54 protein-coding genes, 2 tRNA genes and 1 other annotated feature (2 of these 57 only partly in view) are annotated in these 57,671 nt (G+C 44.3%); of the genes, 48 read left to right on the top strand and 8 right to left on the bottom strand.

Translation table 11 applies throughout. The annotated features are described in order from the left end of the window. From sbcD to GKZ87_12890, 8 genes are all read left to right on the top strand, one after another. A protein-coding gene (gene sbcD, locus GKZ87_12925; GenBank protein ID QSI26326.1) for an exonuclease subunit SbcD crosses the window boundary here: on the top strand, window positions 1-171 show its 3' end. Its footprint begins 960 nt before the window's first position; only the last 171 of its 1,131 coding nucleotides appear in the window; its start codon lies off the left edge, out of view; its stop codon occupies window positions 169-171. Then, on the top strand, window positions 161-3,187 hold the full coding sequence (locus GKZ87_12920) for an SMC family ATPase (protein ID QSI26325.1): 3,027 nt from the start codon (window positions 161-163) through the stop codon (window positions 3,185-3,187). The genes sbcD and GKZ87_12920 overlap by 11 nt, the downstream gene beginning before the upstream one ends. A gap of 54 nt (window positions 3,188-3,241) precedes the next feature. Next, a complete protein-coding gene (locus tag GKZ87_12915) occupies window positions 3,242-3,967 on the top strand; it encodes an NAD-dependent protein deacylase (protein ID QSI27963.1) in 726 nt (241 codons plus the stop codon). 674 nt (window positions 3,968-4,641) lie between these two features. Then, the gene (locus GKZ87_12910; GenBank protein QSI27962.1) at window positions 4,642-6,618 is read left to right on the top strand and encodes a response regulator; all 1,977 of its coding nucleotides are present in this window, start codon (window positions 4,642-4,644) and stop codon (window positions 6,616-6,618) included. After that, window positions 6,615-7,184 carry an extracellular solute-binding protein gene (locus tag GKZ87_12905; protein QSI26324.1) on the top strand — a complete coding sequence of 190 codons (570 nt, stop codon included), beginning with the start codon at window positions 6,615-6,617 and terminating at the stop codon, window positions 7,182-7,184. The genes GKZ87_12910 and GKZ87_12905 overlap by 4 nt, the downstream gene beginning before the upstream one ends. Window positions 7,185-7,212: 28 nt before the next feature. Next, entirely contained in the window at window positions 7,213-7,935 is a 723-nt protein-coding gene (locus GKZ87_12900) for an extracellular solute-binding protein (protein ID QSI26323.1), read from the top strand. Window positions 7,936-8,089: 154 nt separating this feature from the next. Beyond that, window positions 8,090-8,485: an Hpt domain-containing protein gene (locus tag GKZ87_12895; GenBank protein ID QSI26322.1), complete on the top strand. Its 396-nt coding sequence runs from the start codon at window positions 8,090-8,092 to the stop codon at window positions 8,483-8,485. Continuing rightward, window positions 8,469-10,535: a diguanylate cyclase gene (locus tag GKZ87_12890; protein ID QSI26321.1), complete on the top strand. Its 2,067-nt coding sequence runs from the start codon at window positions 8,469-8,471 to the stop codon at window positions 10,533-10,535. The genes GKZ87_12895 and GKZ87_12890 overlap by 17 nt, the downstream gene beginning before the upstream one ends. 82 nt (window positions 10,536-10,617) lie before the next feature. Here the strand turns inward: GKZ87_12890 and GKZ87_12885 are convergent, their stop codons facing one another. From GKZ87_12885 to GKZ87_12875, 3 genes are all read right to left on the bottom strand, one after another. After that, window positions 10,618-12,216: an AarF/ABC1/UbiB kinase family protein gene (locus GKZ87_12885; protein QSI27961.1), complete on the bottom strand. Its 1,599-nt coding sequence runs from the start codon at window positions 12,214-12,216 to the stop codon at window positions 10,618-10,620. Further along, entirely contained in the window at window positions 12,200-12,502 is a 303-nt protein-coding gene (locus GKZ87_12880) for an aspartyl beta-hydroxylase (GenBank protein QSI26320.1), read from the bottom strand. The genes GKZ87_12885 and GKZ87_12880 overlap by 17 nt, the downstream gene beginning before the upstream one ends. A gap of 367 nt (window positions 12,503-12,869) precedes the next feature. Beyond that, window positions 12,870-12,945, bottom strand: a tRNA-His gene (locus tag GKZ87_12875). A 119-nt stretch (window positions 12,946-13,064) separates the two neighbouring features. Between GKZ87_12875 and GKZ87_12870 the strand changes: the two genes are divergently transcribed. Both GKZ87_12870 and GKZ87_12865 read left to right on the top strand, forming a co-directional pair. After that, on the top strand, window positions 13,065-13,910 hold the full coding sequence (locus tag GKZ87_12870; GenBank protein ID QSI26319.1) for a DegV family EDD domain-containing protein: 846 nt from the start codon (window positions 13,065-13,067) through the stop codon (window positions 13,908-13,910). Between the two features lie 42 nt (window positions 13,911-13,952). Beyond that, window positions 13,953-14,696, top strand: a complete 744-nt coding sequence (locus GKZ87_12865) for a hypothetical protein (protein QSI26318.1) — start codon at window positions 13,953-13,955, stop codon at window positions 14,694-14,696. 382 nt (window positions 14,697-15,078) lie between these two features. On the opposite strand, the gene GKZ87_12860 is transcribed toward GKZ87_12865, so the two are convergent. Continuing rightward, window positions 15,079-16,011 carry a WYL domain-containing protein gene (locus GKZ87_12860; GenBank protein ID QSI26317.1) on the bottom strand — a complete coding sequence of 311 codons (933 nt, stop codon included), beginning with the start codon at window positions 16,009-16,011 and terminating at the stop codon, window positions 15,079-15,081. Between the two features lie 105 nt (window positions 16,012-16,116). Between GKZ87_12860 and GKZ87_12855 the strand changes: the two genes are divergently transcribed. Next, entirely contained in the window at window positions 16,117-16,611 is a 495-nt protein-coding gene (locus GKZ87_12855; protein ID QSI27960.1) for an isochorismatase family protein, read from the top strand. 217 nt (window positions 16,612-16,828) lie between these two features. On the opposite strand, the gene GKZ87_12850 is transcribed toward GKZ87_12855, so the two are convergent. Then, a tRNA-Ser gene (locus GKZ87_12850) sits at window positions 16,829-16,916 on the bottom strand. Window positions 16,917-17,255: 339 nt separating this feature from the next. After that, window positions 17,256-17,849: a hypothetical protein gene (locus tag GKZ87_12845; protein QSI26316.1), complete on the bottom strand. Its 594-nt coding sequence runs from the start codon at window positions 17,847-17,849 to the stop codon at window positions 17,256-17,258. Between the two features lie 208 nt (window positions 17,850-18,057). Between GKZ87_12845 and GKZ87_12840 the strand changes: the two genes are divergently transcribed. The 29 genes from GKZ87_12840 (at window position 18,058) to GKZ87_12700 (ending at window position 46,626) form a co-directional block, all read left to right on the top strand. Then, complete coding sequence (locus GKZ87_12840) at window positions 18,058-18,468, top strand: SPOR domain-containing protein (protein ID QSI26315.1); 411 nt, start codon at window positions 18,058-18,060, stop codon at window positions 18,466-18,468. After that, the gene (gene radC / locus GKZ87_12835; GenBank protein QSI26314.1) at window positions 18,465-19,154 is read left to right on the top strand and encodes a DNA repair protein RadC; all 690 of its coding nucleotides are present in this window, start codon (window positions 18,465-18,467) and stop codon (window positions 19,152-19,154) included. Before GKZ87_12840 ends, radC begins: the two co-directional genes overlap by 4 nt. 97 nt (window positions 19,155-19,251) lie before the next feature. Beyond that, on the top strand, window positions 19,252-20,088 hold the full coding sequence (mreC, locus tag GKZ87_12830) for a rod shape-determining protein MreC (protein ID QSI26313.1): 837 nt from the start codon (window positions 19,252-19,254) through the stop codon (window positions 20,086-20,088). Between the two features lie 2 nt (window positions 20,089-20,090). Further along, a complete protein-coding gene (locus GKZ87_12825) occupies window positions 20,091-20,645 on the top strand; it encodes a rod shape-determining protein MreD (protein ID QSI26312.1) in 555 nt (184 codons plus the stop codon). Then, window positions 20,618-21,184, top strand: coding sequence for a hypothetical protein (locus GKZ87_12820; protein QSI26311.1), 567 nt, complete (start codon window positions 20,618-20,620; stop codon window positions 21,182-21,184). Before GKZ87_12825 ends, GKZ87_12820 begins: the two co-directional genes overlap by 28 nt. After that, window positions 21,169-21,945: a septum site-determining protein MinD gene (minD, locus tag GKZ87_12815; protein QSI26310.1), complete on the top strand. Its 777-nt coding sequence runs from the start codon at window positions 21,169-21,171 to the stop codon at window positions 21,943-21,945. Before GKZ87_12820 ends, minD begins: the two co-directional genes overlap by 16 nt. A 68-nt stretch (window positions 21,946-22,013) precedes the next feature. Beyond that, the gene (locus GKZ87_12810; GenBank protein QSI26309.1) at window positions 22,014-23,135 is read left to right on the top strand and encodes an AI-2E family transporter; all 1,122 of its coding nucleotides are present in this window, start codon (window positions 22,014-22,016) and stop codon (window positions 23,133-23,135) included. Between the two features lie 296 nt (window positions 23,136-23,431). Further along, window positions 23,432-24,007, top strand: a complete 576-nt coding sequence (locus tag GKZ87_12805) for a peptidoglycan DD-metalloendopeptidase family protein (protein ID QSI26308.1) — start codon at window positions 23,432-23,434, stop codon at window positions 24,005-24,007. Continuing rightward, complete coding sequence (locus GKZ87_12800; protein ID QSI26307.1) at window positions 23,994-24,770, top strand: stage IV sporulation protein FB; 777 nt, start codon at window positions 23,994-23,996, stop codon at window positions 24,768-24,770. Before GKZ87_12805 ends, GKZ87_12800 begins: the two co-directional genes overlap by 14 nt. A 256-nt stretch (window positions 24,771-25,026) precedes the next feature. Continuing rightward, entirely contained in the window at window positions 25,027-25,983 is a 957-nt protein-coding gene (locus GKZ87_12795; protein ID QSI26306.1) for a zinc ABC transporter substrate-binding protein, read from the top strand. A 104-nt stretch (window positions 25,984-26,087) separates the two neighbouring features. Then, complete coding sequence (gene polA / locus GKZ87_12790; protein QSI26305.1) at window positions 26,088-28,673, top strand: DNA polymerase I; 2,586 nt, start codon at window positions 26,088-26,090, stop codon at window positions 28,671-28,673. A gap of 8 nt (window positions 28,674-28,681) precedes the next feature. Beyond that, window positions 28,682-29,512, top strand: a complete 831-nt coding sequence (gene mutM, locus GKZ87_12785) for a DNA-formamidopyrimidine glycosylase (GenBank protein ID QSI26304.1) — start codon at window positions 28,682-28,684, stop codon at window positions 29,510-29,512. Beyond that, the gene (locus tag GKZ87_12780) at window positions 29,509-30,102 is read left to right on the top strand and encodes a dephospho-CoA kinase (protein QSI27959.1); all 594 of its coding nucleotides are present in this window, start codon (window positions 29,509-29,511) and stop codon (window positions 30,100-30,102) included. Before mutM ends, GKZ87_12780 begins: the two co-directional genes overlap by 4 nt. A 46-nt stretch (window positions 30,103-30,148) precedes the next feature. Further along, window positions 30,149-31,291, top strand: coding sequence for a DNA replication protein DnaD (locus GKZ87_12775; protein ID QSI27958.1), 1,143 nt, complete (start codon window positions 30,149-30,151; stop codon window positions 31,289-31,291). Window positions 31,292-31,300: 9 nt separating this feature from the next. Continuing rightward, window positions 31,301-32,215, top strand: a complete 915-nt coding sequence (zapE, locus tag GKZ87_12770; GenBank protein ID QSI26303.1) for a cell division protein ZapE — start codon at window positions 31,301-31,303, stop codon at window positions 32,213-32,215. Window positions 32,216-32,272: 57 nt separating this feature from the next. Beyond that, window positions 32,273-33,235, top strand: a complete 963-nt coding sequence (gene pfkA / locus GKZ87_12765; GenBank protein ID QSI26302.1) for a 6-phosphofructokinase — start codon at window positions 32,273-32,275, stop codon at window positions 33,233-33,235. A 48-nt stretch (window positions 33,236-33,283) separates the two neighbouring features. Next, window positions 33,284-34,705, top strand: a complete 1,422-nt coding sequence (pyk, locus tag GKZ87_12760) for a pyruvate kinase (protein ID QSI26301.1) — start codon at window positions 33,284-33,286, stop codon at window positions 34,703-34,705. A gap of 245 nt (window positions 34,706-34,950) precedes the next feature. After that, window positions 34,951-36,036 carry a hypothetical protein gene (locus GKZ87_12755; protein ID QSI26300.1) on the top strand — a complete coding sequence of 362 codons (1,086 nt, stop codon included), beginning with the start codon at window positions 34,951-34,953 and terminating at the stop codon, window positions 36,034-36,036. A 51-nt stretch (window positions 36,037-36,087) separates the two neighbouring features. After that, window positions 36,088-37,671: a DUF5011 domain-containing protein gene (locus GKZ87_12750; protein ID QSI26299.1), complete on the top strand. Its 1,584-nt coding sequence runs from the start codon at window positions 36,088-36,090 to the stop codon at window positions 37,669-37,671. A gap of 2 nt (window positions 37,672-37,673) precedes the next feature. Next, complete coding sequence (locus tag GKZ87_12745; GenBank protein QSI26298.1) at window positions 37,674-38,051, top strand: hypothetical protein; 378 nt, start codon at window positions 37,674-37,676, stop codon at window positions 38,049-38,051. A gap of 241 nt (window positions 38,052-38,292) precedes the next feature. Further along, the gene (locus GKZ87_12740) at window positions 38,293-39,318 is read left to right on the top strand and encodes a hypothetical protein (protein ID QSI26297.1); all 1,026 of its coding nucleotides are present in this window, start codon (window positions 38,293-38,295) and stop codon (window positions 39,316-39,318) included. Continuing rightward, window positions 39,305-40,087: a hypothetical protein gene (locus GKZ87_12735; GenBank protein QSI26296.1), complete on the top strand. Its 783-nt coding sequence runs from the start codon at window positions 39,305-39,307 to the stop codon at window positions 40,085-40,087. Before GKZ87_12740 ends, GKZ87_12735 begins: the two co-directional genes overlap by 14 nt. Then, the gene (locus tag GKZ87_12730) at window positions 40,087-40,779 is read left to right on the top strand and encodes a hypothetical protein (GenBank protein ID QSI26295.1); all 693 of its coding nucleotides are present in this window, start codon (window positions 40,087-40,089) and stop codon (window positions 40,777-40,779) included. Before GKZ87_12735 ends, GKZ87_12730 begins: the two co-directional genes overlap by 1 nt. 242 nt (window positions 40,780-41,021) lie before the next feature. After that, window positions 41,022-41,420 (top strand): pesticidal protein, encoded by a 399-nt coding sequence (locus GKZ87_12725; GenBank protein ID QSI26294.1) that lies wholly within the window; start codon window positions 41,022-41,024, stop codon window positions 41,418-41,420. 9 nt (window positions 41,421-41,429) lie between these two features. Beyond that, window positions 41,430-41,750: a hypothetical protein gene (locus tag GKZ87_12720; GenBank protein QSI26293.1), complete on the top strand. Its 321-nt coding sequence runs from the start codon at window positions 41,430-41,432 to the stop codon at window positions 41,748-41,750. Between the two features lie 77 nt (window positions 41,751-41,827). After that, window positions 41,828-42,733, top strand: a complete 906-nt coding sequence (locus tag GKZ87_12715) for an ROK family protein (protein QSI26292.1) — start codon at window positions 41,828-41,830, stop codon at window positions 42,731-42,733. 4 nt (window positions 42,734-42,737) lie between these two features. After that, window positions 42,738-43,970, top strand: coding sequence for an aminopeptidase (locus GKZ87_12710; protein ID QSI26291.1), 1,233 nt, complete (start codon window positions 42,738-42,740; stop codon window positions 43,968-43,970). 157 nt (window positions 43,971-44,127) lie between these two features. Next, on the top strand, window positions 44,128-44,679 hold the full coding sequence (locus GKZ87_12705) for a LemA family protein (GenBank protein ID QSI27957.1): 552 nt from the start codon (window positions 44,128-44,130) through the stop codon (window positions 44,677-44,679). 39 nt (window positions 44,680-44,718) lie between these two features. Beyond that, the gene (locus GKZ87_12700) at window positions 44,719-46,626 is read left to right on the top strand and encodes a DUF2207 domain-containing protein (GenBank protein QSI26290.1); all 1,908 of its coding nucleotides are present in this window, start codon (window positions 44,719-44,721) and stop codon (window positions 46,624-46,626) included. Window positions 46,627-46,696: 70 nt separating this feature from the next. Here GKZ87_12700 and GKZ87_12695 read toward each other — a convergent pair whose 3' ends face one another. Next, window positions 46,697-47,320 carry a recombinase family protein gene (locus GKZ87_12695; GenBank protein ID QSI26289.1) on the bottom strand — a complete coding sequence of 208 codons (624 nt, stop codon included), beginning with the start codon at window positions 47,318-47,320 and terminating at the stop codon, window positions 46,697-46,699. 342 nt (window positions 47,321-47,662) lie between these two features. Further along, window positions 47,663-47,866: a binding site (T-box leader), on the top strand. Between the two features lie 30 nt (window positions 47,867-47,896). Here GKZ87_12695 and GKZ87_12690 point away from each other — a divergent pair. From GKZ87_12690 to GKZ87_12660, 7 genes are all read left to right on the top strand, one after another. Further along, the gene (locus GKZ87_12690; GenBank protein ID QSI26288.1) at window positions 47,897-48,421 is read left to right on the top strand and encodes a GNAT family N-acetyltransferase; all 525 of its coding nucleotides are present in this window, start codon (window positions 47,897-47,899) and stop codon (window positions 48,419-48,421) included. After that, window positions 48,414-50,150 (top strand): threonine--tRNA ligase, encoded by a 1,737-nt coding sequence (thrS, locus tag GKZ87_12685; protein QSI26287.1) that lies wholly within the window; start codon window positions 48,414-48,416, stop codon window positions 50,148-50,150. The genes GKZ87_12690 and thrS overlap by 8 nt, the downstream gene beginning before the upstream one ends. Beyond that, window positions 50,147-51,082: a hypothetical protein gene (locus GKZ87_12680; GenBank protein ID QSI26286.1), complete on the top strand. Its 936-nt coding sequence runs from the start codon at window positions 50,147-50,149 to the stop codon at window positions 51,080-51,082. Before thrS ends, GKZ87_12680 begins: the two co-directional genes overlap by 4 nt. 396 nt (window positions 51,083-51,478) lie before the next feature. Next, window positions 51,479-51,745, top strand: coding sequence for a co-chaperone GroES (locus tag GKZ87_12675; GenBank protein ID QSI26285.1), 267 nt, complete (start codon window positions 51,479-51,481; stop codon window positions 51,743-51,745). A 23-nt stretch (window positions 51,746-51,768) separates the two neighbouring features. Then, complete coding sequence (groL, locus tag GKZ87_12670; GenBank protein ID QSI26284.1) at window positions 51,769-53,388, top strand: chaperonin GroEL; 1,620 nt, start codon at window positions 51,769-51,771, stop codon at window positions 53,386-53,388. Between the two features lie 280 nt (window positions 53,389-53,668). After that, window positions 53,669-55,738: a hypothetical protein gene (locus GKZ87_12665; GenBank protein ID QSI26283.1), complete on the top strand. Its 2,070-nt coding sequence runs from the start codon at window positions 53,669-53,671 to the stop codon at window positions 55,736-55,738. Then, window positions 55,726-56,259, top strand: a complete 534-nt coding sequence (locus GKZ87_12660) for a hypothetical protein (GenBank protein QSI26282.1) — start codon at window positions 55,726-55,728, stop codon at window positions 56,257-56,259. Before GKZ87_12665 ends, GKZ87_12660 begins: the two co-directional genes overlap by 13 nt. Window positions 56,260-56,335: 76 nt before the next feature. Here GKZ87_12660 and GKZ87_12655 read toward each other — a convergent pair whose 3' ends face one another. After that, window positions 56,336-56,800: a thioredoxin-dependent thiol peroxidase gene (locus tag GKZ87_12655; GenBank protein QSI26281.1), complete on the bottom strand. Its 465-nt coding sequence runs from the start codon at window positions 56,798-56,800 to the stop codon at window positions 56,336-56,338. Window positions 56,801-56,902: 102 nt separating this feature from the next. On the opposite strand from GKZ87_12655, the gene GKZ87_12650 reads away from it, so the two are divergent. Then, window positions 56,903-57,671, top strand: partial view of a Cof-type HAD-IIB family hydrolase gene (locus GKZ87_12650; GenBank protein ID QSI26280.1) — the 5' portion only. 110 nt of this gene lie beyond the right edge of the window; the window shows 769 of its 879 coding nt (coding positions 1-769); it begins with the start codon at window positions 56,903-56,905; its stop codon lies off the right edge, out of view.

Raw genomic sequence — 57,671 nt, 5'->3', positions numbered from 1 at the left:
GAGCAGACAAGCATAACCATACGCCTGCAGGATCTGGAAACAGTTTCCGATCTGGATATCGTGACACAGTTTTTTCAGGATTATTACGGAGAGGAACTGAGTGAGACTGCCAAAAAGCTGTTTCAGCAGGCACAGCGAGAACTGGAAGGGGAGAATGTGTATGCGACCTGAGATATTGAAGCTGCAGGCATTTGGTCCCTATGTTAAAGAGCAGTGCATCAATTTTCATGTGTTTGATAAACGGCACCTGTTTTTGATTCAGGGAGAAACAGGAAGCGGAAAGACGATGCTGCTGGATGCCATGACCTATGCTTTATATGGGAAAAGCAGCGGCTCCCAGCGCGAGGATTTTTTAAGCATGCGTTCCCGTTTTGCACAGCCGCAGGATGCCACGATCGTTGATTTCCAATTTCAGCTTCATCAGAAAACATACCGCTTCGTCCGTAAGATCACGATGCGAAAAAAACGCAATCAGGAGCTGGCAGCGGTGATGCAAATTGACGCAGGGGAGGTAATCGATGGCTCCTTTGTGCCGTTTTTTGAAAATCCCAAGCTGAAAAATGTAGAGGAAAAGGCTGAGGAGCTGCTTGGCTTGAGCTATGCACAGTTTATTCAGGTAATGATCCTGCCACAGGGAAAATTTGAACAGCTGCTGACAAGTAAGAGTGAGGAAAAGCAGGAGATACTGAAAACCCTGTTTCAAATGGAGCGATGGACAAGCATCAACCAGGTGCTGAGCGATACCATGAAGCAAAGAAAAGAACAGCTGGATGCGAAAAAGCAGCGAAAAGAGGCATTACTGAGCGGTATTGATATGCAGAGTCTAAAGGAAATAACCGAATGGCTTCAGGAAGCGAATAAGCAGAAGCAGGCGCTTATGGAAGAAGGAAAGCGGCAGCATGCGCTGCTGGAGCAGGTTAATCTCTCTGTGACACAGCAAAAAAACAGGGAGGAGCTATCCGCACAGCTGCGAAGCGCACAGCAGCATATGGCAGAGCTGTTACAGCAGGAAGACAGTATGAAAGAGCTCGCTGTATATCTTGAACGACAAAAGGAGCTGGCAAACGTGCTTCCGCAGTGGAACACCCTGTTGCAATGCCGCAAGGCTATGAAGCAGCGAAGCGCAAAGCACCTTACAGAACAGCAGAAGCTTACCCGTTTACAGGAGCAAAGAAGCCAGGTGCCTGCCTGGCAAAAGCAGCTAGCGGAATGTAAGGCAAGGGAGCAGACTTACACACAGAGGCTTCATGCAGGTGAGGAGCTGCTTCCTTCTGTGAAGCGTCTGCAGCAGCTGCGTACTGAGGAGCAGGAGCTAAGGAAAAAGAAGGCTGCGCAGCAGAAGCTGGCAGAAGCACAGCTTACCTGTCGTGAGCAGCTAAGCAAGGAGCAGGAGCAGCTTATACGGCAGCTAAAAACGGCAAAGGCAGAATTGGAGCTGCTGCAAACGGTGGAGCAGGATTACGCCGTTTGGAAGCAGGCGTTTTATCATCATCAGCAAACCGTTTTCCTGCATGACAAACGACAGCAGGAAGAAAAAAAGCTACAGCAGCTGCAGAACGACACAGAGCAGGAAGAACAGCAGCTTGTACCGCTTCAGCAGGCCTATGATGAGGCTATGCGCAGCTATTTGAACAGCAGTGCGGCGCAGCTTGCAGCACTGCTGAAGGAAAATGAACCATGCCCGGTATGCGGCAGTGTTACACATCCTTATCTTGCCAGGGCACAGGCAGCCTATCTGGATGTAAAACGGCTGAAGGAAATGCAGGAGCAGCTAGATCAGAAAAAGGAAGCTCTGCAAAAGCTTCATCAGCAGCAGGATCACATACAGCTGTCCATCCAGGTATTGCAGTCCTCTGTACAGGAGCATGAGGATGCGATACAGGATCTGCTACACAAGCCGTTCTCCCAGGAGGAATATGCAGGGATACAAAGCAGGCAGCAGCGTGCGCTCACACTGAATCAGGAAATTGCACATATGACAGAGCGCCAGGAGCTTTTGATTCAGCAGCAGGCAGAGCAGGAAGCACTGCTGCAAAAGCTCACAGAAAAGCAGCAGGAACTGCATACCGATGAGCTTTTAATAAACCAGCAGCTTACAGCACTGCAGGACAGTATCCCATCTGAGCTGCGTACACAGAGCCAGCTGACCCAGCATATCGAGGAACTAAATCAGCAGCTTGAAAAAGCAAAGCAGCAGACCGGTATGCTTGAGGAACGCTTGCGGCAGCTGGAGCTTCAGCTGGTGCAGCAGCAGCGTGACCTGGAACATGCGGAAAAGGAAGTACAGCAGGCGGCCCAGGAGCAGGCACAGGCAGAGGCTGTATGGGTAACGCTTGCACAGCGTGGCATTCAGGAAGCGGAAATGCAGCAGCTTCAGCAAATCGATCTTGCGGCAAAAGAAGAACAGCTCCATGCTTACGAGCTGAAAAAAAATCAGGAGCAGACGCGGATTGAGGATTTGCAAAGCCGCTGTAATGCTCTTGCACAGCAAAATCTGGAGGAGCTGCTTCAGCAGCAGAAGCAGCTCATGCAGCAGGAGGACCAGCTGCGTGCAGCCCTTGCGGATATCACGAGTCATGAAGCAATGTATTCCCAGATACAGACAGCTCTTATACATATCCAAAAGGAGCTGGATCAGGAGGAGCCTGCATTTGTGGAGCTAGCACATTTCGTCAGAGCAATGCGCGGTGATAACGGTATGGGAATTGAACGCTATGTACTCGGCATTATGCTCAGCAGCATCACACAGCAGGCAAATCAGCTGCTGCAGCTTGTTCATAACGGCCGCTATCAGATTTTCCGCAGTGATGAGGCAAGTGGAAGAACGCGCAAATTCGGTCTTGAGCTTTCTATTTATGATAGCTATACGTGCAGCAGCCGCAGTGTTGTTTCCCTGAGCGGCGGTGAAAAATTCCTCGTTTCCCTGGCCTTGTCTCTGGCGCTATCCAGTGTGGTACAGGCAAGAAACGGCGGTATTCAGCTGGATACTATGTTTATTGATGAGGGCTTTGGAACACTGGATGAGCACAGTATCGCGGATGCACTTGCCGTATTGCAGATTATGAGCAACAGCCGCGGTTATGTCGGCATTATTTCACATGTGGAGCTGTTAAAGGACAATATACCGGCAGGAATTCTCGTAGAAAAAAGCAGGGAAGGCAGCCGTATTCAAATCAGAAAGGAATAGGTATAGGAAGATGACGGTTTCATGCGCCATACGAATATACCGGGTGTAAAGCATATGTATGATGAATTTAAGGAAATACTAAAGCAGAGCGATCGAATTGTGTTTTTCGGGGGTGCCGGAGTGAGTACGGAAAGCAATATTCCGGATTTCCGCTCACAGAGTGGTATTTACAGCAAAAAGACCTATCCCTATCGCGCGGAAACTATGATCAGCAGTGATTTCTTTCACGAGCATCCCGAACAGTTTTATGACTTTTATTTTCATGAAATGGTGTATGAGCATGCACAGCCCAATGATGCCCATCGCGCCCTTGCTAAACTGGAGGCGATGGGAAAGCTGCAGGCGGTAATCACACAGAATATTGACGGTCTTCACCAGATGGCTGGCAGTAAGAAGGTGCTGGAGCTGCATGGCAGTATCCATCGCAACCGCTGTCAGCGCTGTCATGCCTTTTATGATCTCGATGAGATGCTGAAGCAGCGCAATCAGATTCCAAGATGCCCTGTCTGTAACGGCATTATAAAGCCGGAGGTTGTCCTGTATGGGGAAAGTCTGGATATGCAGGTTATGGAGGAGGCAGTTTCTTATATCGCACAGGCAGATGTTTTAATCGTTGGTGGAACCTCTCTGGTTGTGTATCCAGCAGCCGGACTGATCCGCTACTTTCGCGGCAGAAAGCTGATTTTAATCAATAAGGAAGAAACAGCGATGGATCAGCGTGCGGATCTGGTAATCCATGATGCAATCGGCAAAGTGATGAAGCATGTTGTTTTACAATAACGGCCTGTGCTGCAGTTCATCATGAGGCTTCACAGCTATTGTATTCTAAAACGCAGGATAATAGTTTAGGTATTGTAGCATTAGCGTAGTACGCTATTCAAAGGAGCCTATGATCATGGCAGACATGTTGATGAATAATCAGATGTCTGCTTTTTTTAGCTTTAAAGCCGTCGTTGAAGATGCGGAATAATAAAAAAGCTATAATTTTTATAAATCTGCTTTTTCTCATAATTTTTCATATGATATTATCTGCAGAATCTTAATTTATCTGAAAAACAGGGCCGTATGTTATGTATGCTCACTCAGAAACAAAAAAACAGCCGTCCAGCATACAGGACAGGTCTTTTTATGTTTCAGGTTATGCTCTATAAAGCCTTTATTTATAAGGTTTTTTTGAGATTTGTCAAGTTGCAATGACCGAATCAGATTGCTATAATGAAGCCATAAAGATTCCTGATACTATACAGGAAATGCTTGTTGACAGGGCTGTTATGCAGTGCAATGCATACAGATAACGGAGAGAACTCATGAAAAAGCATATCACATCAAAAATTCAATATTCCTGGAAGGTGTTATTCGCTTTATGTTTTTTTTCTGTAATAGGGATCAGTGGAGGTTATTGGCTATATCAGAAAAGCGTAAAGGATGCGGTATACAAAAACACCATATCGTTTATGGATCAGTTGGCTGATCATGACATAAAAAATATAGATAATACAATTCAGGATAAGCAGGAATATCTGCACAATCTCGTACAGCGTCTGCGTCTGCAGCGTGAAAATAAGCGGCAGGAGCTTTCCTATCAGCTGAGTGTGGAGGCACGGATATCCTCCTTTGATAAAATATATCTGATAACAGATACGGGAATGGTGTACGATAATGCTCTGTGGATCACCACCTTGGATACTGTGCCGTGGAAGGATATATATAATGCAAATCCGGGAAGCTTTGTGACGCGCTATATGGTGGATGAGCGAGAGGTTTGGAGTGAATATATCGTATACGGCTATCACCTGGAGAAAAGCGTGAAGGTTCAGGGAGTGAATATCACTGGTGTCGTCGGCTTTTTGCCAATCGATCATATGGATGATATCATTCATGGAGAGAGCTTTAACGGTCTTGGAGAAACTATTGTCATTCAGGATAGCGGGGATATTATCACAGCGAGCAAATACTATGATACCAGCACGCAGCAGAATTTCTTTTCCGAGCTGAAGGCTTCCAGAATACACAACAGCTCTGTAAAGGAGCTGCAGGCAGGAATGAAGAAAAGTGATACTGTGTTTTTATCGTATGAAAATCAGGGGAAAAACTATTATGCTATTCTGAAGCCGATTCCTGAAAATGACTGGTATCTGGTTGTGAAGGTACCCCATGAAGTCAACAGCGAACAGATTCATGCCCTGCTAAACCGTTCTCTGATCTTCTTTGGCCTTTTGGGCCTGGTCATCGCTGCGGTCGCCGTTTATATGTATCAGGTGATCAATAAAGCGAAAATCGCCTCTGCTTCGGAAAAGGCGAAATCCGCATTTCTTGCGAATATGAGCCATGAAATCAGAACTCCGCTCAATGGAATCATCGGGTTACAGTATCTGATGCAACAAAATATTGAACATCCCGACAAGCTGAAGGAGTATCTGGAAAAAGCAAATGTTTCCTCGCAATATCTGAAAAGTGTTATCACGGATGTTCTTGAGATGTCCAAAATCGAAAGCGGACAGCTGGAGCTGTATCAAAAGCCGTTTAATCTGCTGGATATGATTCAGGAAATCCATATGATTATCGGTGTTCAGGCGGAGGAGCATAAACAGCAATTTACTTTGGATACCACGCAGATACACAGCACAGCTCTGCTGGCAGATGAGGTGCGAATTAAGCAGGTTTTAATCAATCTGTTAGGAAATGCGCTGAAATTCACACCGGAAAAGGGACAGATTTCCCTGCAGGTGGAGCAGCAGCCGGAAAAAGATGGAATCGTACCTACAAAATTTGTTATTACGGATACAGGCTGCGGTATGTCGGATGAATTTCTGCAGCGTATCTGGAATCCGTTTGAACAGGAGCACAGAATGGCATCGCAAAATGGAACCGGTCTGGGAACAACCCTCAGCAAAATCCTGGTTGAAAAGATGGATGGCTCCATTCAGGTGGAAAGCGAGCTTGGAAAGGGAACTTGCTTTACCATTCAGCTGCCATTCCATGTCGATGATACGCACACAGTGAAAGCCCAAAGGGAGGAGGCTGGCTTAGCTTCCCTGCAGGGACTTCATATTCTGCTGGTGGAGGATAATGAATTAAACCGGGAAATTCTGACGGAAATTCTCGTACAGGAGGGCTGTGAGGTCATATCTGCGGTAAACGGCAAAGAGGCCGTGGAGTGTTACCTATACCATGCTGTTCATTATTTTGACGTTATTTTAATGGATGTACAAATGCCTGTTATGAACGGGTATGAGGCGGCAGCTGCAATTCGTCACAGCGAACGCGAGGATGCAGCATCCATCTGTATATTCGCCTTGACAGCCAATGCATTCCATGATGATATTGAGCACGCACTGCACAGTGGAATGGATGCTGTGTTAACCAAACCGCTGGAGCTGCAGGTGCTGTTGGAGAAGCTCGCAAAGCTGGAAAAAAGGGAGACATTATGAAGAAAATACTGGTGCTGATGTGCGCCTTCTGTATTGTTTTTGTACAGGGGTGTACGAATACGGATAGAAATAAAAAGGAGCATGTGATTCTGCGAATAAAATGTCCGCCGATGACCATGGCTTATGATTCGGATCATATGGATGCGGAAATCTATGATCTGTTTACAGAGGCGGCAGAAAGCTTCAAAAAGCAGTACACGGCATATGATGTGGAATTTCAAATTGAAAAATATCAGTACGTGGATGAAAAAAAGAAGGTAATTGACAAAATCGGTACGGATGAGGCAGCTGATATCCTCTTTGGCGGCTCCTTTAATATTCCAGGCTATATTGCGGAACAGCAGCTGCTGCCGCTGGATGATATTATTGATCAGGACCTACGTACAGATATTGATGATACGATTTGGAAACAAGCGCAGTTTGGAAACAGTACGTATATGCTGCCATATTACACCCTGCAAAATACCCTGCTTGTGAATGCGGACTGGATGCGAAAAGCAGGACTTGACGAATATATCCCCAAAGCCGGAACCATAGCACAGTGGTCAACTGAGGAAGGAATATGAAAAAATCCTGTATGCCTTAAAAAAGGTCATGAAGGGGAATAATGAATTTCCTATGTTTCTGTATGGCGCTAACAATCAGGGGGATATGCATATCATGACGCTGCTGCGTGCCTTTGGATCTTCTTTATATGATGAGAAGGGAAGCTTTCATATCAATACAAAGGAGGGCCGAAAAGCACTTCGCTGGCTTCAGCAGCTCAGTGAGGATGAAATCACTCCGGTCGGTGCGGAGAATATGGATTATATTTCCAATCTGAATCTGTTTTACAGCGGACAGCTTGCAATTTGTGTAGGAAATCTTGTCAATATACGTGATGCACAGGATGTACATGGCATGGATCTGTTTCTGGCGAACAGTCCCTCTCTGGATAAAAAGGGCTATGCGACCACGTATCTCAACGGCTTCATCGTCTTTGATAATAAGGATGCGGCAAGAGCTAAGGCCGCAAAAGATTTTATCCGCTATATTTACGATGAGGAGGAGCTTTTGAAATATGCACGCAGCGGGATTCCAGTGAATAAAAGCTATGTCCAAAAGCATGGAAAGCAGCTGGATTATATAACGATGTATCAAAAAAACGAGCACAATGTCGTGAATAATCTGAATGAAAAGCCGAACTGGGAGGGTGTGCGAGCGGTCTTTCATACCTATATTCAGGAGCTGCTGTTAAAGAATCGTTCCATCGAGGAAATTGCGGAGGCGATGGATGACAGTGTGAATGAAGCAATCCAAACGGGTATATTGGAATAGAAGTACAAACAGGCAGTTATAGGATGATGATATGTGCTTTTATGGGGTAAGACTTATAAAAGGTTGTCATATGGCTTCAAAAAGCATAGGGTAACCTGCATCGAAAGGAAGGCCGCAAGTACAATGCGGATAGGATAAACAGTAACAGGAAAGGATGGGGATTATGACAGTTCAAGAATGCTATTTGCGTATGGGGGCGGATTATGCGGCAGCACTTCGCCTGATGAAGTCTGATGAGCGAATTTTGAAGTTTTTAACGATGCTGCTGCGGGATGAGAATTATACAGCCTTATGTGCTGCTATGGATAAGCGGGATTGTGAGCAGGCATTTCGGGCTGCGCATACGATAAAGGGAATCTCACTGAATCTGTGTCTGAAGGAACTGGCAGAAGCGGCCTCCCTGCTTACGGATGCTCTGCGCCCAGGTGTTTGGACGCAGGATGTGCCGGAGCTGTTTGAACAGGTAAAGAAGCAGTATGATGTCATGCTGGCAGCTGTTCATGAGGCAGTGCAGGCAAACGGAGGAACAGCCGATGAAACGGCGAAATAAAATACTGATAGCGGATGATTCCGAAATCAATCGTTCTCTGCTGGCAGATATGCTCTCCAAGGAGTATGACCTGCTGGAGGCTGGCAACGGTCTGGAGGCTATGGCACATCTGAATCGCTACCATCATGATATTTCTCTAGTTCTGCTGGATATCGTCATGCCCAAAATGGATGGCTTTGAGGTACTGAGCGCGATGAATAAAAATAAATGGATCGATGATGTTCCGGTCATTATCATATCTGCGGAAACATCTTCCACCTATATCGACCATGCCTACGATCTGGGGGCAGTGGAATATATCAATCGTCCCTTTGATGAAAAGACCGTACAGCGGCGTGTCCAAAATACTATTATGCTGTATGCAAAGCAGAAGCTGCTGCAGAATATGGTGATGGAGCAAATGCTGGAAAAAGAGAAAAACAGCCGTGTCATGGTGGATATTCTCAGCCATATTGTGGAATTTCGTAATGGGGAAAGCGGCCTACATGTCATGCATATTCGCGTCATGACGGAGGTTTTGTTGAAGCAGCTGGCAAAAATGACGAAGAAATATGATTTATCCCCGGAGAACATCACATTGATTACCAATGCGTCTGCCCTGCATGATATTGGTAAAATTTCAATTCCGGAACAAATTCTGAATAAACCGGGAAGGCTGACGGCAGAGGAATTCGAGGTGATGAAAACCCATAGTGTCATCGGCGCACAGATTTTGGAGAATACGCCCTATCACCAGAAGGAAGCATTATTGAAAACTGCACGCGATATTTGCTTATGGCATCATGAACGGTATGACGGCCGTGGATATCCTGACGGTTTAAAGGGAGAGGAGATTCCAATCGCAGCACAGGTGGTGTCACTTGCGGATGTATATGACGCTTTGACAAGTAAACGCGTATATAAGGATGCTTATACGCATGAAACAGCAATGCAAATGATTTTTGCAGGGGAATGCGGAGTGTTTAATCCGCTGCTGCTGGATTGCCTGAAAGCTGCAGAGCAGCATTTGAAAAAGGAATTAAAAACCCGTTCGGTGGAAGATATTTCTATGGAAGAAGTCAAAAGCTTATCCAAAGCTTTAATACAGCGTGGAAATGTATCCGGACGAACGCTTGCACTGCTGGAGCAGGAGCGTACAAAATATCATTTTTTTGCGTCTATGTCGAAGGAAATCCAGTTTGAATATGTTTATCAATCCGATATATTAACCATATCCGAATGGGGAGCGGCAGAGCTGGGATTAACAGAAACCATTGCGCATCCCCAGCGTGATCCGGAGCTCTTTGCGGTATTCGATAAACAGGATTTTCTTGATTTGAAAAATAAGCTGCTGCAGGCAACCGTTGAGCGGCCGGTGATTACCAGTGTATACAGTCTGCATGTAAAGGGAAGGAAGCACTGGTACAAGGCAGTTGCACGTCCGCTGTGGGTTAGAGAGGATACGGATGAGTTGACCGGTGTTATCGGTAAATTCATTGATATCCATGAGGAACAGACAGAGCTGGATAAATATCGGATCATGGCACAGTATGATAGTCTGAGTGGTCTATATAATCGTTCCTATGCATTTGATCTTATACAGAAGATGCTGGAGGAGGGGGTGCAAACGGGCCGGATGTTTGCATTTCTGCTCTTTGATCTGGATTTCTTTAAGCAGGCAAATGATCTGTATGGACATATGTTTGGAGACCGCGTCTTACAGGATGTCGCAAAACAGCTGAAAAAAGGGATTCGCAAATCAGATATCGTCGCCCGCATTGGCGGAGATGAATTTCTGGTGTTTATGGAATACACTAAGGAAATCAGGCCTCTGGTAGAACGGGTATACCATGCCGCCTGCGTTCAATATTCAGGTATAGAAACCTCTATCAGCATGGGCGTTTCCCTGGCACCGGAAAATGGCAGTAAGCTGGAGGAGCTGTTCTATCATGCAGATCAGGCACTGTACTCTGTTAAGCAGAACGGCAAAGGACACTACCGCTTTTATGATTCTTCCATGAAGCATCTGCTTTCGGATATCCCTTTGATACATACAGGGGACGGTGAGTAATCTGTATATGTATCAAAAGCGTATAAGAAAAGACTGCTTTTATCACGTAGATATCTGCGCGTAAAAGCAGTTTGTTTTTTCATTATCGGCGTTTATCCTTCAATACCGTATACAACAGCCACATTCCAAGAAAAACAGCTGTCATATAACCGATAAACCCAATCGCGGGAATCCCCAGTACCTTCGGTGTCATGTCGGTTGTACAAATTAAGGAGCTTGCCATCAGCAGTCCGCACGATACAATACCAACCACCAGCTTATTGACCATGTGATTGATGGTTTTCAAGGGCACACTGGAATCCATGATTTCAAGATTCAGCTTAATGCGTCCCTTGGTCATCATCCGCATGAGCTCACTGAGCTGTATCGGTATATCGAGTGTTCGCTTGCCGGCTTCATAAAGCTTTCTGCCTGCCTGCAAGGCTTCCTTTTTCGGATCCAGCTTATGAAACAGATGCTCACTGACATGACCTGCCGCAATCTGGATGATATTTGTTTTCGGATCGAGCAGAGTCATCGTGCTTTCCATCGTCACCAATCCTCGTGCAAGCATACTAATGCCCTTTGGCATGGAGATCCGGTGCTTATGTGCAATCGTGAATACCTCCTGTATGGCATCCCCCAGATTGATTTCACTGAGATCCATGTGGATGTACTTCTTCATAAAGACTTCCATATCATCATAAAACTGAGTGTAATCGATGCGTCCATCATGCACACCAAGGGTTAACACGACATCAACCATCAGCTCCGTATCGTTGCTGCCGATTGCCTGTACAGCCTTTTTCATGAGATCCTTATCACTTCGCTGCAGGGTTCCCATCATACCGAAATCAATCCAGATGATCTTTCCATCGCGGATTCTTAGATTTCCGGGGTGTGGATCAGCATGAAAGAATCCGTCATCAACAATCTGCTTAATGTAATTCTCCGCCAGCTTGGAGGCGATTTCATGCGTGTCATAGCCTCCCTTTATCAGCGTAGGCGCATCGTCAATGATGATACCGTCTATGTATTCCATCACCAATACGCGGCTTGTTGTATATTCCTGTTCAATAAGCGGAGCACCGATATAGGTGATATCTGCATTGTTCCGTGCAAAATCCATAGCAAACCGGGCTTCGTTGAGGAAATCCATTTCCTGCTTTGCAGTGAACCAGAACTCATCCATCACAATATTGATATCAATCACGCTGCCCAGTACCTCACTCAGCCGTAGCAGCTTTCCTGCTCTGCGAATCAGCGAGATGTCCCGCTCCATCATTTCATAGATATACGGACGCTGTACCTTGACAACGATTTCTCTGCCGTCAAGCAATGCGGCTTTATGTACCTGTGCAATGGAAGCGGAGCCCAGCGGCTTCTGTTCAAAGCTGGAAAAAATCTCCTGCATTGGACAGCCGTATTCCTCCTCAATCACACGCTGTATTTCTGTAAAGGGCAGCGGAGCTACATTATCACGAAGCTTGACAAGCTCTTTACAATAGCGTTCACTGAACATATCCTGACGGCTTGCCATGATTTGTCCGATTTTAACAAAGGTAGGGCCCAGATCCTCCAGGATTTCACGGAATTTCACAGGGTCAATCCCCTTTGTGATATGATGTTTTTTCAGAATCCCGAGAATCTGAGCAAGCCGGCGTTTACTGCTCAGCGTTTTTGTTTCACTCGGATTGCTCATTCTCCATGCCTTTTTCGAGTTCTTCAATACGTGCCTTCAGCATTGCCAAATCTTCCTTGCTGACCTTTTCCAGATCCTTACAGATGGTTTCCGTATCAGCCGGAGTGCGCAGCTTTTCCTTGATGTCATGCTTGAGCTCCTCATTCAGTATCTTTCCCTGTTCTACTGTTAATTCACCTTTTTTCACAAGGGCATCTATGACATCCTTGGATTTCTCCGCTGTAGTGGCAACAGCACCGATGCCTGCCAGCATGATTTTTTTAATATCTTCACTGATCGTATTCATAAAAATGCCTCCTTTTTCTTACATTTATTGTAACACGTTTTATGTAAAAGTATGAGTGTTTTCTGTGAAAAGAATTTCTGTGTATGCTTTTGCATGTTCTAGATGTGAGGAGTATGAAAACGGCAAAATAAGGAAAAGGAGCTGTAATAATACAACAGCTTTCGTTATCAGAGATTATACATATTTTTATAAAGAGAGCTTGCATTCCAGTATCCTATAAGCGCATTCGGTATGTAAATATTAACAGAACAAAGTGGTCTTTCTATTATGTGATACGACACATTTTTGATGTACAACAAATGTACAAGTACTTATATAATATAAAAAAAGAACCTTGTATACAGGCTCTTTCTGCTTATTAACTTAATGGGGCGGCTGATGGGAATCGAACCCACGAATGACGGAGCCACAATCCGTTGTGTTAACCACTTCACCACAACCGCCACAGTGTCCCTGACTTTTTATCAGGCGAGTTATATTATAGCCTATTCATTATGTTTTGTAAATACTTTTGTTGAATTTTTTTGTAGAAATGTTATAATTCCTTTTAAGGAGTGATTCCATGAAAAAAATAGCGTTGATGTGTGATTCCAGCGCAGATATTACAAAAGAGGAAGCTGCAGAATTGGGGATTCATGTATTGCGAATGCCCATTACGATAAATGGAAAAGAATTTATAGAGGAAGAAACCATCTCAGATCAGGAGATTATTGAAGCCCTTGGTCAAAACAAAAGTGTTAAAACAGCACAGCCGATTATTGGAAATATGACCCGTATGTGGGATGAGCTGCTGAAAACACACGATGAAATATTTTACATACCGCTGACAAAGGCGCTATCCGGAACCTGTGGTGTTGCCATGGGGATTGCAGATCAGGAGCCATATCGCAACCGCGTTTATGTTTTAAATTCAGATTTCGTATGTTATCCGGTTATTCATATGCTGCTTACGGCAAGGGATATGTTTGAAAAGGGCTATACCTGTGCGCAGGCGAAGGAAAAAATAGAACAGGAGGGGGAGCTGTTCGCTATATTGATTCCGGAAACACTGACAGCCTTGAAAAACGGCGGTCGTATTTCACCGGCTGCGGCAGCCTTAGCGGGTCTTTTGAAAATTCAGCCCTTGTTAAAGGTGGAGCATGGTGCGATTGATTTGGTAGATAAGGTGCGTACGTTAAAGAAGGCATATAAAGAAGGGATCGAAGTCGTGTTGAAGGATATCGATCCTGAGGAATATGATTGGATGATTATTGATGCGTATAACCGGGAGGTAAGTGATGAGCTGAAGGTCATGCTGGAGGCGGCATGTGGCAGACCGGTGGAACAGCGAATCTTCAAGGCAGTTATTATGTCACATACCGGCCCTGGAACGATTGGCTTTGGAAGAATTCGCAAAATTCGTTATTAGAGCTTAAAGAGTCTGCGTTTTTTCATGAAAGGTAGGATGGAAATGGATGGACATATTGTATTAGGGGGACAGTATCATAAGGAAGTGTTGTATGCGTTTGTAGAACGGGCTGTCCAACATCATCAGAAGGAACTCATCGTACTGGAGCCTTCCAGTATGTTTCTGGAATGTGCTTCCTTATATGAGGAAGTGAAGGCTACATATCCCTGCCAGAAGGATTGGTATCACGCACAGAATATCTGTTCCATAACTGCCTATCATGCATTTATTGACGCTATGCGTAAAGAGTCCTTTCCCATCCGTGTAAAGTTTGGCATCTGTGCTGATTATTTTACACAGCATGAAGCACTTTTACGGCAAATGAAGAAAGCATATACCTATGATTGCTTTGTCGGCTGTATCCGGTTTGTCGATAATATCGCCTATGACTGGGAACAGTCTAAGGAAATGCTATGGGATAAATATAATGCGGGTTTTCTATACCGGCGTTATTATGAAATGATGTATGCGCTTATTACCTCAAAGCTGTTTGACGGAGTAAGCGGATTTGATAATATCCATCATATGCAGGTAAAGCCGGGATATTCCCTGCAGCATACCTATCAGAAGCTGGCAATGCTTCTGGCTCTGCATCATATGTATGTGGAGGATGCTGCCTGTGAGACTGTCAGTGTGTCGGGAGCTGGGGGATGTTTAAGCGAAGCGTTTCGGGAAATATGCTTAACAAAGCATATCACTATAACGCCGTGCAGCTATGCGAAAACACCGGAAGATATGTGCTTTTAATAGGTATAATGACGATTCATACTGTGAGGAATACGTTTAAGGCGTGTTCTTTTTTTATTCAACAGCTGAAAAATCTTTTCATGATGTATTCTACCGACATATGAGATACTGCTGTTACTGCTGAGATCATGGCAGATATGATAAATCGGATGAGAAATTCGCTTTAAAACCACCATGAGCAGGGTCTGTTTTGAAAACCATTCCGGCTAAACTATATTTGCTATGTATATCCGATCAATCCCTCCCCATAAAGGATCGTTGGATATGAAAATATATAATACATATGAATAGGATGCTTGTTGGAAATGTTAAGAAAATATCGTACAGGAATATGAGAATATCGAAACACAGTAAAGCCTGACTTTTCTTATATAGTTACATTTCAGCTGTCATACATCACAGCAATCTTATAAAGCCGGTTCTTCAGCTCCTGCCGGATATGCAAAGGCTTTAGGCATTCGCATTTATCACCAAAGCCAAGCAGAATATCATAATAGTATTCATTTTCAATAAAAGGGAAATGAACGATGTAGTGCTGGGGGCCATCCATGGTACACGCCTCATAGGTACAATAATCAAGTATTCTGTCAAGAATAGATGCATGTATACGAAGCTCGACTTCTATCTGCATGGCTGTCAGCATATCTGTGATATCCAGCTGCGGCTTTTGGTTTCTTCTGGGTGCATATACTTCCTCCAGAATGTGCAAATCTAATGTTCTGGATAATCTGAATAAACGGAAATCATTTCGTTCCAGACAATAGCCCTGCCAATACCAGCGGCTATTTTTTAAAACAAGCTGATATGGTTCAGCTTTGCGTACGGTTATCTTACCATGATGACCGATATAGGTAAACGCCAGCAGCTTTCGTTCCTGCAATGCCGTTTTGATAATCTCTAAATGCGGCTGTATACTGCTGTTCCCCATCCACGGACTCTGATCAATTCGTATCTGATTCGTTTTAATTTCAATATCCTTTGCTTTTTCAGCTGGTATAAAGCTCTTGACTTTTGTAAGGGTATGGATAAGCTCATCCGTTTGAATCATACCGGACAGGCTGGAAAGACCCATTAGAATTGTGGAAAGGTCAGTCGTGGAAAAGACTTTATTGTCAACCTTATATTTTGGCATAATTTCAAAGCCGCCTCCCACACCGGATATGGAGCGAATGGGAATGCCTGCCAGATCTATAGCATCAATGTCGCGGTAGATGGTTCGCAGGGATACTTCAAACATATCTGCCAGGCTTTGTGCGCTAATCCGCTTTTTGTCAAGCAGTACCATTATTATACTAATCAGTCTGTCAATCTTCATAAAACATCCACCCTTCAAAATTTCTTCCTTTTATTATAGATTGCTGCCATATAGCTGTCAACAATCACATGGTATACTGGTATCATAGAAAGGAGTAGAGCTATGATGAAGAATAAAGCCCTGGTAATCATTGATATCCAAAAGGATATAACAAAGAATTATAAGGATGTCATTGACAATATTAACAAAGCTATTGATTGGGCAGACCGTACAGCTATACCTGTGGTTTACATACGACATGAAAACCTGTCTGCCGGATCCAGAACGTTTTTACCCGATAGCAAAGGTGCTGAGCTTGCCTCTGATTTGCACGTGGTTTCAAATTATATTTTTACAAAGCATAAGGGAAATGCTTTAAGCAGTGAGGCGTTTACAAGATTTATCAAGGAAAATGAAATCAGTGATTTTTATTTGGCAGGAGCAGACGCGGCAGCCTGTGTGAAATCCACCTGTTATAATTTGCGAAAAGCTAATTATGACGTTCATGTTCTGGCGGATTGTATTACCAGCTATAATAAAAGAAAAATTGATGAAATGCTGCAGTATTATGAAAGCAAGGGGAGTGAAATTATCAGTTTGGATGCCCTGCCTGTAATGTGACGATTTATTTATCTTGAGTATATAGCTCTCCCTGATACAATGATTTACGGTATACAGGGAGAATTTTTTATCAGAAAGGCTTTTATATAAAGACTGTCGACAGCAGGCCCCTAATTAAGCAGTTGTCCATAGTCTGATAGTATCGGGGTATGTGCTGAAGAAGCTCATGCTCTTTTTATATAGAAAAAACGTCCCGTACGGGACGTATCATTTTTTATGGCGGAGAGCATGAGATTCGAACTCACGGTAGCTTTCACTACGCCACCTTTCCAAGATGGTGCCTTAAACCGCTCGGCCAACTCTCCAAGGTTACCTCTATTATTTTACTTATTTTCAAGGAAATGTCAACAACAAATTGTATATTTTTCGCTATTTTTTTAGCTGACGATACACAGTTAAGGGTAGGAAATATCCAGCGCATAGAAAGCAGTGCTTGGAAAACGCGATAAGAATACTATCATCACTGCATATGACTGTTCTTCGTTGAACCAGAGAAGGTCTATGACGATATATTTTTGCGCAAAGGAATCGGCGGCTGATAGCAGCAATAACAAGCAGATGTACTTTTTCCTATCGCTTATAAAAAAACGGAGTCATGCTGCCATAAAAAAACCAAACGCCGTTAGCTGGCCTTTGGTCAAGTGTTATTGATCCTGCAGAATATTGAGATTGGCGCTTAGTTGCTTCTGCAGCTGATCATTCTTACTGCTAACCAACCACGCATCCTTTTCTTTTTTTAACTGTACCGTAACGGTCGTTGTTTTCATCGTATCTGTTTTTTGCAGGCTTTCAAACAGAATAGTCGCTATAGCAGCCTCTGTATCGGCATCACTGACATCCTTTTTGCTTAATTCCTGCACCTTCTTCTCAGCTTTCTCCATTCCGGTCTTCAGACTGTTTGAAAAATCATACTGCTTGATTTCCACCTGGACGCTTGCCTGATCGTCCTGTATAGATTCATTGCCCTCCTTATGTTCAAAATACATCATTTTCTCAAATGCCTGCTTCTGCAGCTTTTTATCTACGTTATCCATATAATCGCTGTCTTCAATGGAAAATGCTTTTCTGTCAAACTCTTTCCAGTCAGAGGAAGCAACGAGAGCTTCACTGTCCTGATTCTGGATTCCATTGAGAAAGGCAGTAACGGTTTCCGCAGGGGAACGCGGTGTTTCTTTATCTGTACAGCCTGACAATACACAGATACAGGCCAGCGTAAGCAGTGCTATCCATTTTTTCATATCAGTACCTCCACACGCTTTTATTGTATCACAGCTTGCGTATTTTGAATACGAACGGAAGAAAATATAAAAAAATCGAAAAAATTGTAAAATTTTTAGGATTTGTGCATTTACACATCGTATAGATATAGTGTAAGGAGGTGTTTTATCCTTTCCTGTCGAATGAGGTATGTGTCATATGCAGGCAGCATATGGTTAGGGTGAGGTGATGCAGGTGGAAAACAAACGGCTTATTGTGCTGTTCGGCATTCTGTTTTCAGTAGTGTTCTGTCTGATTTATTATGTATTATTTTCATTTACACTCGGAAAAGCAGGGGATGGTAAGCGTACCCTGTATATGAACCAGGTCGGTCTGTATGAAAAGGCGGCAAGTGTGAAGGATATGCAGGAAAAGCTGGAAAAGGAAGGACTGAAAAGCTATACGCTGAAGCAGGAAAAGCTGACAGCGGTTGTCTGTGGGGTAAGTACGGATGAAAAGGAAAGCCAGCAGGTGCAGCAGAAGCTGAAAAAGCTGAAATACAGCTATATCCCCAAAAATGTAACCATAGAGAATACTGCTGTTGTCGAGCTCATTGATGAACAGGCATATGACAAGGCGCTGGAAAGGATTGGAAAATGAAGGTAAAGGAATTAAACAAAGAGGAACGTCCCAGAGAAAAGGCGCTGCAGCATGGGATTGCGGCACTCTCTAACCGGGAGCTGCTGGCACTGGTTTTGCGCAGCGGTACCCGTTCTATGTCGGCATTGGAGCTGGCGGATGAGGTAATGAAAAAATGGAATACCATGGGGGATTTGGGGAAGGCGAATATGCAGGAGCTGATGGGACTTTCCGGAATCAAGGAGGCGAAGGCGATTTCGCTGTCGGCAGCCTTTGAGCTGGGTCGCAGGATAGCCTTTGACGATGTATTGCATGCCCCCGGTATTCATCATCCCAAGGATATTATGGAATGGATCAATCAGCAGATCGGCTATGAGCAGCAGGAGCATTTTCTGGTCTTGTTTCTCAATCAGAAAAACCAGCTGATCGCAAGTCGTGTGATGTTTGTAGGAACCCTGACCAACGCCAGTGTGCATCCCCGCGAGATTTTCAAGGAGGCAATGCAGCTTGGCTGTGCAAAGATTTTGTGTGTACACAATCATCCCTCCGGAGATCCTCAGCCATCCAGTGCAGATATCTCTTTAACCAAGAGCATTGAGGAGTGTGGTGTCATGACCGCGATTCCATTGATCGATCATATCATCGTCAGCCGCAATACATATTTCAGCTTTGCACAAAAGGGAATGCTGCAGCCTGGATTTTCCTAAAGTTTTCTTAAGATTTTGACAAAAGCCAGATTGTCATTGAACTATTTTTCTTTCCCCTATATAATATATGGGAAACATTTAAGAAATAGGTGAGCGTATGTCAAAATTGAATCGTTTTCAAAAAATTATCTTAGGCGTTATCACGTTCTTTGTGATCATCGGTATCCTTTTAAAGAGCATAAGCGGCTCTGTAACGAGTAATATCGGCTATGACGGCATTACCATGCTGAAATATGCGCTGATCGATTACCCGGCACAGACGGTGAAAAACCTGTTTACTGATTTTGCGAACCTATGGAGCGTGAAGGAGGAAAATGACCGGCTGCGCTATGAGCTAAGTAAAAATCCATCCTATAAGGCACTTTATATTGATGCTAAACAAAAGAATGCAGAGCTGGAGGATGCCCTGCGTATCAAGACGAGTGATGATAAGTATGAGCGCAGGTGGGCAGAGGTCATTTTACGTGACCAGGCAACCTGGAACAATGAAGTCACCATAAATAAAGGAAGCAAGGAAGGCATTAAGGTTGGCATGGCAGTGGAAAGCACGGATGGCATGGTAGGAAAAATCAAGAGTGTTTCCTCTCATACAAGTGTCGTCAAGTTGCTGACCAGTGAGGACAAACTGAATTCCGCTTCTATCAAGATATTGCTGGATGAAAAGAAAAGCTCTCTTGGTGTCTTACAGAGCTATGATGTCAAGCGCGGCTGTTATATTGTCTTGCTGTTTGATGACAGCAGTGAAATCAAAAAGGGAATGCAGGTCGTAACGAGCGGTAAGGGCGGCGGCTATCCAAGTGGACTGCTGATCGGTACCGTAGACAGCGTGCAGGCCCTTTCCAATCAGACAGGACAGACGATTTATGTCCGTCCAATCGATGATTTTCAGACCTTCTCTGTTGTCAGCATCATCGGTGAAAAGGGAGATGAGTAAGCATGGCGCATATCGTCTTTGTCATTATCTGCTTTCTGATCGATGAAATTCTCACAGTGATTTTTCCCAACAGCTATCTGATCAACGATCTGCTGTTTATTCCAAATCTAGGCTTCTGTGCAATGGTGCTGACCATCCGTAAATTCAGCTTTCTCGATTCCTGCCTGTTTGCCTTTGGCTGCGGCATGATCTATGACTTCTGTTTCGCAAATACCTTTTTGATCTATGCCATCATCTTCACCATCGTCGCATGTCTTTTGCAGCTTTGGAGCAAGCATATGACGGAAACGATGATTGAATCGCTGGTTCTCTGTATTGTGACAATATTCGTCAAGGATCTTCTGATATACTGCTATATGAACTTTCAAAGAATTACCAGTATGTCGCTGATGCTGTGGGCGGAGCGTTATGAGCTTATGACACTGCTTGCCAATGCGATTCTCGTTATGGTTATCGTATTCCTCATTCGTATCAAGGACGACTATCTGGAAATGAAAGCACTCCGTATACGAAAAGGGGAAAAGGTAGAATGGTTCAGATTAAAATCAAAGGAATAAATGACGCCTATCATATTTATGCGCAGTATGACGATGCTGCTGCATTTTTCCAACAGCTAAGAGAAAGACTCAACTTCTGTCACAACAAAAACGGACAGTATTTTGAGGCTTTTTTTCATATTGACGGCATGAAGCCCCAGCATGTACAGGAGCTATTCCACCTGTGTGCGGACTGCCATACGCTGATTGCCGGCATCAACGCACTGCCGCAGGAGAAAAACAGGCGCATTCTGGAAGAGGATTTAAGAGGCGGCGAGCATTATCGCTTCCATGAACCGCTGTTGCTGCTGGGCAGCATCCGCAAGCAGGCATTTGTGACCAGCAGTGAATCGCTGTATGTCCTGGGCAGTGTGCAGGGAAGTGTGGATCTGCTGCATGAGGACTGCGTGCTGTGTGCCTCTCGCATGGATGGAAATGTGCGGATTTGTGATACACATTTCCAAAATATGACATCCTTTGCGCCCTGTAAAGTCTATTATGAGTGCAGACATTTGGAAATGAAGAAATATAAGGAGGAGAGAATGTGGGAGAGGCAATAGCAATTACTTCCGGAAAAGGCGGCGTTGGAAAAAGCAGCGTCTGTATCAATATCGGCATGGTTCTGGCGCAGAAGGGCTATAAGGTCTGTCTGATCGACGTGGATCTGGGATTGAAAAACCTGGATGTTATGCTGGGATTGGAAAATCGTGTTATCTATGACCTGAAGGATGTGATGGAGGGACGCTGTACCCTTGCAAATGCGATGATCCGGGATAAGCGGCAGGAAAATCTGTATCTGCTTCCGGCATGTAAAACCATACATATTCAGTATTTTCACGGCGAGGATTTAAAAATCGTTGTGGATGAGCTGAAAACTCAGTTTGATTATATCCTGCTGGATACACCAGCAGGAATCGAAAGCGGCTTTGTGCATTCGATTGCCTGTGTGAAGAAAGCAGTGGTTGTAACGACGCTGGATGTCACGGCTCTGCAGGATGCAGACCGGATTATCGGTATCCTCATGAAAGAGGGGATGGAGCATATCTCCTTTATCGTCAACCGCATGAATGTACATCATATGGAGCGCGGAATCAGTGTATCTCTGGAGGAAGCCAAGCAGTGGCTGTCCATAGACTTTCTGGGCTATGTCTTCGATGATGAAAACATGCTGCGCTCCAACAATCACGGCAAGCCGGTTGCCCTGCAGCGGGATACGCAGACCTACAGCTGCTTTGATTGTATCGTGAAGCGTATGCTGGGACAGCGCTGTCCCCTGCCGAAATATCGTGAAAAGAAATTCCTGCAGAAGCTGTTTGGGTAACACCCACGCTTCTCTGGTTTTTTTTTCGCCATCATGGTAGAATAGAGAAGTGAAAGTATGGTGGCGTTATGTTAAAAAAACTATTTAAAAGAATAGATCAGCGATTTTCCATCTATACGCTGTGCAAGGTGATCTGTGTGCTTCTGATTTTGTTTCTGTTAATCAAAACACAGGTCGTGTGGGGAAGCTGGGCAGGAATACTGCGTTCCGTTATGCAGCCGTTCGTCATCGGCTTTGTGCTGGCTTATGTTATGCATCCGCTTGTGGAATTTCTGGAGAAAAAGGGCATTTCGAAAAATTTCTCCATTATCGCCTTGTGGGTCTGTGTACTGGTGTTTCTGATTGTCATGCTGGTTATGCTGATGCCGGTGCTGTATGATAAAATCAATGAATTTATGACAAGCATGATTGACGGTGTTGTATGGATATCCAACAAAATCAAGACACTGGGGAATATGAAGGATTTCTCTTTGGTAAACAGCATCACCAATAACATTGTAAATATGCTGCAATCCTATGATGACTGGGTGCCGCAGCTTGTTTCCAGCCTGCCGGGACTGATGAATACGGTGCTGAACATGGTGACCAATATTCTGTTTTCCATTATTATTGCGATTTATATGCTGTTTGATTTTGACAGGATCAAGCTGGGATTGCGAAAATTTATCCATCTGTTTTTTAAAAACAGCGATGTATATCTGCATGAAATCGATCAGAATGTCACGGTGTATCTGAAATCCCTGATTATTCTGATGCTGATTAAATTTGTGGAATACAGTGCGTTTTACTTCATGATCGGGCATCAGGACTGGCTGATTATCGGCTTGCTGACCTCCTTTGGTGTCATCATCCCCTATCTGGGTGGTACGATTGCCAACAGCATTGGTATTATAACCGCACTGACACTGCCGCCGAGCAATATCGTTGCGCTGATCATCGGTATTATGATTCTGTCCAATGTGGATGCTTATGTCATTTCACCGCTGGTACATGAAAAGCGCAGTGCAATGGGGCCGCTTGTGACCCTGTTTGCTGTTTTTGCTGGCGGAGTGATTTCCGGCGCTGTGGGAATCATGGTCAGTGTACCGGCAGCTATTGCCATCAAAACCATGATGGAGGTTTATGAGAAAAGAAACGACCGCAAGCTGTATGGAAATGCAGTGGAAGCGGATGATGAGGTCGTGCAGTAGCACAGAGTACATATTGGATGTCCGCCATCTCCTGCTGTTAATATTGATAACAGTATACTGGCTGCAGCACGTATGCATGGAAAGTCCTGTACATAAGAGAGCCTTGTATCGCAGGCTGTATAGAACGCACACATAACAATTAAGGATGTATCCGCAGGGGAAGGAAGTATCGGATAGATCCTTTTTTTACAGCTGAATGATGGTTGCTGTCTATCCCCGGGAAAATGTGTATGGAAAGCCGGAGGATGCTTCTAATCAAGCCTTCATCTGCATATAGTGTTAGCAGGAGGGATGATATGGACGATTTAAGAAGAGTAAGAAAACGCATCAGAGGCCGCAGATTTGGCGGGGCAGGAGCAGGAGAACAGAAGCAGCGTCCGTTCATCCTGTTTCGTATGTTCTATCATATGGTAATGCTCATGATGTGTATCTGTGTCGTCGTACTGGCTCTGCTGCTCAATCAGAAGCTGAATCTGGTGAAAATGCCGGCTGTTATCCAACAATTCAAGCTGGAAGATCTGGGGAGCTGGCTGCCCTTTGAGAACTGGTTTTCCTTAAAGGATACACCGGTCAGTACATCTTCGGCATATACACTGCTGAAGGATGATCACTATTCCAACGGCACCAATCAGGCAACCAGCGGCTTTGCAGGTGTCGTGCTTCATGTACAGAAGCAGGCGGATGGTAAAAGCATGGTCAGTATCAAGCAGGACAATGGCGTTGTTGTGAATTACGGACATCTCAATGATGTGAAGGTGAACCAGGATGACCGTATTCTCAAGGAGGCTGTGATTGGTACCGTTGACAGCTATGTTACGATTACGGCCTTAAAGGATAATGAGAAAATTAAGGTAAGCGATGCATTTTCGTAATCTGCACGTACGGATTTCCCTGCTCTGGCTGCCGTATCTGCTTTTGCTCCCCTATCTGAGAGTAGCCAGACTGATTGGATGGATTTTTACCATGCTGACACTTCATGAGATGGCACATATTGCATGTGCCATTCTCTTTCGTTATCCGATTGAAAAGGTAACGGTGTATCCCTTTGGACTGGCCGCAACCATATCACATATCGGACATGGCTCACTGATAAAGGAGGTCATCATCATTTCCGCCGGGCCGTTGATGCATGTTGTATTTCCGACGCTGTTTCGTTTTTTGGTATGGAAGGGCATTTTGTCTGTTGCCTTTGCCTCCTATCTGCATACGATCAATGCCTCAATTTTAATGTTTAATCTGCTGCCGATCTTCCCGCTGGATGGGGGACGCCTGCTGCAGACCTTTTTTCACTGCTTTCTGCATTACCGGCAGGCAGAACGCGCCATGCTGCTCTGCTCGCTTCTTACTATGGTGGCTGTTCTACATTACCATCTGCTGCAGGGTGCCAGTGCATGGGTCGTTTTGCTGTTCCTTCTGCTTCAGATCGTTCTGTCCTGGCGCTCGCTTCCACTGACACAGCTGCAGTTTTATCATTACCGCCGGCTGCATCCTGTATCGTATGAGCCTATTCTAAATGATTCCCTTGATCTGTATCGGGGACGTAGAAATATATTGAAATACAAAAGGGGCTGGATTGAGGAACAGGATTGGCTGAAGCATAAATTTGGCGATGAGAAAAAAAGTAGGCGTCCCTAAAGAAAATATGCTATACTCATAGAGTGTGATACAACCGATTACGCGATGTCTAATCCCACAAAGGATACTGGATTCACAGGGAGCTTTTTCTAAAGAATACTGCATTCATAAAACATTCCTGCAGATTCTATTAGCTACCGGGCTCCTTACCTTCAGGATCTTACGAACGGATACATGAACTACAGGTCACATTTTCACAGGACACTGTACCGGGATTGGATATCATGTTATAATATTGCTTAGGGAGGCAGGCTCTATGAAGATAAAGTTATTTCTTGTTTCTATTCTGGCGCTGGTTCTTGTCAGCGGCTGTGAAGAGAAAAAGCCAAGCATCGCCACAACCGTATATCCTGTCCAATATCTGGTCAAAAGAATTGGCGGTGAAGATGTAACGGTAACAAACATTACAGAAAATACAATGATACAGCGTGCGCAGATCAAAGCCAGCTTTAAGGATACCCTGGAGGACAGCGATGCACTGTTTTATATTGGCGGGCTGGAGCCATATATGGATCTGTATGTGGATGATATCCGAAATACCGGTGTGGATATGGTGGATCTTGCGACTAAAAGTGCGATTTATAAATTTGAACGCTATACCTCAACGACGATTGACGGCGTGACTGCCGGAACTGAAGGCCCGTATTATGAGGGAGAGGAATTCGCCAATCTGGATACCTATGACGCTGATCCCATGCTGTGGATGGATCCGGTGGCCATGACCAGTATGGCAAGTGATATTCGTGACTATCTGGTACAGAAATATCCTCAGTATAAGGATATCTTCGATGAAAACTATGATGCGGTGGAGCTTGATCTGGCTCGGCTGGATGCCGATTTTCAGGCCATCCCCGACGGAAAGATGAGCATCAGCTTTGTATCGATGACACCTTCCTTTGGAAACTGGCAGAAATCCTATGGAATTAAGGTATATCCGGTAACCTTGTCCAAATACGGGGCACTGCCGACAAGCGACCAGCTGGCGGCGATTAAAAAACGCATTAAGAGCGACCATGTCCGCTATATCGCAATCGAGCAGAATCTGCCGGACGATATGAAAAAGCTGCAGCAGCAGCTGATTGATGAGCTGGCACTGATTCCGGTGAATCTGAACAATCTATCCAGTATCACCAGTGCGGATCAAAAAGCAAGCAAGGATTATCTGACCATTATGTATGACAATCTGAAAGCACTGGAATCTATAGCATCCTAAAGGTCATAACCAGACCTTTTTCTTTTGAGAAGAGAAAATAATCAGGCATCCTTCTTCTAAGAAGCAAAAACTGTGGTAAAATAAGAACGTATGGAGGAACCCCGATGAAAAAACTTTTACTGATTGATGGAAATTCCATGCTGTTTCGCGCTTACTACGCGACAGTATATGGAAGAATGATGAAAACGAGCAATGGTATACCAACCAATGCAGTATATGGCTTTATTACGATGATCAACAAGGCGTTGTCCATGGTGGAGCCGGATGCAGTGCTGGTCGCATGGGATGCAGGCAAGCCGACCTTCCGCCATGAGACGTATACAGAATATAAGGGTACCAGAAAAGAGCTGGATCAGGAGCTGATCGTACAGTTTCCGATTGCCAGAGAATTCCTGGATGCCTATGGTATGAAGCGCTATGAATGTGAGGGTATCGAAGCGGATGATATTATCGGAAGCATGGCGAAAAAGTATCCGGATGTGGAAATACATATCTTATCCAGTGACCGCGATCTGCTGCAGCTGATCGATCCGACGACGGATGTCTATCTAATGAAAAAGGGCATCACGGAGATGGAGGTCATGGATGAAGCGAAGCTGAAGGAAGCTATGGGAATCGTACCTTCTCAGATTATTGATTTAAAGGCGCTGATGGGGGATACTGCAGATAATATACCGGGTGTAAAGGGCATCGGAGAAAAAACGGCCTTAAAGCTGCTGAGTGAATATGAAACCGTGGATAATGTGTATGCACATATTGATGAAATCAAGGGCAAGCTGAGGGAAAAGCTGGAAACGGATAAGGAAAAGGCGTTTCTTTCCAAGTATCTTGCGACCATAAAGGTGGATGCGGAAATACCACTTCCCTTTGAAGCTATGCTGTTACAGGAGCCGACTGAGGCGCTGCATGATTTCTTTGTGAAGTATGAAATGAAAAGCTTTGTAAAGGATACAATGGACACACGGGAAGTGAAAAAGGAAGGCAGCCGCAGCGTTGTCAAGCAGATATCATCCAAGCTTCTGCAGGATGGAGCCCTCGTTTATGCAAATGTGGATAATGAAAGCTATTACGATGCTGTGCTGTATGGCTTTGCCGTCAGTCTCAAGGAGCAAACAGAATATATTGAGCTGCAGGATGCACTCGCTGATACTCGCTTTCTTGCATGGCTGAAGGAAGAAAACGGCAAGGCGGTGTATGATGCGAAAAACTTCTATCATGCCCTGCATAAAAACGGAATTGAATTCGCTGATGTAAAGTTTGATGTCATGATTGCAGCATTTCTAGTGGATGGCACACTGTCGGATTATGATAAGCTGGCAGAAAAATATCAGTTTGACCGCAGTCTGCTGAAGGATAATGTATTCGGCAAAAAGGGGAAGGGCAAGCTGGTGGACCTTGATGAGGCGGCACGCTATGCGATGCTGCAGGCTGATCATTTACAGGATCTGGTCAGTGAGCTGGATGCTTCCTTGAAGGAAATGGAAATGAAGGAGCTGTTTGATACAATAGAAATGCCGCTGACCCATGTATTATATGCAATGGAAAAAGAAGGGGTCGTGACCAGTCTTTCCACGCTGGATGAAATAGCCAGAGCAACGAGCGATAAAATCGATACGCTGAGTGCACAGATCTATGAAATGGCTGGGATGGAATTCAATATCAATTCCCCCAAGCAGTTGGCACAGATTTTATACGATGAGCTGGGCTTAAAAGCCGGAAAGAAACGAAGCACTGCAGCGGATGTGCTGGAAAAACTCGCAAAGCAGCATCCGATCATCCCCTTGCTGCTGGAGCATCGCAAGTATCAGAAAATATATTCCACCTATGCAGTCGGCTTGAGTAAGCATGTGCTGAAGGATGGAAAAATACATACGATTTTTAATCAGATTCAGACGCAGACCGGACGCTTGTCCTCCTCCGAACCAAATCTGCAAAATATATCTGTACGGGATGAGGAAGGTAAGGAAATCCGTAAGGCGTTTGTCGCAAGTGAGGGACATGTCCTGTTATCTGCGGATTATTCCCAGATTGAGCTGCGGATGCTGGCACACATGGCGGATGAGGAAGTGATGATCGATGCCTTTAATCACGGTATTGACATTCATACGAAAACCGCAATGCAGATTTTTGATGTGGATCATGACAGTGTTGATGCGAATATGCGTAGAAGTGCCAAAACGGTCAATTTCGGAATTGTATACGGACAAAGCGATTTCGGACTCAGTGAGCAACTGGGGATTTCTCGAAAGGAAGCACATGCCTTCATTGATAAATACTTCGCATCCTACCCGAACATTAAGAGCTTCATGGATTCTACCATTCAATTCTGTGAGGAAAACGGCTATGTGAAAACACTGTTTAACCGCCGCCGCTATATCAAGGAAATCAGTGATAAGAATTATATGATGCGGGAATTTGGAAAACGTGCTGCCATGAATGCACCAATCCAGGGAAGTGCTGCCGATCTGATTAAGCTGGCCATGATTCAAATTTTTGAAAGAATGCGCAGGGAACAGGTGAAATCCCGCATGATTCTGCAGATTCATGATGAGCTTATTTTCGATGTCTGGGAGGATGAGCTGGAACAGATGAAGAGCATTGTAGAGGAAGGCATGCAGCAAGCGATGACGCTGCGTGTGCCATTGATTGCCGAGGCGAATATCGGCAAGAGCTGGTATGAGGCAAAGTAGGTGAGAATATGCCGGAGCTTCCAGAGGTAGAAACGGTTGTCAGAACACTGGAGCATCAATTGGATCATGTTACGATTACTGGATGCTATGTGTTTTGGGATAATATTATAGCGTATCCGGATGTAAAAGCTTTCTGTGATACGATCACGGGAAAAACGATACAGGGGTATCACCGTCATGGAAAATATATGCGCTTTGACCTTGGGGATGTGGAATGGATCTGTCATATGCGCATGGAGGGAAAGTTTTATGTGCAGCAGCCAGAGGATGCGTACGATAAGCATGTGCATGTAATTTTAAAGCTGAGTGACGGCCGCCAGCTGCGTTATCATGATACCAGGAAATTTGGAAAGATGTATTTATATGAGAAGCAAAAGGATTATGCCGCATATCCATGCTTTCAGCATATCGGCTATGATGCCTTTGATGAGCGGATCACAGCCGACTGGCTGTATAAAAAGCTGCATAAGAAAAAAACAGCATTAAAGGCAGTATTGCTGGATCAGTCCATCATTGCCGGGATTGGTAATATATATGCGGATGAAATCTGCTTTGCCATGCGTATGCATCCGGAAACGATGATCAATCATCTGCGGAAAAGGGATTTTGAAGAGCTGATTTTTCATATCCGCCGCATTTTAAGCGGTGCGATACGGGCGGGGGGAACAACGATTCGCTCCTATACCTCCCAGCTTGGAGTGGATGGCCGTTTTCAGCTGAAGCTGAAGGTGCATGCGAAGAAAGGAGAGCCATGTCCGGTATGTGCAACGACAATAAAGAAAATCGTTGTTACGACACGGGGAACGTGTTTCTGCCCGACATGCCAGAGAAGAAAATGAAAACAGTTGGTCTCAGCGGTGTGATGGGCGCCGGAAAATCAAGTGTGATTGAAATTTTACAGGCAGAGGGAATCACAGTACTGGATTGTGATGCGATCAATGCGCAGCTGCTTCAGAAAGGGGAAGCCGGATATAATGCTTTAGTGGATTTGTTTTCGGACAGCCTGCTGAATACAGATGGAAGCATCAATACGCAGTATATGAGTAACCTGATTTTCAGTGATCCGGTAAAGAAGCAGCAGGCAGAGGGTATTTTGCATCCATTGATCAAGCAGCGTATTTTACAGGAGGTTGCCCGGCATGCGCAGGAAGCACTTGTCGTGGTGGAGGTGCCTTTGCTGTTTGAGGTACACTGGGAGGATGCCTTTGATGAAATTTGGGTGGTGGCCTGTGATGAAGAGCTGCTGTTGCACAGACTGTCGCAGTACCGCCGTATTCCAAAGGAGGAGGCGCTGCGCCGTTTGCAGCACCAGCTGCCCCAGCAAGAAAAAATCGAGAAGGCGGATGTTGTTTTTTACAATAATGGAGATAAAGAAAGTCTGAAAAGACAGATTTGTGATATACTGAACGTAAAGAGGCAGTCGAGGTGAGTGTGTGAAAAAAGAGGATAAATGCCGCATAGAGGTACAGGGGGAAATGACAGCGGAGCGCTATGCTTCCTTACATATGCTGTACACTCCTCTGATTGGAGCTGATGCGGCTGCACTGTATCACACGCTGGTCAGCATTGGTACCCGACATCAGAAAATCCGTAATCATATTCTGATACAAACCATCAGCCGGCTAAGCATGGAGCATATGGAAAAAAGCAGACATGTGCTGGAGCAGTATCTGCTTGTGAAAACCTTTTACGATGCAGCTAAAAACAGCTATCTTTATCAGGTGTTTATGCCAAAGGACGGCAATGAGTTTCTGCGACATGAGGTGTTTGGTCGTTTGTATCTGAAGGAAATGGGAAAGGATGTCTATGAGTTCAATAAGCTGTGCTTTGCCAAGCCGTATGAGGATAAAACCGCATATCAGGAAATCACCATTCCGTTTGTGAATATTTTAAAGGAGGACTGGCAGGACAGTCAGGAGGAAGCCTTCCGCAAGCTGAAGCCCCAGCAGGATGTACTGCATCAAAACGATATCCCGCTCAGCTTCAATTACGACCGCTTTTTAACCGGTCTGCCGCAGATGGTGTTTCCCTCCACCGCACGCAATGAGAAAAATCTTCGTATCATCGGTGAGCTGGCAACGATACACGGCATTGATGAAATTACCATGCGCAAGCTGGTATCCCAGAGTATGAATCTGAAAACCAATGAACTCAATGTTGAGCAGTTAAAGAAAAAGGTACGAAATTCCAAATCCGATTACAAGCCGGAGGAAGCAAAAGATCCGTATCGTCTACCGCCTGTGCGCTTTTTACAGAACCTCCAGCATGGCGTAGAGGTCAGCCGCAGCGACAAGTATCTGATTGAAGCCCTGATTTCCGATTTCAAAATGAAGCCGGAGGTTGTCAATGTATTGATTGAGTATGTGTTGAAAATGAAGAATCAGCAATTTCCTAAGGCGTATGTTGAGAAGGTTGCCAGTACATGGGTGCGTCTGGAAATTGATACGAGTGAAAAGGCTCTGGCACAGATTCAGCAGGAGGCAGACGGAAAGACAGGCCGCACAAAGGCCGTACAGAAAAAGGAGCTGCCATCCTGGTATCATAATCAGGATGAGGTAAGCGTGGATGTGGAAGATTACGATGAGGATGAGCTGATGCGTGATCTTCAGGAATTGTGAGGTGAATAAATGGAGAAGGTGTCATTTGCATTCGCACTGAGCGAGGAGCAGAAAAAGATCAAGGAAGCACTTGTTGCACAGCTTATGAAAAACGGGCATGTGCTCACCTGGCTGAAGCAGCATGAGCTGGACGAAGCCTTTGTCTATGATCACAGCGGAAAGCTTGCGGACTGGACAGCTGTCATGGAAAAGTGTGACAACTGCAAGGGCCTTGATTTCTGCCGTCAGCCAAAGCGCGGGGAGCGTATTGATCTATACCTGGATGGCATGCTGATGAATCAGGTATCGCACTGTACATACTATAAGGAACAGCAGCAGGCGTATGCGCATCGCCGCTTTTATAAGCAGATGGATATGCTGGAGCATTATTTGCTGGTGGATATCAAGGCTATCGATTTGAAATCGGAAAGTCCGGAATATAAAGCGGCTTATCAGAAAATCGTAAAGGTTTTAAAGGATAAAAATCAGACAAAGGGTGTATACTTATGGGGGAAGCCAGGAGCTGGGAAAAGCTGGCTGGCAGCAGCTATGTGCAACTATTATGCACAAAAAGAAAAAAGCGTTGCGTTTGTCAATGTCCCGAAGCTGATGGCGGATTTGAAGCTGCTGTTTCATGAACCGGATATCATGGAGGCAAAGCTGCGCAGCATCCGCAATACCGAGGTCGTCGTATTTGATGATATCGGCGGAGAGAGTGTCACGGCATGGAGCCGGGATGATATTCTGCTTCCTTTAATGGATGCGCGTATGGAGAAGCGCCGCCTTACAATATTTACGAGTAATTATTCTATGGAGGAGCTGAAGCAGCGCCTGTGTGCATCTGCTAGTAAAAGCAGTGAGCCGGTAGCGGCTGAGCGGCTGCTGGAACGGATCCGCGCCCTGTCTTGTGAAATTTTTATAAAAGGCGAAACAAGACGAAAATAATGCTAGTAAAAATTGTAATATAATGTTATCATAGTAACCGTGAATGGAGGAATTTTTATGGTAAAACGTATTGGTGTTCTTACTTCCGGTGGAGATGCACCTGGAATGAATGCTGCAATTCGCGCCGTCACAAGGGTTGCACTCAACAGTGGAATCGAGGTCTTTGGTATTTATGATGGATACAAGGGCATGGTGGAAGGCTATATCGAGCCTTTGACAAAAGCCAGCGTCGGTGAGATCATCGACCGCGGCGGAACGATTCTTGGGTCTGCCCGACTTCCCGAATTTAAGGATATTGAAGTGCGTAATAAAGCAGTTCAGCAGTTAAAAAAACGTGGAATTGAGGCTATCGTAGTCATTGGCGGTGATGGTTCTTACCGTGGTGCGCTGGCACTGACAGAAATGGGAATCAACTGTATCGGATTGCCGGGTACCATTGATAACGACATCACATGTACAGACTTTACGATAGGGTTTGATACAGCTCTGACAACAATCGTGGAGGCAGTCGATAAGTTGAGGGATACATCAAGCTCTCATCATCGCTGTTCGATTGTGGAGGTTATGGGAAACCGCTGCGGAGACCTGGCAATCTGGTCGGGAATTGCGTGCGGTGCTGAAATCGTTATTACATCCTCTACAGGCTTTGAGGAAGGTGAAGTGCTGGAGAGACTGCGTGATTTTGATTTGATTAAAAAGAAGCGTCATGCAATTGTAGTGATTTCAGAAAAGATTACAGATGTTCACCAATTTGCCAAAAAGGTAAGCTTAAATACTGGATTTTCAGGTAGAGCCACGGTGCTAGGCCACGTTCAGCGTGGAGGATCACCGACACCGACAGATCGAGTATTGGCATCCCGTATGGGAGAAAAAGCGGTGGACCTGCTGATGCAGGGTGTAGGAGGCCAGTGTGTCAGCATCAAGGACAACCAGATTGTAGCAGTGCCGATTGAAGAAGCATTGAATATGCCAAGAGAGTCCCGCAAGAGATTGCAGAATCTATTCGACAGACTGGTATAGCAGGTTGTTCCCGCAGTATTTATTAGGTAATTAGGAAAGGAAATTAACATGTTAGCAAACAGAAAAACTAAGATTATTTGTACGATTGGCCCTGCTTCCGAAAGCAAGGAAATGATGATGAAGCTCGTCGAAAACGGAATGAATATCATCCGTTTAAATTTCTCCCACGGAGATTTTGAAGAACACGGAAACCGTATTAAAAATATTCGTGAGGTCGTGAAGGAAACAGGGAAGAATATCGCTATTCTGCTTGATACAAAAGGCCCGGAGGTACGTCTGGGTGAGTTTGAAAACGGTGTTGAGGAGTATGAAAAGGGCGATGTTGTAACAATCGTTCGTGAGAAAATATTAGGAACACATGAAAAGTTCCATATTCAGTGTCCAGAAGTATTCGATGATGTTGAAGTTGGCGGAACGATTCTGATTGACGATGGAAAGATGCGTCTGACTATCCTGGAAAAAAGAGACGGCGAGTTAAAGTGCCGGATTGAAAACCCGGGACAGTTAAAGAGCAAGAAAGGCTGTAACCTGCCGGGTGTCAAGCTGAGTATGCCGTTTATTTCACCAAAGGATGATGCGGATATTCGTTTCGGATGTCAGATGGGTGTGGATTATATCGCAGCATCCTTCACAAGAAGAAAAGAGGATATTCTTGCCATTCGTAAGATTTTAAGAGAAGAAGGTAAACCGGATATTCAGATTATTCCAAAGATTGAAAACCAGGAAGGGTTTGATAATCTGGAGGAAATTCTGGAGGTGGCTGATGGAGTCATGGTTGCCCGTGGTGATCTTGGTGTCGATGTTTCCTTTGAGCTGGTACCGATCTACCAGAAGAAAATCATTAAAACAGCAAATGCAATGGGAAAACCTGTTGTTACTGCTACACATATGCTGGAGTCTATGCAGGGAAATCCAAGACCGACACGTGCTGAGGCAAGTGATGTTGCCAACGCTGTGCTGGATGGAACGGATGCTATCATGCTGAGTGGAGAGTCCGCAGCCGGACTGTATCCAATCGAAGCTGTTCAGACGATGGATCGTATCGCAAAAGCGATGGAGCCTACTATTCCATTCAGAGAACGTCTGAAGGCAAGCATTAAGACAAGCCAGAGAACGAAGAATGATGCTATCGCTATTTCTGTAGCAGATACAGCAATGGCGCTGGATGTTGCTGCCGTCATCGCGTTTACGCAGAGCGGTACTACTGCAAGAAGAATTTCCAAATTCCGTCCGGAAGCACCGGTTATCGCTGTTACCTTTGATGAAAAGACACAGCGTTCTCTTGCTATGAACTGGGGTGTAACGACTGTTTTATCCGAGGTCGCAAACAATCAGAACAACGAGTGTGAGCTCGCTAGAGCAATCGCTAAGGAAATGGGTATCAAGGTTGGTGAAACGATTATTATCGTTGCCGGTTATCCTGTAGGAAATGGTGCTACCAACACGATGAAAATTATCGAGGTTAAATAAGCGGATCAGGGCATGAGGAATCATGCTCTTTTTTTGCGTCCATCCTGCATTATTTTTGCGTGAAAATTGCATGAGGTTTGCATTGGATTCCATGGTATTATACTAATGTAAAGAATTGGAGGTGAACATGAAGCAGTCATGTTTTTTTCTTTTTAGAAGGGAGGTTGTAAAGAATAAAAGAGATATTGCGTCCTGCAAAATTTATAGTATAATAGGTATGTGGGAATGACATGGAGGAAGAAATTATGAGGAAACGATTTTTTTCAGCAGGTTTGCTGACGGCACTGTTGCTTATAGGATGTTCATCGAAGCCGGTTTTAAAGGCGAAGGAAATAGAGGTGAGTGTACATAAGGAGCTTGATCTGTCTGCGTCCTGCTTTTTTGATTCAGCCGGAAAATCAGATAAGGTGACGGTGAAAAGCGGTAATCTGGATATTCAGAAGCTGGGTACCTATGCAATTACGATAGCGTATGAAAAGGAAACATATGATGTGAAGGTCAAGGTGGTTGATAAGGAAAAGCCTGTTTTGAAGTGGAAGAAGGATAAGCTGATTTTTAAGGTAGGAACAGATGCGGATAAGGTAAATTACGCAATACGTGAGAATGCTGTTATCACAGATAATTATGATAAGAGCTTTCAGGATTTGCCTGATATGAAGAATCTTCCAAAGACGGAGAAGGAAATCATCTATGATGTTCAGGTCAAAGATAGCAGCGGAAATGTTTCAGATAAAAGTACGTTGATTTTGCAGTTTACAAGCGATGGGAAGAAAAAGGAGAATCTGAAGCAGGAGAGGACTTCTGTAAGTATTACCGTGGAGGAGAATGCGGCAAAGTCTGAAGAAAAGAAAACAAAGACTGCATCGAAAAAGGATACAAAGAAGAAGGATGACAAGAGCAGTGACAGTGCTGCTTCAAATAAGGAAGGAAAGGCTACGGAGTCAAAGGTGGAAGAGACTGCAAAGAATAACGATTCATCAGCGCCTTCGAAGCAGGAAAACAGCAATAGTCAGAGCAGTGCAGAGAAAAAGCCAAAGCCGGATGCTAATTCAGGAGGTTCATCCGGGAATACGGCAGAGCCAGAACCGGTGTATCCTCCGGAAGAAAAATTACCAGTAATGACTGTGGATAATTTTCCATCCAATTTACTTGGAAATAGCGGAAGAGCTTTTGCAACATATGATGAAGCCTATGCATGGGCGAATGAGCAGGTGAAAACGGAAGGTAGCCCTTGGTACGGATATTATATGGAAATCGGGCAGCCATTCGATGGAAATTATGCAAATGCAGGAGACGGTTCAACTCCTTGGACAGTAGAATTTTTTAAATAATGAGTAGATGAAAAGCTAGATTTCTAGCTTTTTTTTAACTAGGAGGAAGGAATGAGAAAGAAACTATATATATTGATTATGATTATTTTTTGTATTTATACATTTTATCCAATACTAGCTCCAATATGTATTGAAGCAAGTGAATTATCAACAAAGGACTTTACCCCAAAAAGTAGTAAAGAAAAGGTTGTTGGATTTACAAAAATAGGTTCATGGAATAATGGTAATTTTTTTGAAACGATTACTTATGAATTAGTAGGCTTTGATGATGATACAATGACCATGAAATACAGATTTCGTTATTACATCACCCATAAGGGTGGTTCAGGCTCTTATATTTATCAAAAGGTTCCGGTCGGTGTCTTTCTTGATAACAAGAAAATAGCAACCTTTTCCAGTTGGATTGATAAGCATATCTCGAATAAAACGCAGCTGTGCGGGGAGAAAACAGTAACGATCAAATCCGGTACTCATGTTGTTGAATTGCGAGATATTAAAGATGGTGCAATTACAGTTGTGAATGTTACTAAATCAGTGCATATTCCGATTCCCTCCTATACAGTTCGTTTTCTTGATCAGGATGGAACGGTATTGAAAACACAGACGGTGGAACGCTATAAGGATGCAGAAGCTCCACCCGTATCAGATAAGACGGGGAAGACCTTTACCGGCTGGGACAAGCCTTTTCATTATGTACGAGAAGATCTTGTCATTACCGCACAATATGCGACTAACACTTATTCCGTGAATTTTATTGACTGGAACGGCAACGTTTTAAAATCCCAAAGTGTTAAGCATGGAGAATCTGCTTCACCACCGCCATCACCATCCAGAGAAGGCCATACCTTTCAAGGCTGGATAGGGGACTATACGAATGTGACAGGAAACAGGACGATAACGGCATCGTATAAAATCCTCACATTCACGATAACGTTTGACTCTAATGGCGGTACACCAGTATCCTCTCAGGTTATCACCTACGGGGATAAGGCCGGTTATCCTGCTGAACCAGTGAAGAAAAAAAATAAATTCATGGGATGGTTTACAGCCTCTGGTACGAAATACGACTTTCAGCAGCCGGTGAAAAGCTCCATGACTCTTTATGCACACTGGGATGAGGAACCGGTGATAACAACAAAGGATATACATATCTTTGAGGATTTGTATACTGAACAGGAATGGAAAAAGGTACGTCTGGAACAGGTGAAAGCAATGGATAAGGAGGATGGTGATATCAGTGATCGCCTTACTGTTCTCAATGATACCACGAATCTGCACAAGCAGGGGCAATACAGCATCACCTATCAGGTAAAAGACAATGCCGGAAATACTGTGTCAAAGGAGGGCAGGGTTTTTGTTTTGGATAAGCGCCCGGAGGAAGACCGTATGCGAAAATATATCCGCTCAATTTCCGGCAGCTATATGCAGACACTTCATGCGGACAGCCTCTGGAGAGCGACAGATAAATTTGAGCGATTGACACAGACACTGCAGAAAAACGCAGCGCAGGCAAAGCATACATGGAGACTAAAGGCAGAGGATATAGCGAAAATACGCGCATTCAATGCCAGTCATGGCTATTCTCAGCAGGCGAACAGGCAGTTTCTGGAAGAATTTTCATATCTTAGGAGGTGAGTATGAAATCCGTTATAAAATACAGTGTGTTACTGGTCTGCTTCTCAATAGCGGTTCTTATGATGATGGATATCAACTCCATATCTCAGCGTAAAAACGAGATGGAGGATTCTGTTGAAATCAGTATGCGTAATACCTTGAAGGCGATAGGGATTCATCAGATGTATCCAGTCGATGCAGAGGCTATGGAGGCAGAGCTGGTGCGTGAATTTGCATCCAATGTAAATACGGATACAGATTATACGCTGCATATTCTGGATGCCAGCAGTGACGGCTTACTGGATGTGTCCCTTACTGCCGCTTTTACGCATATGAATGGTGTGGCGGATGAGCGTACACTCAGAAAAACGATGATTATAGAAGCGTATGAGCTTCCCTGATCATAAACAGGTTATGTCTTCCTGAGAAAAAGCGGGCACAGAGATGTGCTTTTTTTATGGCAGAACCATAGAAAGGATGAAAAAATGGAAAATGCACCTAAAATTGCAGTACTTGTCGTACTGGCACTCGTTGTTGGAAGTATCTTTATAGCTACAAGCAAGGAATACTCAAAAAGTGTTTCTGATAAAACCGTAGAACAGACAAACAATCTGTTTAACTCAACAGGAGCAGGAAGCTGATATGTCCTTTGATTTTGGTGTTTTACAGCCCTATGTGAAGGATGCCATGATTACAGATATCGACAGCAATGGCAGAAGTGTGTATGTGACCCATGTGCTTAAGGGAAAAAGTAGGGTTGCGCAGCTGGAAGACGGTTACCTGGAACAGCTCTTAAACAGACTGTGCAATGCGGGGGCAATCAATGATCAGTTTAATTATGAGCATCCTAAACTGGATGGAGAAATTGACGGCTTGCGTATTCATGCAACACATCAATCCTTCTCCACATCCGGCTTTACCCTGAGCATCCGTAAAAATCCGGTAGAGCTTGTAATTACACAGAAATCAGCGAAAAAGACGAAATATTGCAGCTCTACTGTATTTGACTTTTTGCAGGCCTGCGTATCAGCAAGGATGAGTGTGATCTTTGGAGGTGAAGTAGGAACCGGAAAAACACAGCTAATGAAAACGATGCTGAGTATGTGCGATGAGCATGCAAGCATTGTATTGCTCAGTGATATCGATGAAATGCGCATGCTGGAGCTGTATCCGCAGCGAAACATCCGACAGTATATTGTGAATGATGTCATGTCTTACACAGACACTACGGCGTGTATTCTGCGTGATAATGCAGATTATGTATGCTTTCAGGAGGTGCGTGATGAAGCAGTGGATGATCTGTTTCTTGTTTTAAGCAGCTCTGCCCGTGTAACGGCAACACTGCATTTGAAGGATGCTTTGTTAATGCCGCAGCGTATGATACAGCTCTCACAGAATAAAAATGATCAGCATCTGCTGTCCACGATTCATGACTATATCCAGGTGTGTATTACGCCCTGCAGAGTTATGAAAAACGGTAGATTGAAGCGTTTTATCGGGCAAATTGCTCTGTTTTGGAATGACGAAAACAGAATACCGCAGAAATGCCTGCTGTATGAACAAAGAGAGGAACAGGTCTATCGATATGCAATGCCCGATTATTTTAAAGCATATTTTGAGAATCAGCGTATAGCGCTGGATTGGAGGGAAGGGATTGAAAACCTATAGTGTGACAAAGAGACCTTTGATCAATACATACGGCTGCACGTATTCCAGAAAGGATCTGCTGCTGACAATTGGCGGCTCCTGTCTGTGTGTGGGCGCAATCTGTTATATGCAGAAGCTGCAGGCATTGTATACCGGTGTTGTTGTTGCGACCCTGCTGCTTCTGCTTCCGGCAGTGATATCTTCCTATTTTGTCTATCAGAGTGAAAAGCGAAAATTTGAAGAATACTGCCGTTATTTTGAAGGTATGCGCATGTATTTTAAGGTATACGGAAAGCTGAATACTGCTTTAAAGGAAACCTGTAGTATGTTTGATGAAGCTTCAGCGATGGCTGCCTGTATCCAGCATGCAGTCTTAGAAATAGAAGAAAGCGGAGATTATGAAAAAGCCCTTGGATACATTGAAGAATCCTATGAAAACACCTATTTGAAAAGACTGCATTCCTTATTGATAACCGGTGAAAAGCAGGGCGGGGATTCCGTCTATTACAATCTGGATCTGATTGATTACGACAGCTGGAAAAACAGTATGCTGCTGTTTCAGAAAAAGAAGAAATCGGCAAAATATATGTTTTATCTTATGACGGTTCTTTCCTTTGGAATCAGTATCTACTCGGTGCTGGCTTATCAGGATGCACAGTTACAGACCGGTATCATAGAAAATGCACAGTATCAGCTTTTCACATTTCTTGAGCTTGAAATACTGATGCTCTTGTTTCTCATAGTCTATATGTCTTTGGTTAATAAGAAATGGTTGAGGAGGGATGAATAATGGAACAGGTAATACAATGGATGTCACATGATACGACAAGATATGATTATCTGATCTCCCAAAAGGAACAGAACCGCTATCCGCTCATACGAATGGGGCTGATACTGCTTTTGGGAATAACAGGTATCCTTATGGCAAAGCTGAGTGAAACAACATGGCTTATCACAATCGTATGTGCGCTTTGCTTCTCCTATGCCGGGTATAAGCTGCCATGGCTCTGGCTGAAGCTGAAGCATAATCAGCGATGCACACAAATAACAGATGCCGTAATCATATGGGTCAATACGATTTACTCACTGATCGGAGAAAACAATATATACAATGCAATCACGATCTCCTATGAATCCACACCGGAGATTTTAAAGAAGGATCTGGAGGAGTTCATCCAGCAGATTACACTGGATCATGCGGATAAGGATGCCTATCTGCACTTTTTATCAGGCTATGACATTGACGGCTTTCAGGATATTATGATGAAGCTGTATGAATACCGCGGTCTTTCAAAAGAAAAGCTGAAATATGAAATTGCCGCACTGACAAAGGCACTGTCAAAAATCGAAAAGAATAAGCGTGAGCGACGCTACCGCAATGAATTGTTTATGGCTGACACATTGACGATGATTATGATGAGTATTCCCTGCATGTATATGTTTTTCGTATCCCTGATTTTATCCCAGCTGATTATGAGCTGATGGAAACTGTTCAGGAAACGGCTGTAGAAGTCGTAGTGATGCTGATCTGTGCAGGCGGTCTGCTTTCCGTGTTCTACCATCTGTTTATGTCCATGCAGCTGCTGGGAGTATAGTATGGATATAGCAGTAAAGGAAAGCATTGAGCTGATTATAGAGCTCTTTTGTGCATCAGCAGTTCTTGCATTGTTGTCATTTGCGATGTATGCAGGTGTCATCACAAGGCTTTTGGAAAGGCTGTTCTAATGGAAAATGCTGTTAGAATCAGTACGCCGGTATGGATTACCCTGCTCATCGTTGCGGTGGTGTTTTCCGTATTTGGCGGATGGCAGTTCAGTGCAAAGGCCTATATGGAAAAGGAAAGTGGGCAAATGGAGAATACACAGCTGCATATCAATCAAAATCTGCTGGAGCATTCCTTTCCGCAAATCATCGCACAGAATCAGCGAATTCAGCAGGGAATGAGCTTTGATATCAGAACGCAAGTCAGGGCGATTGATCATCAGGATGGGGATATCAGTGAAAAACTGGAATTTTACGGAAGTGTGAACACACAAGAGAAGGGTGTGTATACCATACGCTGTGTGGTTCGCAATTCGCTGGGAATGAAAAGCGTGAAGCACATTCAAATTCTGGTAGATTGAGGAGGTATTATGAAAATAAGTATTACAAGTGCATTATCTATGATTTTTTTAACATTTGTCTGTGTGCTGTTTATCAATGTGATGTCGGCACAGATGCAGATTGCCAAGCTGAATGATTTTCATTATGGAATCGTTCATGAGCTGGAGAGCAGTGATTTTTCTCCTGCGGTAATCGATCAGGTAACACATTCTGCTGCCTATGATGTACGTGTGGAAAATCGAGGTGTCAAGGATGATTTGCGCATATATCAGGTCATTACGTCAGGCAGTGTCCGTATGCCGGTATTCCATTATGATAAAATCTATGTGAAGGAAAGCAGCGCACGTTGAGAAAGTTGTTATAAATAAGGAAAAGCTCCGTAAGATATGATACAATATAGACATAGTCTTAAAGGAGGAGTTTTTTAATGAAAACGTATATTGGTGTAGATTTAGGCGGTACGAATGTTCGTGTGGCAAAGGTTGATGAAGCTGGTGCGATCCTGCAGATTGTAAAGGAGCCTACGGAAATCGGTAAGGGCGTGGAGCAGGTCGTCAGCAAAATCATTTCCATGATCGAGCGCATTGACGGCTATCAGGAGGTTACCGGTATCGGAATGGGAGTACCGGGTCCTGTGGATACCAAAAACGGGAAAATGATTCTGGCTACGAATCTGCCTGGTTTTGAGGGCTATCCGATTGCTTCCAGAATCGAGGAGCATTTCCATGTGCCGACATTCCTGGATAATGATGTGAATGTTGCCGGTATGGGAGAGGCCTTGCAGGGTGCCGGAAAGGGAAAGGATATTGTTTATTATGTGACGATTTCCACCGGAATCGGCGGTGCACTGGTCGTTAACCAGAAGGTGATTGCAGGCAGAAACGGACATGCTGGAGAAATTGCCAATCTGATCATTGACAGAAGCCGTGAAAAGGTAAATTATCTAAATGTCGGTGCTGTTGAAAATGAAGCCAGCGGAACAGCGATCACACGCAAGGGAAAGGCTGCTTTTGGTGAGGATGCAATACAGCATGCCGGAGATGTGTTCGATTTGGCACGCAAGGGAAATGCCAAGGCTCTTGAAATATGTGATGAAATGGCCTATGATCTTGCGGTTATGTTCTCCCAGATTGCACACGTTGTTGATCCGGAGGTCTTTGTTATCGGCGGCGGTGTTATGAAGGGGAAGGATGTGTTCTTCGATAAGATGGAAAACTATTTCCGCAATATGATCCATAAGGGTATGCAGACGGTTGTATTTATGGAGGCAGAGCTGGACGAGCCGGGAATCGTTGGTGCTGCCATGCTGCCGATGGCATACGTAAAGGAGTAGCAGTATGGATGCACGTTTAGAGAAGTATGCCAAACTGGCGATTCGCAAGGGTGTGAATCTGCAGGAGGGACAAACACTGATTATCAATACATCCGTAGAGGCCCGGGATATGACGCGTGCCTGTGTGGAGGAAGCATATCAGGCAGGCGCAAAAGAAGTTCTTGTATTCTATAAGGATGATTATGTATCACGCAGTCATTACCGTTATCAGGATGAGGAAACACTGAGCACGGTACGTCCGTGGCAGATTGACTGTAAGCTGGATTATATGAAGGAAGGAGCCTGTATCCTGCATATCATCAGTGATATTCCAGGTATCTTAAAGGATGTGGATGCAGCCAAAATCAGTAAGGCACGCCTTGCAATGGCAAAGGCAGGTAAAGAGCTGCAGTCCTATACCATGATGAATAAAACACAGTGGTGTATTGTCGCTGTACCAAATAAGGAATGGGCAGAGCTTGTATTCCCAGAATTTGAAGGCAGTGATGCTGCAGTGGATGAGCTGTGGGACCGCATTTTGCAGGCTGTCCATGTAGAAGAACATAATGATCCGATTCAGGAATGGAGCAGACTGCAGGAAAACTTCACACGCAGAGAAGAAATATTAAATAACCATCGTTTTGAGAAGCTGCATTTTGAAAATGAGCAGGGGACGGATTTATGGGTCACGCTTGTCCATCATCATATATGGGCAGGAGGAAGTGAAAAAACAGTTTCCGGAATTGAATTTAATCCCAATATGCCGACTGAGGAGATTTTCACCATGCCTGAGAAAACCGGAGTTCACGGGACGGTGTATGCCACAAAGCCTCTGGATTACAATGGTACACTGATTGAAAATTTCTGGTTTACCTTCCAGGATGGAAGGGTTGTGGATTTCGGTGCTGAAAAAGGGTATGATACACTATCCTCACTCGTTCACTTTGATGAGGGAAGCTGTTACCTTGGTGAGGTGGCGCTGGTGCCTTATGAATCCCCAATCAGTAAAAGTGGTATCCTGTTTCTGAATACGCTGTTTGATGAAAACGCATCCTGTCATCTTGCTCTTGGAGATGCCTATCCGATGAATGTCAGAGGTGGTGTTGATATGAGCGAGGAGGAGCTGCAGGCGGCTGGTGCTAACCACTCGATGACGCATGTGGACTTCATGTTTGGCAGTGCGGATATGAAAATCACGGGAGTTTGTGACGACGGGCGCGAGGTTTCCGTATTTGAAAAAGGTAATTTTGTATTCTAGGCCGGTATCTCCGGCCTTTTTCACATCTTTGCAGGCGCTGTTTGCATATAAAATCAGAATCTATGTGCATAGACTGCTGTATATGGAAAGAATAACTGGTGAACCTATATCTTATATGGTATAATCTAGCTGACAAAAGGAGGGAATATCTATGCCAATCGCTTTGATTGTAATTGCTGTCGTAGTAGTACTTATTCTGTTTTGGGTTATTTCAACCTATAACAAATTTGTAAAGCTGCAGAATAAAGTGGAGGAAGCCTTTTCTACGATGGATGTATATCTGAAAAAGCGCTATGATCTGATTCCGAATCTCGTTGAAACCATTAAGGGTTATGCAAAGCATGAAGCGGAAACATTGGAAAAGGTCATTCGTGCACGTAATCTTGCGGTAAACGCACAGTCACTGGATGAAAAAATAAAAACTGAGAAAAATTTTCAATCCATGCTGGGGCCTTTGTACGCCATCAGTGAGCAGTATCCGAATCTGAAAGCGGATCAGCATTTTGCCAAGCTGCAGACAGAGCTGCAGAATATTGAATCTGAAATTGCCAACGCACGAAAATACTATAATGCAGTATGTGTGAAATTCAATAATCTGGTGGAAATGTTTCCGAGCAATCTGCTTGCCGGTATGTTCCACAAGACAAAAAAACCGCTGTACGAAATCGACGATGCTGCCCAGCGTGAAAATGTTAAGGTGCAGTTTTAAAGGGATAGCGCGGCTATTCCTTTTTATGAGGGAAACGATATGAAAAAAATGAAACGATGGATCGCTGTCTGTTGTCTGTTATTTACTGCCATGCTGGTACCGGTACATGCGCAGGAGGCTTTTGTCATTGATGATATGCATGTATCCATGGAGGTGCATGAGGATGGCGGTATTGATGTTACAGAAACCTATGTATTGAATTTTACACAACCAAAGCATGGCTTTTACCGCAATATTCCGACATCCTATAGTATGGATTGGAATGTTGATGGCAAGGTGGAAAGAAAGAGCTATTACTTTCCCGTCAGTGATGTGAAATGCAGTCGTACCTGTTCCCTGGAGGGGAATGCCGATGCTGTTATTGTTAAGCTGGGAGATGCCGACAAGAGCGTTTACGGAGAGCAGAAATATGTGATATCCTATCACGTTAAAACAAAGGATTTGGATTTGAGCAATCATGCACAGGCCTTATATTGGAATCTTGCATCCAGCTTTGATACGCAGATCAGGCACTTATCCTATGATATAAAAATGCCGAAGGAATTTGATGAGGGCAATGTATTTACCTATAGCGGAGCATTTGGAGAGACGACGAGCAATCTGAGCCACGAGGTGGAGAATTTACACATCACGGGAGAAACAAGCAAAATCCTGCTTTCCAACGAAAGTGCAACGATCAAGGTGAATCTGCCAAACGGTTATTTTGTGTATCCAAAGCCGAAGGATTATTCTGTGCCTGTCAGTGCCGCATCCATTTGTTTGCTTATGGTGGCTCTGCTGCTTTTCTGGAAATACGGCCGCGATGATGAAATTATAGCAACTGTTGAATTTAAGGCGCCGGATGGTCTGGATAGTGCCGGTGTTGGCTATGTCATTGACAATATGGTTGAAAATAAGGATATCCTATCACTGATCATTGACTGGGCAAATCGCGGATTTATCAAAATCTATGATCTGAAGGACGGCTTTCAGCTGGAGAAGCTGCAGGATATGACAAAGGAGAACAGTCATGCATATGAACGTGTTTTCTTTGATTCCATTTTTATCCGGGAAACAACAGTTACGGAAGAAGGAATGAAGAATGAGGATGTGCGCAGAGGCTTGGCGAATGCGAAAAGCATGCTGCGCAGCTATTTCAACAAGGATCCAAAGAAACGCATCTTTACAAATACTTCGATTGCACTGCAGGTGCTGATGATCATTTTCATCGCACTGCCGGGGCTACTGCTTTCCTTTTTCAGTGCAAAAGCGAAATATGAAATGAATCTGTTTGCGATACCATACTGCATACCTGCTGTTATCCTTATGATATCCTGCATACCGTGGATCATCATCATGCGTAAGCGCTATGTTATGAAGCGTTCCACATTCCTGCTTGTCGTTTGTCTGATGGTCTTTATCAATGGTATTTTGATCGCGGTAAATGGCGGCTTGCAGCTGTATGTAGGCGGTCAGCTGTGGGCAGTGCTGCTTCATGCTGTCATATCTATCCTGCTGATTCTGATTATGATATTTATGGATAAACGAAGTGAGCAGGGAACGCGCTGGCTGGGGCAGATACTAGGACTAAAGGATTTCATTATAACCTGTGAAAAGGAGCGTCTGGAAATGCTCGCGCAGGATGATCCCTCTGCATTTTTCTCAATTCTTCCATATGCCTATGTATTGGGAGTCAGTGATGTATGGGTGAAGAAGTTTGAAACGATTGCGGTAACGGCACCTTCATGGTATCAGGGCTATGATTCAACAGGTGTATTTACAACGATGCTCTGGTGGAATCATTTCCATTACTGCTTTCATGATATATCAGCTGCGGCTACATACGTTCCGGCACCTAAGAGCGGATCCGGCGGTGGGAGCTTTGGCGGCGGTTTTGGCGGCGGCGGATTTTCCGGTGGAGGCTTCTCCGGCGGCGGCTTCGGCGGCGGTGGCGGCGGAAGCTGGTAGTATACGATATAAAAAACAAGTCTCTGACATAAATCTCAGGACTTGTTTTCTTTTTCTTCTGACAGGCTCTTTATAATGTATCGGAATTGATTTTACCATCCTCTAATTCCTTTACCTTTTTGTAAAAGGTAGAATATTTCAACCCGGAAATGGCAATTGCTTCCTTACTCTGCAATTCCCCCTGCTGCCATAAATATACGATTTCCTCAAAATCATCCGGCAAAGCAATCTTTGGACGGCCAAAGCGGACACCCCGCATTTTTGCTGCGCGGATACCCTCCGCCTGCCGCTGATGGATATTCATACGTTCGTTTTCCGCAACAAAGCTCAAGAGCTGCAATACGATATCTCCGATCAGCGTTCCGATTAAATCCTTTTTCTGATCAGTGTCAAGAAGGGGCATATCCAGTATTTTGATATCCACCTTCTTGTCTTTGGTTATGTACTTCCATTCCTGCAGAATTTCATTGTAATTTCTGCCGAGACGGTCAATACTCTTTACAACAAGCAAATCCCCCTGCTTCAGTTTCTTATAGACAAGCTTATGATACGCAGGCCGATTAAAATCTTTACCACTCAGTTTATCCATGTAAATATACTTCTTTTCAATTCCCATGTCCAATAATTCCAGATATTGTCTAGCTTCATTCTGATCCTGACTGGAAACTCGGACATAACCATAAGTTTTTCTCATGTACATACTCCTTTCCATGCATGTGAAAATTATACTAGACTTCAGTAGAAATGAAACTGTTAAAATTTACCAATTTGAAAGCGAAATACCAAAAATATGTAAATTATACACGTTTTTATGAAAATATCTACAAAAGTTAGAATTCAGAATACCATAAAATTTATTGTGCAAAAAGACGAAATCCATGAAATACTGAGCATTCACAATGAGCGGTAGCAGCTTATATTTGCAGCAGTTGTGTCCATCTCCTTTCGTAAACAGAATGAATTTACGATTTTACTTCGCTATTCCGGGAGAATCATTTGACATATGGACAGGAATGGTGTATAAAATAGACATACATAAAATACTGGGAAAAGGATATGAGATTTTTATTCTGATGCAGAGAGAAGGACGGCTGGTGAAAGTCCTTTGAAGGAATACTGATCTTACTCCCTTGGAGTAGCACCCGAAAGGGATTGCCGCATACCTGCGTTACGGGATTGAGTGCATATGAGATATCATATGAACAAAGGTGGTACCGCGTGTAAGACTGACGTCCTTTGGATGCAGTCTTTTTTTCATGGAGGTGACGGTATGCAACTTGAGCTTGTAAAGCTTTCTGATGCCGATGCCCTGCAGCGGTATGAAGCTGCCTGCCAAAAAGCCCACGAAACAGATATCTTGCCGTTTCGCTGTCGGTATGCGGATATGAACAGCTTTCTAAAGGCACAGATAGACTGGCATAACAGCAGACATCTGCCAAAGGGAATTGTACCCAGCAGTCTGTATGTCTGCAAGCAGGAAGGTGAAATCGTTGGAACGCTGCTGCTGCGGCATGAATTAAACCCATTTCTGAGGCAGTACATCGGGCATATCGGATATCGCGTGCATCCGCTGTATCGAAAACAGGGAATAGCGAGTGAGATGCTGCAACAGGCTGTTATTCTTGCAAAGCAGGAGTATTGTTTGCATGCGGTTATGGTCAGCTGCCGCAGTGACAATATCGCGTCAAGGAAAACGATAGAGCATGCAGGCGGTATATGGGAACGAAGGTATCAGGTACCGGAAACAAATGAGGCTTTTGATATATTCTGGATAGGAGGAAATGAAAATGATTGATATTAAAGAGCATGAGGAATTAAGCAAATTGAATCATTCCTGTGCACATATGATGGCACAGGCTGTAAAGCGTCTGTATCCACAGGCAAAATTCTGGGTAGGACCGGTTATCAGCGAGGGGTTCTATTACGATATAGACCTGGGTGATGAAGTCATTAAGGAAGAAGACCTTGCGAAAATTGAAAAAGAAATGAAAAAGATTGCCAAGGATGGCAAACGTATCGTACGCAAGGAAATTTCCAAGGATGAGGCAATGGAAATGTTTAAGGATGATCCATATAAAATGGATTTGATTCGTGATCTTGCGGATGGAACGATTACCTGTTATCAGCAGGGTGAATTTATTGACCTGTGCCGCGGCCCTCATGTAGATACTGTGAAGCAGTTAAAGAATTTCAAGCTGTTAAAGCATTCCGGTGCCTATTGGAAGGGCGATGCCAGCAATAAGATGCTGCAGAGAATTTATGGAATCTGTTTTCCTTCTGCAGAAGAGCTGGAGGAGCATCTGCACCTGCTGGAGGAAGCAAAAAAACGTGATCACAAAAAGCTGGGCAGAGAGCTGGGTCTGTTCATGATGAGTGAATATGCTCCCGGTATGCCGTTCTTTTTGCCAAATGGTATGATTATCCGTAATCTGCTGGAAAATTTCTGGTATGAGGAGCATACAAAAGAGAATTATCAGTTTATTAAAACTCCGATTATGATGAGTAAGGAATTGTGGGAAGTAAGCGGACACTGGGAAAATTATAAAGAGAATATGTATACGACCATGGTGGATGATCGTGAATTCGCGATTAAGCCAATGAACTGTCCGGGATCGCTGCTGGTGTTTAAAAACGGTCTGCATTCCTATAAGGATCTTCCATTGCGAATGGGTGAGCTGGGACAGGTACACCGTCATGAGGCAAGCGGCGCTTTGAACGGACTGTTCCGTGTTCGTACATTTACACAGGATGATGCGCATATTTTCATGCGTCCGGATCAGATTGAAGGGGAAGTCATGCGCCTGATTCAGTTTATCGACCGTGTGTATTCCGTATTTGGTTTGAGCTATCGCATTGAGCTGTCAACACGCCCGGAAAAGAAGTATATCGGGGATCTGGCAATCTGGGAGCAGAGTGAAAAAGCACTTGCGGATGCCTGCGTGCATGCCGGTAAGGAATATAAGGTAAACCCTGGGGACGGAGCATTTTACGGCCCGAAGCTGGACTTCCATATCAAGGATTCTCTGGGAAGGGAATGGCAGTGCGGTACGATCCAGCTGGATATGAATCTGCCGGAGCGCTTTGATTTAACTTATGTTGAAAAGGATGGCAGCAAGGTACGCCCGGTCATGCTGCACCGCGTAATCTTTGGTTCCATAGAACGCTTTATCGGTATCCTGATCGAGCATTTCGCCGGACATTTCCCAGTATGGCTAGCTCCGCAGCAGGTGAGCGTGGTACCGGTTCACCATGAAAAACATCTGGAATATGCAAATGAAGTAAATGAGAAGCTATTAGCATTGGGTTACCGCAGTAAGCTGGACGCAAGAAATGAGAAACTTGGATACCGTATTCGTGAAGCACAGCTTTCCAAGATTCCTTATCAGCTTGTGATCGGTGATGGAGAAATTGAAAATGGAAGCGTGACACTGCGACGCGCACAGAGTAAGGAATCCCTGACAATGCCGCTGGAGGATTTCATCGCTATGATGAACAGTGCTGTAGAGGAGAAAACACTGTCATGAAGCTGATCAAGGGTGCACTCGCTGCATTGGTGGCGGTTTCTATGACCGCCTGTAGCACACAGAGCAGTAAGCAGGAGGAACAGGAAACCAAAAAGGAAGAGCCAATCAAAATTCTTGCGCCTATGGGCGCTCCATCGTTATCCCTGCTGGGACTTTACGATAATAAAAATGTAACTATTGATACTGTGGACGGTACCGATGTCCTGCGTGCCCAGCTTGCGAAAAAGGATGGGGAATATGATGCAATTATCGCTCCGATCAATCTGGGGGCAACCCTGCTTTCCAAAGGAAAGAGTGATTACCTCATAGACTCTGTTGTTACGTGGGGCAATCTGTATATTGTTGGAACGGATGAAGCAGCCTTACAAAGCGAAGGTATATTTGCGGCGTTTGGTGAAAAAGCCGTGCCGCAGAAGGTTCTGGAAAGCAGCATGGATCTTGGCAGCATAACACCGGAAATCCGCTATTTCAATTCAGCTAATGAAGTTCAGGCGCAGCTGTTGAGCAAAAAAGCAGCGGTTGGTCTGCTGGCAGAGCCTGCAGCTACTGCAACGATTGCCAAGGCGAAGGAAAAGGGAATGGAATTAAAGGTGCTGAAGGATCTTCAACAGGAGTACAAGGATAAGAATCAGCTGGAACAAAGCGGATATCCACAGGCGGCATTGTTTATTAAAAAGGGCAGTGAAGAAAAGGTTGCAGCCTATCGGCAAGAGGCTGAGGACTTCGTGAAGAAGGCTGATGATGCAGCGATTGCCAAGGCGGTGGAAGCAGCAACGGTTGAAAAGCTTGGAATCCCAAGTGCACAGATTGCACAGAAAACCTGGGCACGCCAGAACATCCGCTATGAAAAAGCAGCAGCAGTTAAAAAGGATATCGCAGTATTCCTCAAGCAGTTTGCAATTACATTGGACGATGCCGCATATACAAAATAAAAAAAGTATCAGCAGCAGGATAAAAGCAGTGTTTCCATACCGGAAGCTGTTTCTATAACAGATAAGCTGTAGGACGCAAAATCATGGTAGTACAAGTGATTTCGCGTCCTTTGTTTCTTTGTATATCATTTCCATATCATTTGTTTGAAAAGCAGAAAAATGCCTTATCTTTTTTTATTTGCATAGGAGAAGCGTTACCAGCATACAATAAAAGGATCCCTGTATTACTGTGCGGTAAAAGCATGGAAAAAGGCAATATCGGATGCCGTAAGCGGCCATCTTAAATTTTCTCATCTTTTTTTAGCAATCCTCTTGCCAAAGTGCTAAAATTGAGTATAATAGTATGTGTTAGCAGTTGAGAACTGCGAGTGCTAAAAGACAAGGAGGTATTTTTATATGTTAAAACCATTACACGATAACGTCATTTTGAAGAAAGAAAAGGCAGAAAAGGAAACAACAACTGCCAGCGGAATTATTCTGACAGACAATTCCAAAAATGTTCCAAGCTATGCAACAGTTGTAGCCATCGGGCCTGACAGCAAGGCTGATATCAAGGAGAATGATAAGGTGGTTTATAAAGAATACTCCGGTACGAATGTAAAACTGGACGATGAAGAATACATTATTATTGAAGCTGAAGATATTTTAGCTGTATTGGCTTAAAAACATAACAGGAGGTAATAAACATGGCAAAAGAAGTACGTTTTTCAAAAGATGCAAGAACAGCAATGCTGAACGGTGTGAATGTACTGGCAGACGCAGTACGTGTGACACTTGGACCAAAGGGACGTAATGTCGTTTTGGAAAAGGAATACGGTTCTCCGCTGATTACCAATGACGGTGTCAGCATCGCAAAGGAAATCGAACTTGAAGACAAGTTTGAAAACATGGGTGCAAAACTGGTATATGAGGTGGCAAACAAAACCAACGATACTGCTGGTGACGGAACTACAACAGCTACCATTCTGGCTCAGAGCATGATCAGTAACGGTCTTCGTCAGGTGGAAAAGGGAGCAAACCCTGTTCTGATGAGAGAAGGTATTGAATATGCAAGCAAGGAGGTTGCAAAACACATCCTGGAGAAATCCCATAAGGTGGAAACCAGCAATGATATCGCAAGCGTAGCAGCAATTTCCAGCGGAAGCAAGGAAGTTGGTACCATCATCGCTGAATCTATGGAAAAGGTTGGACGTAACGGTGTTATCTCCGTTGATGAATCCAACGGCTTTGATACCGAGCTGGAAATCAGTGAGGGTATGCAGTATGACAAGGGCTATGTATCTCCATATATGGTAAGCGATCATGAAAAAATGCAGGCTGAACTGGAAAATGCATATGTTCTGATCACAGACCAGAAAATCAACAATGTACAGGAAATTCTGCCAGTGCTGGAGCAGGTTGTACAGACAAACAAGCCGCTGCTGCTGGTGGCAGACGATATTGAAAATGAGGTAACCTCTACACTGGTAGTAAATAAACTGCGTGGTACCTTCAATGTTGTAGCTACAAAGGCACCAGGCTTTGGAGACAACCAGAAGGAAATCCTGAAGGATATCGCAATTCTGACAGGTGCTAACTTCTATTCTAAGGATTTAAGCATGGATCTGAAGGAAATGAAGCTGGAGGATTTAGGAACTGTTAAAAAGGTTGTCGTAACAAAGGACAATACTACGATGATCGGCGGAAACGGTGCAAAGGATGCAATCGAGGCACGCGTAAAGGAAATCAGCGCACAGATGGAAAACTGCAAGAGCGATTACGATAAGAAGCGTTATGCAGAGCGTCTTGGTAAGCTGAGCAACGGTGTTGCAATCATCAAGGTTGGGGCAACAACGGAAAGTGAACTGAAGGAAAAGAAGCTGCGTATTGAGGATGCATTGAATGCAACACGTGCTGCTGTCGCAGAAGGTATCGTTATCGGTGGTGGTGCTGCTCTGGTAGAAGCATACATCGCGTTAAAGGATGAACTGAAATCTGATGTAGTGGATGTACAAAAGGGTATCAAGGTAGTTATGGATGCGCTGCTGGCTCCTATCGCACAGATTGCAGAAAATGCAGGCTACAATGCTGAGGAAATCGTTGAGCAGCAGAAGAGCTCCAAAGAAAATATCGGATTTGATGCGAAAAACGGTAACTGGGTGGATATGTTCAAGGAAGGCATCATTGATCCTACTAAGGTTACAAGAAGCGCACTGCTTAATTCTGCAAGCATCTCCGCTCTGTTCCTGACGACAGAAGCCGGTGTTGCAGCTATTAAGGAAAAGGAAGCTCCAATGCCTCCAATGCCTGCAGGGCCAATGTACTAATCAATAAATCATAAAGCTGCTGGGTGAATAACCTGACGGCTTTTTTTATGGTATAGGCTCAGTATATTCTGGAATTTGTGGGGCTGCAACAGATCAATGTACAGCTATTCAGAATAATGTCCATATTCAGCAGCCTCTATAAAAGTCTCCTTATGTAAAAAATACGGTGATTTCCATGTTAAAAAAAAGACGATGCTTTCTTTAGAAAATCTTTTGTTTTTCTTACAGCATTCCTTTAATTCCCTTATATATAATTCCTATAGGGGAAAAAGGAGGTTTTATGGAACAAGAAACAAAAGAAAAGAAGCAGCGTGCTTTTCATCCTTTGCAGGATATCTGCCAACTGTTTCTGTATCTGTATAATGGTTTGAAAAAAGGAATCCGTGTTATCGGCTCCCTGTTTGATTTACTGAAACAAGCAGCGCGTGATCGTATTGAGGATCGTCATAAGCGACAGCTTAACCAGAGAAACAGAAAGGACATGCTGCGTAAGGAGGATGAGCAGGCACAGCAGATCCGTGATATCCTGTTCCCGCGAAATGCCAGAACCGGACAGCATGCGACCATGATTATTTTATTTGCCACCTTTGCGCTGCAGTTGATTTCATTAACAACGACCTATCGTGGTGCGCGGTATTATCTGCTGGATCTTAATCCGCTGGCTCCATTTTTATTCGCCATGGTGGTACAGGTGCTATTGTTTTACTTTAGTAAGCAGGCCGGGCAGCATGCGCATATGAAGCCGACCAGATATATGATCTTTCTGGTGATTGTGTGTATATCCGTGCTTACATCCTATGTCGGTATTATAAACAATACGATATCGCCATTAAATGATTATAAAAATCAATATAAGGAATACCAGAGCAGCTTTACTGCCGCAAAGGAAGAATTAGGCGCTGTATATGGTGACTATGTATCCTATGAGCGTTCGCTGAATTCTTTGCAGAACCAGGCAAAGCAGCTGATCAGTATAACTGATAGCTCTATTGCATCCATACAGAAAAAATCCGGAACCCTGCAATCTATTCAGCCCTCTACCTCAGTTACTACCTCACAGCTGTCTGATGGTGGAACCAGTGTAACACAGACAACAGATCAGAAAGAGTTGTCAAAGGCCTTGGAAAAAATTGCTGATAATGAAGAAAAGGTAGAAAAGCTGAAAGCAGCGATCAAGCAATTACAAGTTGCCGCATCTTCTTCCAATTTGCAGAATATGAAGAAGGAGCTGGATGAGCTGTCTTCCGGAACGCGCAAACAGCCCTCCCAAAAGACCTATACAGAATTTCAGAACCTGACACTTTCCTATAATCATTTGCTGGATACACTGAATTCTTTTCTGAAGGAAGCCGGCGCAGACAGCATGAAGGATCTAAAACCAATGCAGGTGACACTGGATCAGCTTATGCAGATGGTGACACAGTACCAGCAATTTCAAGAGCTAAAGCTTACCGATATACAAACGCTTCAGCAGAAACATAACATTCTCGGTTCCGGCCAGCAGGAGCAGGAAGCTGCAGTAACCAGCCTGCTGCGTGCATTTCTGCCGTTTCAGAATATGCATCAGGAGGAATATCAGAAGTTCCGTATTGATTTGGAGCTGCAAATATCGGACAGCTATTATGCTTTAAAGGACCATGCCAAGGTATTGCAGGCACTGGATGCGAAAACAGTGAATGTCATTATGAAAGCACTGGATACAAGCTATCTGAAAAACCGCTCCTTTACCGATATAACCGTTATTGCCTTCTCACGCTTTACCGAGTCAGAGGCAGCGCGTAATACGGCACTGATCTGCTTTCTGATCGCTTCACTTGTCGATGTTATATCAGCGATTCTGCCGTTTTTCTGGATCAACCGGTATGCTTCAGCTCTGCATGGCAGAAAAAAACACGGCATTGATCCGGAGGAGGAGCTGCTGGAGCAGCTGTATTATGCCGCCGCATCACAGATTCCGGTGCAGGAAAAGGAAGGTATCCGTGAGTATGTATGTGAGGTTCTTTCATATTTGTGTGCGTATACCGGATTGTATCAGGAGGTACCCTATGCCAGGGAGCATGGATATGTCATGATGGCACCTCGCCAGCGTGTGGAGCAGCCTGGATACCATGCTATAAATGCTGTTCTATTAGCACTACATCAGCTTAATACCATATCCGTTCAGGATGTGGAGCAAATGAAAATTCAGTATTACAGCTTTCATGAGGAGGAACGTGAACAGCAGGAGGAGTATGTATATATCATGCGTACAGAGCTGCTTTTATGGCTGCAGCAGCACATGCTTGCGGTATTGCATCAGCAGAAGCTAATGCTGCAAAGCGAAGGGAGGGAACAGGCATGCGATCTTTGAGTATAGCCACACTGCTGCTTGCAGTGAGTGCTGGAATTGTTTTCTTCACACTAAGAAGGCATTCTTTAACGACTACCCGTTTACCGGTTATGCTGCTGTACATATTGGTTGATCTTCCCCTGTATGGCATATTGGTTTATCTGCATGCGGAAACGGCAGAGGATGTTCTGCGTAAGGCGGCACTGGGAACCGGCTTTGTTCTAGGCTGCTTTCTGATCAGCTTCCTTGTTCAAAAGCGAAGGAAGATGTCAATACATAAAGAGGCCGCAGCCGTATCCGTCACAACATCGCTGCAGCTGTTTGCAATCGTGTATACAGGTCTGTCTTTGCTGTATCTGAGCTATGCAAAGGAAAGCACACTGACGATCGATATCTGTCTGTTGATCATGGAGCATTTTCTACTATTTGCGGTGACCTCCAGCCTGATCTGTATGCAATATCACCTGCAGCTGCAAGCTACAGGAAGTGAGGCAAGCCGCAATCTGAACAGCAGTCTTTTACGTATTCGTCAAAAAAAATGAGCATTGCTCATTTTTTTGCATTTAGGAAGCTCTTATCCGCTTCAATCATACAGCTTCCATATTACGGGAATTTCAATTACCTGTTCTCTCTCAGATACTGGAGGATATCCGCCGCATTGTTGGCAGGGCTTGCCTTCTCAAAGGTTTTTATAATGATGCCCTCCTCATCGATCACATAGGTGGAACGCGTCACACCCATATAGGTCTTTCCATACAGCTTATTTTCCTTCCAGACATCATAGGCCTGAATAACCTTTAGCTCAGTATCCGAAAGCAGAAGAAACGGTAATTCATATTTCTCCTTAAATTTCACATGGGAAGCACTGGAATCCTTACTGATTCCAATGACCACGATATCCTCTCGTTTAAATTCATCATAGGCTGCCTTAAATGCGCAGGCCTGCTTTGTGCATCCCGGGGTATTATCCTTAGGATAAAAATACAGCACAACCTTTTTCCCTTTAAAGGAATGTAAGGAAACCGGATTGCCTTGTTCATCCGGTAATGTAAAATCAATAGCTTTGCTGCCAGTTTCCAGCATGTTGATCAACTCCTGTCTTTTCTTTATTCTAGCACGATTTTCATTGTGAAGAAAGTCGAATGCATGGTAAAATATACAGGTATGCGAAAGAGAGGTTGTTCTATGATTAAACTTGTAGCCTGTGATTTGGACGGTACCCTGCTGGATGAAGCCCATCAGCTGCCTTTGCGTAATATTCAGGCGATTCATAACCTTCAACAGGCTGGTATCACGTTTATGGCCGCAACCGGCCGAAATTATCAAAGTGTGGCGCCTATGTTTGAAAAAGAGGGGATTCGCTGTGACTGTCTGCTGTTAAACGGAGCTTTGATAACGGATGCACAGGGAAGACGGCTCTCTCATACGCCGCTGCCATTGGATACCGCTATTGCCGCAATCCATATTCTGGAGAACAGCGGACTGCCTTATCATATGTATACAGACGAGGGAGTTGTCAGCAGCTCACCGGAAAAGGGCAGGGCGATGTTTATGCAGCATATGCGTAAGCAGGGCATGCGGGATGATGAAATATCCAGGCTTATGGAGGAATCCTCCTTTGGAAGCTATGACAGAGAAATTGAAGATGTCTTTCGTTATCTGCAGGAGAAGCCTATCTTATATAAACTGGAAGCCTTTGGGGACGATAGACAGCAGCTGCATTTTGTGCGTACACAGCTGCAAGCACTCAAGCATACTGCTGTCACCAATTCCATTGCGGATAATATCGAAATCACAGCCGCCCATGCACAAAAGGGGCTGGCACTGAAAAAGCTGTGTGAAGAACAGGGCTTGCATCCGGATGAAGTTATGGTATTTGGAGACAGCCTGAACGACCTTTCTATGATGCAGGAATTCCGCTACAGCTTTGCGATGGCAAATGCAGCGGATATCA

This window comes from Erysipelotrichaceae bacterium 66202529 (assembly GCA_017161075.1).
In the GTDB taxonomy this organism is placed as follows: domain Bacteria; phylum Bacillota_I; class Bacilli_A; order Erysipelotrichales; family Erysipelotrichaceae; genus Clostridium_AQ.
Note: the sequence above shows the minus strand (reverse complement) of the source record. Positions and strands in the feature narration are given on the sequence as shown.

What these genes read in the sequence shown, in the direction of transcription:
- GKZ87_12655 (QSI26281.1), bottom strand. Translation starts at nt 56,800, where the DNA reads ATGCTGGAAACTGGCAGCAAAGCTATTGATTTTACATTACCGGATGAA.
- GKZ87_12840 (QSI26315.1), top strand. Translation starts at nt 18,058, where the DNA reads ATGCAGGTGGAAAACAAACGGCTTATTGTGCTGTTCGGCATTCTGTTT.
- GKZ87_12680 (QSI26286.1), top strand. Translation starts at nt 50,147, where the DNA reads ATGAAGCTGATCAAGGGTGCACTCGCTGCATTGGTGGCGGTTTCTATG.
- GKZ87_12695 (QSI26289.1), bottom strand. Translation starts at nt 47,320, where the DNA reads ATGAGAAAAACTTATGGTTATGTCCGAGTTTCCAGTCAGGATCAGAAT.
- GKZ87_12825 (QSI26312.1), top strand. Translation starts at nt 20,091, where the DNA reads ATGGCGCATATCGTCTTTGTCATTATCTGCTTTCTGATCGATGAAATT.
- GKZ87_12885 (QSI27961.1), bottom strand. Translation starts at nt 12,216, where the DNA reads ATGAGCAATCCGAGTGAAACAAAAACGCTGAGCAGTAAACGCCGGCTT.
- mutM (QSI26304.1), top strand. Translation starts at nt 28,682, where the DNA reads ATGCCGGAGCTTCCAGAGGTAGAAACGGTTGTCAGAACACTGGAGCAT.
- pyk (QSI26301.1), top strand. Translation starts at nt 33,284, where the DNA reads ATGTTAGCAAACAGAAAAACTAAGATTATTTGTACGATTGGCCCTGCT.
- GKZ87_12810 (QSI26309.1), top strand. Translation starts at nt 22,014, where the DNA reads ATGTTAAAAAAACTATTTAAAAGAATAGATCAGCGATTTTCCATCTAT.
- GKZ87_12660 (QSI26282.1), top strand. Translation starts at nt 55,726, where the DNA reads ATGCGATCTTTGAGTATAGCCACACTGCTGCTTGCAGTGAGTGCTGGA.
- GKZ87_12755 (QSI26300.1), top strand. Translation starts at nt 34,951, where the DNA reads ATGAGGAAACGATTTTTTTCAGCAGGTTTGCTGACGGCACTGTTGCTT.
- GKZ87_12845 (QSI26316.1), bottom strand. Translation starts at nt 17,849, where the DNA reads ATGAAAAAATGGATAGCACTGCTTACGCTGGCCTGTATCTGTGTATTG.
- GKZ87_12870 (QSI26319.1), top strand. Translation starts at nt 13,065, where the DNA reads ATGAAAAAAATAGCGTTGATGTGTGATTCCAGCGCAGATATTACAAAA.
- GKZ87_12775 (QSI27958.1), top strand. Translation starts at nt 30,149, where the DNA reads ATGACAGCGGAGCGCTATGCTTCCTTACATATGCTGTACACTCCTCTG.
- GKZ87_12900 (QSI26323.1), top strand. Translation starts at nt 7,213, where the DNA reads ATGAAGGGGAATAATGAATTTCCTATGTTTCTGTATGGCGCTAACAAT.
- GKZ87_12740 (QSI26297.1), top strand. Translation starts at nt 38,293, where the DNA reads ATGTCCTTTGATTTTGGTGTTTTACAGCCCTATGTGAAGGATGCCATG.
- GKZ87_12860 (QSI26317.1), bottom strand. Translation starts at nt 16,011, where the DNA reads ATGAAGATTGACAGACTGATTAGTATAATAATGGTACTGCTTGACAAA.
- GKZ87_12690 (QSI26288.1), top strand. Translation starts at nt 47,897, where the DNA reads ATGCAACTTGAGCTTGTAAAGCTTTCTGATGCCGATGCCCTGCAGCGG.
- GKZ87_12920 (QSI26325.1), top strand. Translation starts at nt 161, where the DNA reads ATGCGACCTGAGATATTGAAGCTGCAGGCATTTGGTCCCTATGTTAAA.
- GKZ87_12795 (QSI26306.1), top strand. Translation starts at nt 25,027, where the DNA reads ATGAAGATAAAGTTATTTCTTGTTTCTATTCTGGCGCTGGTTCTTGTC.
- zapE (QSI26303.1), top strand. Translation starts at nt 31,301, where the DNA reads ATGGAGAAGGTGTCATTTGCATTCGCACTGAGCGAGGAGCAGAAAAAG.
- GKZ87_12710 (QSI26291.1), top strand. Translation starts at nt 42,738, where the DNA reads ATGGATGCACGTTTAGAGAAGTATGCCAAACTGGCGATTCGCAAGGGT.
- GKZ87_12805 (QSI26308.1), top strand. Translation starts at nt 23,432, where the DNA reads ATGGACGATTTAAGAAGAGTAAGAAAACGCATCAGAGGCCGCAGATTT.
- GKZ87_12895 (QSI26322.1), top strand. Translation starts at nt 8,090, where the DNA reads ATGGGGATTATGACAGTTCAAGAATGCTATTTGCGTATGGGGGCGGAT.
- GKZ87_12665 (QSI26283.1), top strand. Translation starts at nt 53,669, where the DNA reads ATGGAACAAGAAACAAAAGAAAAGAAGCAGCGTGCTTTTCATCCTTTG.
- GKZ87_12750 (QSI26299.1), top strand. Translation starts at nt 36,088, where the DNA reads ATGAGAAAGAAACTATATATATTGATTATGATTATTTTTTGTATTTAT.
- polA (QSI26305.1), top strand. Translation starts at nt 26,088, where the DNA reads ATGAAAAAACTTTTACTGATTGATGGAAATTCCATGCTGTTTCGCGCT.
- GKZ87_12820 (QSI26311.1), top strand. Translation starts at nt 20,618, where the DNA reads ATGGTTCAGATTAAAATCAAAGGAATAAATGACGCCTATCATATTTAT.
- GKZ87_12865 (QSI26318.1), top strand. Translation starts at nt 13,953, where the DNA reads ATGGATGGACATATTGTATTAGGGGGACAGTATCATAAGGAAGTGTTG.
- GKZ87_12890 (QSI26321.1), top strand. Translation starts at nt 8,469, where the DNA reads ATGAAACGGCGAAATAAAATACTGATAGCGGATGATTCCGAAATCAAT.
- GKZ87_12880 (QSI26320.1), bottom strand. Translation starts at nt 12,502, where the DNA reads ATGAATACGATCAGTGAAGATATTAAAAAAATCATGCTGGCAGGCATC.
- GKZ87_12745 (QSI26298.1), top strand. Translation starts at nt 37,674, where the DNA reads ATGAAATCCGTTATAAAATACAGTGTGTTACTGGTCTGCTTCTCAATA.
- thrS (QSI26287.1), top strand. Translation starts at nt 48,414, where the DNA reads ATGATTGATATTAAAGAGCATGAGGAATTAAGCAAATTGAATCATTCC.
- GKZ87_12715 (QSI26292.1), top strand. Translation starts at nt 41,828, where the DNA reads ATGAAAACGTATATTGGTGTAGATTTAGGCGGTACGAATGTTCGTGTG.
- radC (QSI26314.1), top strand. Translation starts at nt 18,465, where the DNA reads ATGAAGGTAAAGGAATTAAACAAAGAGGAACGTCCCAGAGAAAAGGCG.
- pfkA (QSI26302.1), top strand. Translation starts at nt 32,273, where the DNA reads ATGGTAAAACGTATTGGTGTTCTTACTTCCGGTGGAGATGCACCTGGA.
- GKZ87_12675 (QSI26285.1), top strand. Translation starts at nt 51,479, where the DNA reads ATGTTAAAACCATTACACGATAACGTCATTTTGAAGAAAGAAAAGGCA.
- GKZ87_12855 (QSI27960.1), top strand. Translation starts at nt 16,117, where the DNA reads ATGAAGAATAAAGCCCTGGTAATCATTGATATCCAAAAGGATATAACA.
- groL (QSI26284.1), top strand. Translation starts at nt 51,769, where the DNA reads ATGGCAAAAGAAGTACGTTTTTCAAAAGATGCAAGAACAGCAATGCTG.
- GKZ87_12905 (QSI26324.1), top strand. Translation starts at nt 6,615, where the DNA reads ATGAAGAAAATACTGGTGCTGATGTGCGCCTTCTGTATTGTTTTTGTA.
- GKZ87_12800 (QSI26307.1), top strand. Translation starts at nt 23,994, where the DNA reads ATGCATTTTCGTAATCTGCACGTACGGATTTCCCTGCTCTGGCTGCCG.
- GKZ87_12910 (QSI27962.1), top strand. Translation starts at nt 4,642, where the DNA reads ATGGATCAGTTGGCTGATCATGACATAAAAAATATAGATAATACAATT.
- GKZ87_12780 (QSI27959.1), top strand. Translation starts at nt 29,509, where the DNA reads ATGAAAACAGTTGGTCTCAGCGGTGTGATGGGCGCCGGAAAATCAAGT.
- mreC (QSI26313.1), top strand. Translation starts at nt 19,252, where the DNA reads ATGTCAAAATTGAATCGTTTTCAAAAAATTATCTTAGGCGTTATCACG.
- GKZ87_12700 (QSI26290.1), top strand. Translation starts at nt 44,719, where the DNA reads ATGAAAAAAATGAAACGATGGATCGCTGTCTGTTGTCTGTTATTTACT.
- GKZ87_12915 (QSI27963.1), top strand. Translation starts at nt 3,242, where the DNA reads ATGTATGATGAATTTAAGGAAATACTAAAGCAGAGCGATCGAATTGTG.
- GKZ87_12725 (QSI26294.1), top strand. Translation starts at nt 41,022, where the DNA reads ATGGAAAATGCTGTTAGAATCAGTACGCCGGTATGGATTACCCTGCTC.
- GKZ87_12720 (QSI26293.1), top strand. Translation starts at nt 41,430, where the DNA reads ATGAAAATAAGTATTACAAGTGCATTATCTATGATTTTTTTAACATTT.
- GKZ87_12730 (QSI26295.1), top strand. Translation starts at nt 40,087, where the DNA reads ATGGAACAGGTAATACAATGGATGTCACATGATACGACAAGATATGAT.